At 69.1% G+C, this 56,768-nt stretch carries 55 protein-coding genes and 1 pseudogene (1 of these 56 only partly in view); 31 read left to right on the top strand and 25 right to left on the bottom strand.

Annotated features, from left to right (window positions below; all coding sequences use genetic code 11):
- Positions 1-12: 12 nt before the first annotated feature.
- On the bottom strand, positions 13-960 hold the full coding sequence (locus NK1_RS12315) for a 1-phosphofructokinase family hexose kinase (RefSeq protein ID WP_063008677.1): 948 nt from the start codon (positions 958-960) through the stop codon (positions 13-15).
- Positions 961-1,019: 59 nt separating this feature from the next.
- On the opposite strand from NK1_RS12315, the gene NK1_RS36210 reads away from it, so the two are divergent.
- Entirely contained in the window at positions 1,020-1,445 is a 426-nt protein-coding gene (locus tag NK1_RS36210) for a cation transporting ATPase C-terminal domain-containing protein (protein WP_369689813.1), read from the top strand.
- Here NK1_RS36210 and NK1_RS12305 read toward each other — a convergent pair.
- Both NK1_RS12305 and NK1_RS12300 read right to left on the bottom strand, forming a co-directional pair.
- Positions 1,396-2,733: a wax ester/triacylglycerol synthase family O-acyltransferase gene (locus NK1_RS12305; protein WP_063008650.1), complete on the bottom strand. Its 1,338-nt coding sequence runs from the start codon at positions 2,731-2,733 to the stop codon at positions 1,396-1,398. The two genes, NK1_RS36210 and NK1_RS12305, sit on opposite strands and share 50 nt — an antisense overlap.
- Before the next feature lie 168 nt (positions 2,734-2,901).
- Complete coding sequence (locus NK1_RS12300; protein ID WP_063008649.1) at positions 2,902-3,828, bottom strand: universal stress protein; 927 nt, start codon at positions 3,826-3,828, stop codon at positions 2,902-2,904.
- A 156-nt stretch (positions 3,829-3,984) separates the two neighbouring features.
- On the opposite strand from NK1_RS12300, the gene NK1_RS12295 reads away from it, so the two are divergent.
- The 3 genes from NK1_RS12295 to NK1_RS12285 all read left to right on the top strand — a co-directional run bounded on the left by NK1_RS12295 (position 3,985) and on the right by NK1_RS12285 (position 7,921).
- Positions 3,985-4,311 carry a CBS domain-containing protein gene (locus NK1_RS12295; protein WP_063008648.1) on the top strand — a complete coding sequence of 109 codons (327 nt, stop codon included), beginning with the start codon at positions 3,985-3,987 and terminating at the stop codon, positions 4,309-4,311.
- Positions 4,312-4,518: 207 nt separating this feature from the next.
- The gene (gene ppsA / locus NK1_RS12290) at positions 4,519-6,849 is read left to right on the top strand and encodes a phosphoenolpyruvate synthase (RefSeq protein ID WP_063008647.1); all 2,331 of its coding nucleotides are present in this window, start codon (positions 4,519-4,521) and stop codon (positions 6,847-6,849) included.
- Between the two features lie 82 nt (positions 6,850-6,931).
- A complete protein-coding gene (locus NK1_RS12285) occupies positions 6,932-7,921 on the top strand; it encodes an Acg family FMN-binding oxidoreductase (protein ID WP_063008646.1) in 990 nt (329 codons plus the stop codon).
- A gap of 15 nt (positions 7,922-7,936) precedes the next feature.
- Here NK1_RS12285 and NK1_RS12280 read toward each other — a convergent pair whose 3' ends face one another.
- From NK1_RS12280 to NK1_RS12260, 5 genes are all read right to left on the bottom strand, one after another.
- Positions 7,937-9,184, bottom strand: a complete 1,248-nt coding sequence (locus tag NK1_RS12280; RefSeq protein WP_063008645.1) for an APC family permease — start codon at positions 9,182-9,184, stop codon at positions 7,937-7,939.
- 56 nt (positions 9,185-9,240) lie between these two features.
- The gene (locus tag NK1_RS12275; protein WP_063008644.1) at positions 9,241-9,645 is read right to left on the bottom strand and encodes a DUF302 domain-containing protein; all 405 of its coding nucleotides are present in this window, start codon (positions 9,643-9,645) and stop codon (positions 9,241-9,243) included.
- 28 nt (positions 9,646-9,673) lie between these two features.
- A complete protein-coding gene (locus tag NK1_RS12270; RefSeq protein WP_039778179.1) occupies positions 9,674-9,916 on the bottom strand; it encodes a YgaP family membrane protein in 243 nt (80 codons plus the stop codon).
- A 38-nt stretch (positions 9,917-9,954) separates the two neighbouring features.
- The gene (locus NK1_RS12265) at positions 9,955-10,224 is read right to left on the bottom strand and encodes a metal-sensitive transcriptional regulator (RefSeq protein ID WP_030516394.1); all 270 of its coding nucleotides are present in this window, start codon (positions 10,222-10,224) and stop codon (positions 9,955-9,957) included.
- A gap of 66 nt (positions 10,225-10,290) precedes the next feature.
- On the bottom strand, positions 10,291-12,444 hold the full coding sequence (locus NK1_RS12260) for an MMPL family transporter (protein ID WP_063008643.1): 2,154 nt from the start codon (positions 12,442-12,444) through the stop codon (positions 10,291-10,293).
- A 134-nt stretch (positions 12,445-12,578) separates the two neighbouring features.
- Here NK1_RS12260 and NK1_RS12255 point away from each other — a divergent pair, with 134 nt between their 5' ends.
- From NK1_RS12255 to NK1_RS12230, 6 genes are all read left to right on the top strand, one after another.
- On the top strand, positions 12,579-13,187 hold the full coding sequence (locus NK1_RS12255; RefSeq protein ID WP_063008642.1) for a mycothiol-dependent nitroreductase Rv2466c family protein: 609 nt from the start codon (positions 12,579-12,581) through the stop codon (positions 13,185-13,187).
- A gap of 90 nt (positions 13,188-13,277) precedes the next feature.
- A complete protein-coding gene (locus tag NK1_RS12250) occupies positions 13,278-14,099 on the top strand; it encodes a sigma 54 modulation/S30EA ribosomal C-terminal domain-containing protein (protein ID WP_063008641.1) in 822 nt (273 codons plus the stop codon).
- 103 nt (positions 14,100-14,202) lie between these two features.
- Positions 14,203-14,712, top strand: a complete 510-nt coding sequence (locus NK1_RS12245; RefSeq protein WP_063008640.1) for a pyridoxamine 5'-phosphate oxidase family protein — start codon at positions 14,203-14,205, stop codon at positions 14,710-14,712.
- Complete coding sequence (locus NK1_RS12240) at positions 14,696-15,157, top strand: DUF2267 domain-containing protein (RefSeq protein WP_063008639.1); 462 nt, start codon at positions 14,696-14,698, stop codon at positions 15,155-15,157. Before NK1_RS12245 ends, NK1_RS12240 begins: the two co-directional genes overlap by 17 nt.
- A gap of 116 nt (positions 15,158-15,273) precedes the next feature.
- A complete protein-coding gene (locus NK1_RS12235; protein ID WP_063008638.1) occupies positions 15,274-15,918 on the top strand; it encodes a response regulator in 645 nt (214 codons plus the stop codon).
- Between the two features lie 84 nt (positions 15,919-16,002).
- The gene (locus NK1_RS12230) at positions 16,003-17,013 is read left to right on the top strand and encodes an Acg family FMN-binding oxidoreductase (RefSeq protein WP_063008637.1); all 1,011 of its coding nucleotides are present in this window, start codon (positions 16,003-16,005) and stop codon (positions 17,011-17,013) included.
- Between the two features lie 159 nt (positions 17,014-17,172).
- Here the strand turns inward: NK1_RS12230 and NK1_RS35680 are convergent.
- Positions 17,173-17,481 (bottom strand): annotated as a pseudogene (locus NK1_RS35680) (hypothetical protein); the annotation flags it as partial.
- Positions 17,482-17,573: 92 nt separating this feature from the next.
- On the opposite strand from NK1_RS35680, the gene NK1_RS12225 reads away from it, so the two are divergent.
- The gene (locus NK1_RS12225; RefSeq protein WP_063008636.1) at positions 17,574-19,292 is read left to right on the top strand and encodes a GAF domain-containing sensor histidine kinase; all 1,719 of its coding nucleotides are present in this window, start codon (positions 17,574-17,576) and stop codon (positions 19,290-19,292) included.
- Positions 19,293-19,331: 39 nt separating this feature from the next.
- Here NK1_RS12225 and NK1_RS12220 read toward each other — a convergent pair whose 3' ends face one another.
- Genes NK1_RS12220 through NK1_RS12205 form a run of 4 tightly spaced genes read right to left on the bottom strand, consistent with a single transcriptional unit; the run spans position 19,332 to position 22,601 of the window.
- Positions 19,332-20,243, bottom strand: a complete 912-nt coding sequence (locus tag NK1_RS12220; protein WP_063008635.1) for a universal stress protein — start codon at positions 20,241-20,243, stop codon at positions 19,332-19,334.
- Between the two features lie 25 nt (positions 20,244-20,268).
- Complete coding sequence (locus tag NK1_RS12215) at positions 20,269-20,862, bottom strand: Rv1733c family protein (RefSeq protein WP_063008634.1); 594 nt, start codon at positions 20,860-20,862, stop codon at positions 20,269-20,271.
- 12 nt (positions 20,863-20,874) lie between these two features.
- Positions 20,875-21,840 carry an Acg family FMN-binding oxidoreductase gene (locus NK1_RS12210; RefSeq protein ID WP_063008633.1) on the bottom strand — a complete coding sequence of 322 codons (966 nt, stop codon included), beginning with the start codon at positions 21,838-21,840 and terminating at the stop codon, positions 20,875-20,877.
- 2 nt (positions 21,841-21,842) lie between these two features.
- A complete protein-coding gene (locus tag NK1_RS12205; protein WP_063008632.1) occupies positions 21,843-22,601 on the bottom strand; it encodes an SDR family NAD(P)-dependent oxidoreductase in 759 nt (252 codons plus the stop codon).
- A gap of 256 nt (positions 22,602-22,857) precedes the next feature.
- On the opposite strand from NK1_RS12205, the gene NK1_RS12200 reads away from it, so the two are divergent.
- The 4 genes from NK1_RS12200 to NK1_RS12185 are packed head-to-tail and all read left to right on the top strand — an operon-like array spanning position 22,858 to position 25,508.
- Positions 22,858-23,319 carry a hypothetical protein gene (locus NK1_RS12200; protein WP_063008631.1) on the top strand — a complete coding sequence of 154 codons (462 nt, stop codon included), beginning with the start codon at positions 22,858-22,860 and terminating at the stop codon, positions 23,317-23,319.
- Positions 23,316-24,266: a universal stress protein gene (locus NK1_RS12195; RefSeq protein WP_063008630.1), complete on the top strand. Its 951-nt coding sequence runs from the start codon at positions 23,316-23,318 to the stop codon at positions 24,264-24,266. The genes NK1_RS12200 and NK1_RS12195 overlap by 4 nt, the downstream gene beginning before the upstream one ends.
- A complete protein-coding gene (locus tag NK1_RS12190; RefSeq protein ID WP_063008629.1) occupies positions 24,253-24,936 on the top strand; it encodes a hypothetical protein in 684 nt (227 codons plus the stop codon). Before NK1_RS12195 ends, NK1_RS12190 begins: the two co-directional genes overlap by 14 nt.
- Positions 24,933-25,508: a hypothetical protein gene (locus NK1_RS12185; RefSeq protein WP_174552717.1), complete on the top strand. Its 576-nt coding sequence runs from the start codon at positions 24,933-24,935 to the stop codon at positions 25,506-25,508. The genes NK1_RS12190 and NK1_RS12185 overlap by 4 nt, the downstream gene beginning before the upstream one ends.
- 72 nt (positions 25,509-25,580) lie before the next feature.
- Here the strand turns inward: NK1_RS12185 and otsB are convergent, their stop codons facing one another.
- Positions 25,581-29,552, bottom strand: a complete 3,972-nt coding sequence (gene otsB / locus NK1_RS12180; protein WP_063008628.1) for a trehalose-phosphatase — start codon at positions 29,550-29,552, stop codon at positions 25,581-25,583.
- 164 nt (positions 29,553-29,716) lie between these two features.
- On the opposite strand from otsB, the gene mgtA reads away from it, so the two are divergent.
- Positions 29,717-32,449, top strand: coding sequence for a magnesium-translocating P-type ATPase (gene mgtA, locus NK1_RS12175; protein ID WP_084460802.1), 2,733 nt, complete (start codon positions 29,717-29,719; stop codon positions 32,447-32,449).
- Between the two features lie 29 nt (positions 32,450-32,478).
- Here mgtA and NK1_RS12170 read toward each other — a convergent pair whose 3' ends face one another.
- Complete coding sequence (locus tag NK1_RS12170; RefSeq protein ID WP_063905979.1) at positions 32,479-33,363, bottom strand: universal stress protein; 885 nt, start codon at positions 33,361-33,363, stop codon at positions 32,479-32,481.
- Positions 33,364-33,528: 165 nt separating this feature from the next.
- On the opposite strand from NK1_RS12170, the gene NK1_RS12165 reads away from it, so the two are divergent.
- A complete protein-coding gene (locus NK1_RS12165; RefSeq protein WP_063008626.1) occupies positions 33,529-34,455 on the top strand; it encodes a DUF302 domain-containing protein in 927 nt (308 codons plus the stop codon).
- Positions 34,456-34,573: 118 nt separating this feature from the next.
- A complete protein-coding gene (locus tag NK1_RS12160) occupies positions 34,574-35,419 on the top strand; it encodes an alpha/beta fold hydrolase (protein WP_063008625.1) in 846 nt (281 codons plus the stop codon).
- A gap of 7 nt (positions 35,420-35,426) precedes the next feature.
- Here the strand turns inward: NK1_RS12160 and NK1_RS12155 are convergent, their stop codons facing one another.
- The 3 genes from NK1_RS12155 to NK1_RS12145 all read right to left on the bottom strand — a co-directional run bounded on the left by NK1_RS12155 (position 35,427) and on the right by NK1_RS12145 (position 39,457).
- Positions 35,427-36,536: a baeRF11 domain-containing protein gene (locus NK1_RS12155; RefSeq protein ID WP_063008624.1), complete on the bottom strand. Its 1,110-nt coding sequence runs from the start codon at positions 36,534-36,536 to the stop codon at positions 35,427-35,429.
- Between the two features lie 169 nt (positions 36,537-36,705).
- Positions 36,706-38,088 (bottom strand): serine hydrolase domain-containing protein, encoded by a 1,383-nt coding sequence (locus NK1_RS12150; protein WP_084460801.1) that lies wholly within the window; start codon positions 38,086-38,088, stop codon positions 36,706-36,708.
- Between the two features lie 46 nt (positions 38,089-38,134).
- A complete protein-coding gene (locus NK1_RS12145) occupies positions 38,135-39,457 on the bottom strand; it encodes an MFS transporter (protein WP_245660456.1) in 1,323 nt (440 codons plus the stop codon).
- Between the two features lie 52 nt (positions 39,458-39,509).
- Between NK1_RS12145 and NK1_RS12140 the strand changes: the two genes are divergently transcribed.
- From NK1_RS12140 to bfr, 3 genes are all read left to right on the top strand, one after another.
- Positions 39,510-40,553: a GlxA family transcriptional regulator gene (locus NK1_RS12140; protein ID WP_063008623.1), complete on the top strand. Its 1,044-nt coding sequence runs from the start codon at positions 39,510-39,512 to the stop codon at positions 40,551-40,553.
- 155 nt (positions 40,554-40,708) lie between these two features.
- Positions 40,709-40,900 carry a (2Fe-2S)-binding protein gene (locus NK1_RS33675; protein ID WP_084460799.1) on the top strand — a complete coding sequence of 64 codons (192 nt, stop codon included), beginning with the start codon at positions 40,709-40,711 and terminating at the stop codon, positions 40,898-40,900.
- A gap of 58 nt (positions 40,901-40,958) precedes the next feature.
- A complete protein-coding gene (gene bfr, locus NK1_RS12130) occupies positions 40,959-41,441 on the top strand; it encodes a bacterioferritin (RefSeq protein ID WP_063008621.1) in 483 nt (160 codons plus the stop codon).
- A gap of 58 nt (positions 41,442-41,499) precedes the next feature.
- Here bfr and NK1_RS12125 read toward each other — a convergent pair whose 3' ends face one another.
- Genes NK1_RS12125 through NK1_RS12095 form a run of 7 tightly spaced genes read right to left on the bottom strand, consistent with a single transcriptional unit; the run spans position 41,500 to position 48,153 of the window.
- Complete coding sequence (locus NK1_RS12125; protein WP_063008620.1) at positions 41,500-42,648, bottom strand: acyl-CoA dehydrogenase family protein; 1,149 nt, start codon at positions 42,646-42,648, stop codon at positions 41,500-41,502.
- A 14-nt stretch (positions 42,649-42,662) separates the two neighbouring features.
- Entirely contained in the window at positions 42,663-43,808 is a 1,146-nt protein-coding gene (locus NK1_RS12120) for a thiolase family protein (protein WP_063008619.1), read from the bottom strand.
- Positions 43,801-44,640, bottom strand: coding sequence for an enoyl-CoA hydratase/isomerase family protein (locus tag NK1_RS12115; RefSeq protein ID WP_063008618.1), 840 nt, complete (start codon positions 44,638-44,640; stop codon positions 43,801-43,803). Before NK1_RS12115 ends, NK1_RS12120 begins: the two co-directional genes overlap by 8 nt.
- Positions 44,630-45,874: a CaiB/BaiF CoA transferase family protein gene (locus NK1_RS12110; protein WP_063008617.1), complete on the bottom strand. Its 1,245-nt coding sequence runs from the start codon at positions 45,872-45,874 to the stop codon at positions 44,630-44,632. Before NK1_RS12110 ends, NK1_RS12115 begins: the two co-directional genes overlap by 11 nt.
- Complete coding sequence (locus NK1_RS12105; protein ID WP_063008616.1) at positions 45,874-46,638, bottom strand: SDR family NAD(P)-dependent oxidoreductase; 765 nt, start codon at positions 46,636-46,638, stop codon at positions 45,874-45,876. Before NK1_RS12105 ends, NK1_RS12110 begins: the two co-directional genes overlap by 1 nt.
- The gene (locus tag NK1_RS12100) at positions 46,638-47,816 is read right to left on the bottom strand and encodes an acyl-CoA dehydrogenase family protein (RefSeq protein ID WP_174552716.1); all 1,179 of its coding nucleotides are present in this window, start codon (positions 47,814-47,816) and stop codon (positions 46,638-46,640) included. Before NK1_RS12100 ends, NK1_RS12105 begins: the two co-directional genes overlap by 1 nt.
- A 31-nt stretch (positions 47,817-47,847) precedes the next feature.
- Positions 47,848-48,153, bottom strand: a complete 306-nt coding sequence (locus NK1_RS12095) for a hypothetical protein (protein ID WP_063008615.1) — start codon at positions 48,151-48,153, stop codon at positions 47,848-47,850.
- Positions 48,154-48,448: 295 nt separating this feature from the next.
- On the opposite strand from NK1_RS12095, the gene NK1_RS12090 reads away from it, so the two are divergent.
- From NK1_RS12090 to NK1_RS12045, 10 genes are all read left to right on the top strand, one after another.
- On the top strand, positions 48,449-48,979 hold the full coding sequence (locus NK1_RS12090) for a carboxymuconolactone decarboxylase family protein (RefSeq protein WP_063008614.1): 531 nt from the start codon (positions 48,449-48,451) through the stop codon (positions 48,977-48,979).
- 4 nt (positions 48,980-48,983) lie between these two features.
- The gene (locus tag NK1_RS12085) at positions 48,984-50,249 is read left to right on the top strand and encodes an SRPBCC family protein (RefSeq protein ID WP_063008613.1); all 1,266 of its coding nucleotides are present in this window, start codon (positions 48,984-48,986) and stop codon (positions 50,247-50,249) included.
- On the top strand, positions 50,236-50,577 hold the full coding sequence (locus NK1_RS12080; protein ID WP_063008612.1) for a hypothetical protein: 342 nt from the start codon (positions 50,236-50,238) through the stop codon (positions 50,575-50,577). Before NK1_RS12085 ends, NK1_RS12080 begins: the two co-directional genes overlap by 14 nt.
- 4 nt (positions 50,578-50,581) lie before the next feature.
- A complete protein-coding gene (locus NK1_RS12075; protein ID WP_063008611.1) occupies positions 50,582-51,793 on the top strand; it encodes a metal-dependent hydrolase family protein in 1,212 nt (403 codons plus the stop codon).
- On the top strand, positions 51,780-52,196 hold the full coding sequence (locus tag NK1_RS12070) for a nuclear transport factor 2 family protein (RefSeq protein ID WP_063008610.1): 417 nt from the start codon (positions 51,780-51,782) through the stop codon (positions 52,194-52,196). The genes NK1_RS12075 and NK1_RS12070 overlap by 14 nt, the downstream gene beginning before the upstream one ends.
- 55 nt (positions 52,197-52,251) lie before the next feature.
- Positions 52,252-53,349, top strand: coding sequence for an acyl-CoA dehydrogenase family protein (locus NK1_RS12065; RefSeq protein ID WP_063008609.1), 1,098 nt, complete (start codon positions 52,252-52,254; stop codon positions 53,347-53,349).
- Positions 53,350-53,486: 137 nt separating this feature from the next.
- Positions 53,487-54,290 carry an acyl-CoA dehydrogenase family protein gene (locus tag NK1_RS12060; protein ID WP_063008608.1) on the top strand — a complete coding sequence of 268 codons (804 nt, stop codon included), beginning with the start codon at positions 53,487-53,489 and terminating at the stop codon, positions 54,288-54,290.
- Positions 54,291-54,387: 97 nt separating this feature from the next.
- On the top strand, positions 54,388-55,191 hold the full coding sequence (locus tag NK1_RS12055) for an inositol monophosphatase family protein (protein ID WP_063008673.1): 804 nt from the start codon (positions 54,388-54,390) through the stop codon (positions 55,189-55,191).
- A gap of 75 nt (positions 55,192-55,266) precedes the next feature.
- On the top strand, positions 55,267-55,968 hold the full coding sequence (locus NK1_RS12050; RefSeq protein WP_063008607.1) for a response regulator: 702 nt from the start codon (positions 55,267-55,269) through the stop codon (positions 55,966-55,968).
- A 56-nt stretch (positions 55,969-56,024) separates the two neighbouring features.
- Positions 56,025-56,768 carry the 5' portion of a HAMP domain-containing sensor histidine kinase gene (locus NK1_RS12045; protein ID WP_063008672.1) on the top strand. The gene runs 279 nt beyond the window's last position, so 744 of the gene's 1,023 nt are visible here — the first part of the coding sequence; the start codon lies at positions 56,025-56,027; its stop codon lies beyond the right edge, outside the window.

The raw sequence follows: 56,768 nt of genomic DNA, 5'->3' as shown, positions 1-56,768 counted from the left end.
AGCCGGCTCCGGTCATCCGATTTCGGCTACCGCCGTGGCCCGCGTCTGCTCCTCGTACAGTTGCTCGATCCGGGAGCGCAGCCCGGGCGCGGTTCCCGAGGTGGTCAGGGCAGCGGTCGCCGCGGCGATCCCCAACCGGATCGCGTCGTCGAGCTCGTACCCCCGTGCCGAGCCGACGGCGATACCGCCGACCATCGCATCCCCCGCGCCGATCCCGCTGCGCACCGGCACCGGTATCGGCGGGAACCATTGCGATCGCTCGGCGGTCACCGCCAAGACTCCCTCGGCGCCGAGCGAGACGACGACGACCTCGGCGACCGCGTCGTTCACGAGTTCGCGGGCGGCAGCGACCTGTGTGTCGCGATCGGGCAGCGCACGACCGACCAGCTGTGCGAGCTCCCGCACACTCGGTTTGATCAGGAAGACGCCGCGCCGGATCGCCCGCAGCGCGGCGCCGGAGGTGTCGAGGATCATCGGAACACCCTGTGCCGCAGCCACATCGGCGACGATCTGATAGAAATCGGATTCGACGCCGGGCGGGAGGCTGCCGCTGGCGACCACGTAGTCCGCTCCGGGCGCGTGGCGCTCCACCGCCGCCAGGCAGCGGTGCTGTTCGGCCGGTGTCAGCCGCGGGCCCGGGAAGACGAATCGGTACTGTTCCCCGGTGTCGTCGGCGGACACGGCCAGATTCTCCCGGCTCGGCTCGGCGGTCGTCACGGCATGTGAGGGGACACCCGCCGCGCGCACCAATTGCTCGAGGAAGACACCGGCGTGGCCGCCCGCGGGATAGATCGCGGTGACGGGCTCACCGAGCGCCGCCACCGTGCGAGCCACGTTGATACCGCCGCCGCCCGGGTCGAATCGCGGTGCGCTGCAGCGCATCTTGTCGGTCGGCAGGACCCGGTCGGTGCGGGCGGCACTATCGATCGCGGGATTCATCGTGAGCGTGATGATCGGCATACGGTCCATCTCACGGGATCGGCGGACGGCCGAGTAGGGCATTGCGGTCGGCCCGGGCGGTGACCGAAGTCCCGTGTCCGGCGCGAGCGCCGCTCCTGCAGTCGAAGACGAGGAAGGTCACCGAACCCGGCCGCTGCCGGAGGGAGGCATCATGGGTCCACAGCCCCGCACGCCGGCTGATTCACGCGGGGCCCCTGCTGTCGATCAGGGTGTTCTCGAATCCGATGCTGTTGTGGGGCATCAGGTTCGAGCTGGCGCTGACCGCCGTGGTGGTCTGTGTGCCGCCACTGCGAGACGTCCTGGGCACCGCGGTTCTCGCGCCGTGGATGATCGCGTTCGTCGTCCTGTTCCCGTTCATCATCCGGGGGGTGCGACGAGGTGTATCGGTGGGTGCGGCGGCGCCGGGGCGCCTGGCTGGTCGTGGGTGCGGCGGCTTCAGGCGGTGGCGCGAGCGCGGGCCAGCAATGTCTCGATCTCGTCGGTGACCGCCGCCGGGATCAGCTCGATATCGGGGGTGGTGTCGTAGTCGCCGGTGATTCCGAAGGTGAACTGACCGGCGTAGCTCAGCATCGCGACCGTGGTGCGCAGCCGCATGGCCACCGGGATGCCGGGCCAGACCTGCTCGACCTCGCCGCCCGCGATGCTCAGCCGGTGACGAGGTCCCGGGACGTTGGTCGCCAGCGCGCTGATGCCGCGTTGCGGGAAGCGGGTGGCCAGCCGGAACGCCCACGCCGCCACACCCGCGGGAAGCCGGCCGGCCAGCGTCAGCAGCGACGCCTCCGCCTCCGCCTCGCCACGAGCGCGATGGCGGGCGATGCGCTCGTGCACCGTGTGCAGGCGGTGTACCGGATCGGCGACATCGACCGGCAAGGCGGCGATGACGACCGAAACCCGATTGTCCATCGCGTATTTCGCCTCGGCCGAGCGCATCGAGACCGGTATCAGGATCCGCACCGAATCCGCCTGCGGTTCTTCGCCCCGCGCGCTCAGCAGGCGTCGATAGGCCCCGGCGAGCGCGGCCACCGCGACGTCGTTGACCGTCGCGTCGAACGCGGCACCGACCTCGTGCAGCTGCGCGAGCGAGGTCCGCGCCACCGCATACCGGCGCCGGCGGCCCAGCGGGCCGTTGAGCGAGGATGTCGGCGTGGGGACCACGGTGTCGCGCAGTACCGGCACCAACGTGCGTGCCGTGCGGACGGCGAAACGGGAAGCGGTATAAGGCAATCGGAGCACGGTCTCCGCCGTCGCCAGGAGGCTCGCAGCGGTGTCCGGCGGCCGCACCGGCAGCTCGGACGGCGACTCCGGCTCCTCGTCGCAGAGACCTTCGAACACCGTGATGCCGGCGATCCCGTCGACCATGCTGTGGTGCGCCTTGACGATCACCGCCCACCGGTCCCCGGCGAGATTGTCGACCACGACGACCTGCCAGAGCGGATGTTCGCGATCGAGGCGGCGAGCGAGCTCCTCCCCCACCAACTCGCGCAGCGCCTGCTCGTCGCGGGGGCCGGGCAGTGCCGTCCACCGGACGTGGCGCGACAACCGGAAATCCGGGTCGTCCTCCCAGCTGGGTGCCGTGATGTCCAGCGGTGTGCGCCGCATCCGCTGGCGCAAGCGCTCGTTGCGGCCCAGCGCGCGCGTCACGGTCTCCTCGAACCGCTCGCGGCTGGGCACCGGCCCGGCGACGATCGCGATCGCGGCGATGGCGATGTTGAGGTGCCGGTCACTGTCTTCCAGCTCCATGAAACCCGTGTCCAGCGGTCCGAATTCGCTCATGGTGGTGGCCCGTTCCGAAACATGCCGGCGATCTGCCGAGCTGGTGGGTTCAGTCTCGCGCACTCCGCCGCGTCACCGGCAGATGCGAAGGTAGCCGCCGCGAGTGACGAAAGGCGGCAAACCGCGGGCAGTGCTGCTCTGGCGGGAACAACCGGTGGCGCGAGCGCGTCACGGGTGCGGATGGACGACCAGGACCGGGCACCAGGCGTGCTGCACCAGGGCATGGGACGTGGAGCCGACCAGCGCGCCGAGCACCGCGCCCCGGCCGCGACTCCCGACCACCAGCAGTTGCGCGGATTTCGACGACTCCAGCAGCACCGCACCGGGATCGGCCAGCGACACCCGACGCGTCACGGCGACCTCCGGATACTTCTCCTGCCAGCCGGCCAGCCGTTCGGCCAGCACGGCACGTTCGCGCACCTCGACCTCGCGAGCCGAATACAGAATGTGCGGGTCATCGGCGAACTGCCCGTAGTAGACGTCGTGGCATACGTGCACGGCGACGAGTTCGGCCCCGCGCTCGGCGGCTTCCTCGAAGGCGGCGCCGATGGCCGCCTCGCTGACCGGCCCGCCGTCGACGCCGACCACGACGGGGCCCTCGGTGTGTACGCGGTCCTTCTCGTGCGGATCGGTCCGCACCACCAGCACCGGCCCGGCCGCATGGGCGGCCACCGCCGACATCGTCGACCCGAAGTGGCCGGGCAGCCGGTGCGTGCCGTGGGCCGCGAGCACCACCGCGTAGGCCGACACACTGGCGTTCACCAGCGCCCTGGCGGGGTCACGGTCGACGACCTCGGTCGAGATCCGCAACCCCGGCAGCATCGCCCGGACTCGCTGCGCCGACCGTTCGACCAGCGCCGCACCGCGCTCACGAGCTGCGGAAAGCATGGCGGCCGCGGGCGAATCGAGTGAGCCGATACCGAGCTGAATCCGGTTCAGGTCCAGCGCGTGCACGATGCGCAGTTCCCGCCCGCGCTGCGCCGCCATACCCGCGGCCCAGTCCACCGCGAGATCGGCGTGCCCGGAACCGTCGACGCCGACCACGACCGCTGCCGCGGCGGAATGGCGGATGTCGGAGGCGTGATCGGGGGTCATGGCGCCCTTCCTTCCGTGCGACGGCCCGCGAGGTGCTCGGCCGCTGTTCTCACGGTAGAGACGAGGGCCGATGCCGCGATGCGGCCGAAAGTCCTCATCTGCGCCGCGCGGTCCGCATCTGCCGCCGCGCCCGATGCGGGACCTTCGTCGAGGGATGTGAGCCGACGGTGCCTGGCGTACGTTCCGGGCCCGAACCACGATCGATGCGGGACCGCGGTCTCGGCACGCGATACGACCCTGCTGCGTTCGGTCGCCCGGCCGCTGCGCGCGGCCGCGATTGTCGGGCGCGACGATCTGCTCGCCGACGTCGCGACCCGAGTCGTCCTGCGGCCCAAACTCGATGCGGCCGCCGGGGTCGACCCGTCGGGCCGGCTCACCGGCGTGATCACCGCCACCGACCTTGTCACCGCCTGCGATCGCTCGGCTCTCGGCCTGCCTGTCGGCCGCCCTGCCCCTCAGGGGACTGCTTCGGACTCGCCATAGCCGATCCCTGACCACCGAAGAAGACAGCAATGACTACAGCCCTGTCCCGCGTGCGTTCCGGCAGCCGACCGATCACTCGATCCGCGGGTCTCCGATCCGATCCGGTGGGCGTTCCGCTCACCGGATCGAGGACCTTCGGCCATGGCCGCGGCGAGCGCGACGCGCGAGTCTGACCATCGAGACACTTTTCAGCAGATCGGAGCCGTGATGGGCGACTATGTGGCAAGTCTGAACGATATTCGGCTGACCGACGCCGGCCAGGTGGGCGGCAAGGGAGCCAATCTCGGTGAGATGGTCGCGGCGAAACTTCCGGTGCCGCCGGGATTCGTGATTCTGCGGTCGACCTACGAGACCGCCGTCGCCGACGGGCCGCACGGGCCCGAGATCGACTCCCTGCATGCGGAGGCGCTGCGCAGCGCCGTCGCCGCGGACGACGCGGGCCGCGCGCAGCTCGACCTGTTGTGTTCCCGCATGCGCGACCTGGTGTACGAGACCCGGCTCGACGGGGCGATCGAGGAGGCGATCGTGAACGGGTACCACCGGCTCGGCGACCGGGTACGCGTCGCGGTCCGGTCCTCGGCGGTCGGCGAGGACAGCGCCGATGCCTCCTTCGCCGGGATGAACCTGTCGCGCACCAATATTCGTGGCGACGCCGACCTTCTCGACGCGGTCCGGCAGTGCTGGGCGTCCCTGTTCACCCCGCGCGTTCTCACCTACCGTGCCCGCCGCGGCATGGACCGGCGGCCGGAAATGGCGGTGGTCGTGCAGCAGATGGTCACGGTCCGGTGCGCGGGCGTGGCGTTCACCGCCGACCCGACCACCGGCCGGCGGGACCGGGTCGTCATCGACGCCGCGCGCGGACAGGGTGAAGTGGTCGTATCCGGCGCAGTCGAGCCCGACACCTACGTCTTCGCCGCGGACGGCCCGACGCTGACCGAATCCCGCAGGGGTGCACAGAGTTTCGCTATCTTCGCCGACGAAGGCGGTGACCGCCGCGTCGACCTCCCGGACGACGAATCGCATCGGCCGGTGCTGACCACCGACGAGGCCACCGCGGTCGCGCGCCTCGCGCTCGAAGTCCAGCAGCACTACGGCCGCCCCCAGGACGTCGAGTGGGCCTTCGACGACCGGCGGCTCTGGCTGGTGCAGGCGCGGCCGATCACCACACTGCCCGACGAAACACCGGCGGCGGCAGCGGAAGGGACGCCTGCCGCCGTCTTGCTGCAGGGCCTGCCGGCCGCGCCCGGACGAGCCCGCGGCGTGGTGCGCATCCTGCGTTCACCCGCCGAGGGATCGGCGCTGCGCGACGGCGAAATCCTGGTCGCGCCGATGACCAATCCGGACTGGCTGCCGACGATTTCGCGGGCGGCGGCCCTGGTCACCGACAGCGGCGGCATGACGTGTCACGCCGCGATCGTGGCCCGCGAACTGGGCATTCCCTGCATAGTCGGCGCGCGGACCGCCACCACATCCCTGCACGACGGCCAGCGCATCGTCGTGGACGCGAAGGCCGGCCGGATTCGCGCGGACAGTCCGGAAGAGCGGGCCGCCGCGGCAGCAACCGTATCCGGGCCTGCCGCGACCACCACCATGCCGGCGGCGGCCCCGGTCACCGAGACCACCGGAACGAAGATCTATGTCAACCTCGCCCTGCCCGAAGTCGCCGAGCGAGTCGCCGATTCCGACGTCGACGGCGTCGGACTGCTGCGGGCCGAAACCCTCTTGACGCGCGCCCTGGGCGGCCGCCATCCCCGCGCGGTGATCGCCGCGGGCGACGAGAACGAATTCGTCGGCACCCTGGCCGAATCCCTGCGCCGCATCGCCGTGGCCTTCGCCCCGCGCCCGGTCGTCTACCGCGCAACGGATCTGCGCAGCAACGAATTTCGCACCCTCACCGGCGGCGAGGGTTTCGAGCCGAACGAACGCAATCCGATGATCGGGTATCGCGGCTGCTACCGCTACGTCCACGAACCCGATGTGTTCCGGCTCGAACTGGCGGCGCTGGCCCGCGTGCGCGAATACACCCCGAATCTGCATCTGATGATCCCGTTCGTGCGCACCCGCTGGGAACTGGCCGCCTGCCTGGAACTGGTGGACGCCTCGCCGCTGGGTCACGACCGGGGTATGCACCGGTGGATCATGGCGGAGGTGCCGTCGGTCGTGCACTGGCTGCCCGAGTACGTCCGGCTCGGAATCGACGGGGTGTCGATCGGGAGCAACGATCTCACGCAGCTGATCCTCGGTGTGGACCGCGATTCCGAGGAGTGCGCCGAACTGTTCGACGAATCGGATCCGGCCGTCCTGGATGCCATCCGGCGCATCGTCACCTCGGCACGCGAACTGGGCATCACGTCGTCGCTGTGCGGGCAGGCCCCGTCCACCCGGCCCGAATTCGCCGAACATCTCGTCGCGGCGGGGATCACCTCGATTTCGGTCACCCCGGACGCGGTCCGCAACGCCCGCCGCACGGTGGCCGCCGCCGAGCGTCGATTACTGCTCGAACGGTGCGTGCACGGTGACGAGCGGCGATTGCCGTGATGCCGGTGTCGCGGACCATGGTCGCGGCACCTCGGGACCAACGGCCCCTCCGCAGCGCACGGCGCGAACCTACCGTCGACATATGAACACAGTGCCCTCACGCGACGTCGTCGAGACAGCGGTCCGGATGGCCGGCCGTGCGCCGTCGCTGCACAACAGTCAGCCGTGGCGGTGGATGTTCGACGGTGCGCAGCTGCGGCTGTTCAGCGTGCACGAACGCATGTTGCCGACCACCGACAACACCGGCCGACAGCTCGTGATCAGCTGCGGCGTCGCGCTCGACCACCTGCGCGCGGCGATGGCCGCACACGGGTGGCGCACGATCGTGGCGACCTTCCCGAACCCCAACGATCGCACCCACCTGGCCGACGTCCGGTTCGAGCCCTCGCCGTACATCACCGACGGTGACCGCGAACGCGCCGACGCCATGGCGCGCCGGTACACCGACCGGCTCCCGTTCGACGAACCCGAGGGCTGGGAGCCGTTCGAGACCGTCCTGCGCACGGTGTTCGACCCCGAGGACACCATCGTCGACGTCCTGCCCGACGACAGCCGCGCCGAACTGGCCCGGGCGTCGGAGCTCACCGCGTCGGTGCGCCGCTACGACGCCGACTATCACGCCGAATTGCACTGGTGGACAGGGCATGTGGTGGCAGATACCGGCGTCCCCCGCGACGCGCTGGTGAGCGAGGAGGAACGCGGACGCGTCGACGTCGGGCGGAGGTTGCCCACGGTCACCGGCGAACCACGCCGCACCGAGGTGAGCACCGACCGGTCGAAGATTCTCGTGCTGTCGACCTACGACGACAGCCCCGCCGAATGGCTGGCCTGCGGACGGGTGCTGTCCACCGTCCTGCTAGAATGCACCCTCGCCGGCTACGCCACCTGCCCGCTCACCCACCTCACGGAGGTTCCGCGCAGTCGCAGCGTGGTCACGCGGCTGCTCGGCCGCAATGCCTTCCCGCAGGTACTGATTCGCGTCGGGCGGGCCCCGGAGAATCAACCGCATCCGGACCCGACGCCGCGACTGCCGTTGCACGAGATCCTGCGCGTCACCGACCGCGCCGGCTAGCACGTGCGGGCGGCGCTACCGTGCGAGAGACCGGCGCGCACCGTAGACCGCCGCACCGATCGCCAGCACGACCGCGCCCGACACCACGGACGTGAGCGGGAGGGTGCAGGCCAGCACCACACAGCCCACGGCGCCGACCACCGGAATCACGCGCGGCGGTCTGCCTTCTTCCGGAGTCAGGGTCCACGCGGATGCGTTCGCGACGGCGTAGTAGCCGAGTACCGCGAAGGACGAGAATCCGATCGCGCCACGAAGATCGGCGGTCGCGGCGATGACCGCCACGATCGCGCCGACCACCAGTTCGGCTCGATGCGGGACGGCGAAACGCGGATGCACCGCGGCCAGCCGATGCGGCAGATGCCGGTCCCGGGCCATGGCGAAAGTGGTGCGTGAGACCCCGAGGATCAATGCCAGCAGGGAGCCGAGCGCGGCGACCGCCGCCCCGGCACGCACCACGGGCACGAGCTCCGGTCGTCCCGCCGCGCGCACCGTCTCGGCGAGCGGCGCTGCGGCCGAGGCCAATTCGTGCGGACCGAGCACGGTCAGCGCCGCGACGGCGACCACCGCGTACACGACCAGAGTGACGCCGAGGGCCAGCGGGATCGCCCGCGGAATGATGCGGGCGGGGTCGCGGACCTCCGCACCGAGGGTGGCGATGCGGGCGTAGCCGGCGAACGCGAAGAACAACAGTCCGGCGGCCTGCAGAACGCCCCGGACCGATGTGTCGGCTCCGATCGACAACCGGCCCGCGGCGGCGGAGCCGGCGAACGCCACGACGACGACCGCGGCCAGCACGGCCAGCACCAGTGCGACGACGATCCGGGTCAACAGCGCCGACTTCTGCACGCCGCGATAGTTCACCGCGGTGAGCGCGACCACCGCCGCGACCGCCACCGCATGCGCATGACCGGGCCAGGCGTAGGCACCGACGGTGAGAGCCATCGCCGCACACGAGGCCGTCTTGCCGACGACGAAGCCCCAGCCGGCGAGATACCCCCAGAACTCTCCCAGACGTTCCCGGCCGTAGACGTAGGTACCGCCGGAGGCGGGATAGCGGGCGGCCAGCCGCGCCGAGGAGAGGGCATTGCAGTAGGCGACGACGGCCGCGATCGCCAGCCCGATCAGCAAACCGGATCCCGCCGCGGCAGCCGCCGGGCCGAGCGCGGCGAAGATACCCGCGCCGATCATCGAACCGAGTCCGATCACCACCGCGTCGCCGAGACCGAGGCGACGGCGCAGACCGGCCGTCGCCTCGGAATCCATGGGCTCGAAGATAACGGAGTTCCCGAGCGCACGCCTGTCGGTCGCGCGTGACGCCGTCAGGCCTCGGTCAGCGCATCGATGGCGTCGCGGAGTTTCGCGGCGGCCTCGGTCGCGATCGGTTGCAGTCCGGGATCACCGGTGACCTGCACCATGACCTCGGGATCCATCGCTTCGACGATGACGGTTCCCGCGTCGCCCGGGTCGCGCCGCACGATCACGTTGCAGGGCAACAGCAATCCGATGCGGCGGTCGACGCCGACCGCGCGATGCGCCAGCGGCGGGTTGCACGCGCCGAGGATGAGGTAGTCCTCCATGTCTTCGCCGAGTTTGGCCTTCAGGGTCGCGGCCATATCGATCTCGGTCAGCACTCCGAAACCCTGCTCGGCCAGTGCGGCCCGGGTCCGTTCCACGGCATCGTCGAACCGGTCGGTGTGCAGCGTGGTGGAAATCGCCAGATTCATGGTCGCCCGCTTTCTGTCGATGGTGGGGTCAGGTTCGTGAGACGGCGCAGCCGGCGGTGGCCGGCAGGCCCAGCCGCCGGAGCAGCAGAGTCGCCGGGCACCAGCCCGCGACGCCGTAGAGCAGCAGATTCGCGCCGACGAACCCGGTGAGAACGAGCCACCAGCCCGACCATGCCGCGGCCGCGACCACGCTGATCAGCACGAGGGTGCCGGCCAGCAGGGGTACGACGCGGGCGATGGACCAGCCCTGGTGGCGAGGTAGGTTCGGCATGCGTTCACTTCCAGAAATCGGTTGGGCGCCTTCGCGTTTCAGGCGAGGGCGAGAAACAGTTTTTCGAGTTCGGCTTCGCTCATCGGCTCGGCGCCGTCGGCGCTCTCGCCGGTGAGGCATTCACGCAGGCCGGTCGCGACGATCTTGAATCCGGCCCGGTCCAGGGCACGCGACACCGCCGCGAGCTGGGTGACGACGTCCTTGCAGTCGCGCCCCTGCTCGATCATGGCGATCACACCACCCAGTTGCCCCTGTGCGCGGCGCAACCGGTTGAGTACCTGTGCGATCGTTTCCTCGTTGCCGACCATGGCTGTCCGTCCTCTCGTCGCCTACCCCTTCAGCATACCCCTAGGGGTATGCCGGAGGCTGTGGCATCAGTCGTGCGCGAAGCTGATCGAGGGCAGGATCCGGCGCAACCACCGCGGTGACGCCCAGGCCCGGTGACCGGTCAGGCGCAACAGCACCGGCAGCAGCACCAGTCGCACCGCGGCGGCGTCCAGCAACACGGCCACACCGAGGATGATGCCCATCTCCTTCGGCGGCAGCGGATCGGCGAGCGAGAAGGTGAAGAACACCGCCACCATGACCGCCGCGGCGGCGAAGATCACCCGGCCCGAATGGGCCAATCCGTCCACCAGGGCGCGACTCGGGTCCCCGGTGCGCTCGTAATGCTCCTTCGCCGTCGCCAGCAGGAACACCGTGTAGTCCATCGCGATGGCGAAGATCATCGCGAAGAAGAACACCGGGCCCCAGCCGTCGAGGAATCCCTGCGGGCGGAAGCCGAGCAGGACGGCCCCGTGCCCGTCCTGGAAGATCAGTTTCGCCACTCCGAACGCCGCCGCGGTCGACAGCAGACTCACCACCGTGCCCAGCGCCGCGATCAGCGGAGCCTGCAATGCCACCAGCAGCAGGGCGAAGCCGAGCACCAGGATGATCGCGACGATGATCGGGAAGTAGTGGTTCAGCGCGTGTTGCAGATCCAGATTCTCCGCGGGCGCGCCGCCGACCAGCGCTCCGGCCGGCAGCCGGTCGCGCAGGTCATCGAGGATCGTGGCCATGGCCGCATCGGAGGGATCGACGGTCGGCAGCGCCTGCATCATCGCCAGTCCGCTGCCGTCGCGGGCGGGTTGCGGCGGGGTGACCATCGCGATGCCGTCGACCGCGGAGGCGGCGTTCGCCACCGCGCCGGATTCCGTTGCGGGAGCGATGATCTGCAACATCCCGGGGGCACCCTCGCCCATCTGCGCCTGCACCAACTCGTAACCCTGACGAACCGGTGCGTCCGCCGGCACGACCTGGATCGACGGCATCGCAACCTTCAGCCCGGTCACCGGAATCGCGAGCGCGACCAGCACCAGCAGCGCGGCGATCGCGAACGGCCACGGCCGATCGTGCAGGATCCGACCCCAGGCCGCGAACCGCGGTGAGCGGTGCTGCTGACGGCCGATCCGCGACAGCGATCCGGCATTGATCCGGCCACCCAGCGCTCCCAGCGCGGCAGGCAAAAGGGTCAGCGTCGCCAGCAGCACGAACGCCACCGCGAACATGATCCCGACGGCCATCGTCCGCACCGCGGGAGCCGGCACGATCAGCACCGCCGACAAGCTCACCAGCACTGTCAGCCCGGACAGCACCACCGCCTTACCCGCCGTGCTCATGGTCTCGGCCACCGCCGCGCGCGGATCGGAACTCGCCGCGAGCGCGCCGCGGAAGCGGGCGACGATGAACAGGGCGTAGTCGATTCCCAGCGCCAGGGCGAACATCATCGCGAAGTTCATGGCCCACACCGAAATCGGCGTCACGTGGTTGAGCAGCACCAGCCCGCCGGCCGAGGCGATCAAGCCGGCCAGGGTGAGCAACAGCGGCAGCCCGGCCGCCACCAGCGATCCGAAGGCGACCACCATGATCGCGAGGGTCACCGGCCAGGAAAACATCTCGGCCTTCAGCATCGCATCGTGATTGGCCTTGTCGAAGTCGCTCCACAACGCCGACGCGCCGGTCGGATAGACCTCGATTCCGTTGCCCGACAACGCCGTCAGCGCATCCTTGTGGGCATCGACCGCCTTCACCATGTCGTCGGTCGAAGCCGCGGCGCCGGCGATGAGGATTCCGGTGTGCCCGTCGGGGCTGATCGACATCCCCGGCTGGGGCGCCACCACCTCGCCGAAGCGCGAATCACCGGCGAAGATCGCGGTCATCCGGCCCAGCACCGATTGCACCTCCGGACTCTCGACGGTCCGGCTGTCGGAATGCACCACGACCTGCACCGCGGCCGACGAATTGCCGCCGAAGTGCTGCTGGGCCAGCTCGCGTACGCGCACCGAATCCGACCCGTTCGCCTGCCAGCCGGCGCCCGCGAGGGAATTGAACACGCTCGGCGCCGCGGCTCCGAGGGCCACCAGCACCAGCAGCCAGACCCCGAACACGATCCGGGTGTGGCCGGCCATGGCGGCACCCAGTCTGCTCAGCATTCCGCCGGGGCCTCGCGTGGTGGCCGCCGGCGGTGATACGACCTGCGTTTCGGTCATAGTGCACGCCTCCCTTCAATACCCCCTGGGGTATATTTCGTTCGACGGCCAACATACCCCCGGGGGTATCCTGGACGCAAAGGTGTGTTCGGCCACATCCGGGTACACCGGCCGTGAAGACGAAAGGAGACGACATGACGGATATCGCGCTGTATGTCGACCCGGTCTGCCCGTTCAGCTGGGTCACCGCACGCTGGCTGCAAACGAGCGCCGACGCTCGCGTCACGCTGCGGCAGATGAGCCTGGCCGAACTCAACGAGGGACAGGACGTCGACGACGACCAACGGCCGATGATCGAACGATCGCGGCGCCTCGGACGGGTCTTCGCCGCCGTCACCCGCCGATACGGAGACGACGGATTCGACCGGCTGTATCAGGAGTTCGGAACGGTGGCCCACACCCGCAAGGAACCGATCACCGACGAGACGATCGCGGGCGTGCTCACCCGCCTGAATCTGGGTCCGGCGCTCGCGACGGCCGCCGACGACGCCGGCTTGGACGCGTTCGTCGCCGAGACGCATCGAGCCGCGCAGCAGGCCCTCGGGCAACCCAGCGGAAGTCCGATCACCGTCGTCGACGGCCGCGGATTCTCCGGTCCGGTATTGACGAAGATTCCCGATTCGCGGCAGGGAAAGCAGCTGTTCGAAGCGGTGGTCACCCTCGCCGCCACGCCGGAGTTCGCGGCTGTGCAGAGTCCGTACTCCGGGCCGCCGGACACCACCGAACCCGCCACCGGCACCTGACAGTGCGGACGAACACGAGGCGGGCCGGTGACCTTCGGCCCTGGCCCGAGCGCCGGCGATGCGGTGATATCGACGCGAAGGAGCGTGACCATGAACTTCGCGAGCACCGCGCCGGGCGCTCGGCACGGCACCGCACGCCGCGCCGGGTCCGACGACCAGGGCCCCGAGTACGACCTGCCGACCGTCGACATCCGGCTCGGTGATCGAGTCCCCAGCATGTTCGGCGAGTACGCGCGGCGGCGCATCGGCGACGCCGTGCGCTGCGCACCGTCGCCGGTGGCGTCCATCCGGGTCCGCCTGGCCGACCATCGCGAGTCGGCGCTCGCGAATCCGTTCGTGGCACAGGCCGATATCGTCGCCGCGCGACCGCTGCGGGTACAGGTGACGGGAGCAACGGCACGCGAGGCGGTGGATCTGCTGCAGACACGGACCCGCGCTCGGCTGCGTATGCCGATCGGCGGTGGAGCGGCGCGGCAGCAGCGGTGTGATCCGACGGCTGCCACGCTGCTCTACCTGCGCCCGGTCACACAGCGGAAGATCGTGCGCACCAAGTGTTTTCATCTTCTCGAACGCACCGCCGCGGAGGCCGCGGCCGATATGGCGCTGATGGACTACGACTTCTGGTTGTTCACAGAGTCCGGCGCGGATACGGACAGCGTGCTCGCGCGAACCACGGGTGGTCACTACCGGTTGACTCGGCTCGACGAACGCGCGGCGACCGCCGACGCGGCGAATCTGCTGCTCACCGTCGCCGAGCCCCCGGCCCCGGTTCTCGACCGCGCGGACGCCCTGACCCGGCTCCAGTTGAGCGGTTCACCGTTCCTCTTCTACCGTGATCGCGAACTCGATCGCGGCTGCGTGTTCTATCACCGCTACGACGGTCACTACGGATTCATCACCTCGCGACGATGACCGCCGAAGCCCTCGTCGCGGTGGACCTTCGCCTCTACCACCGCAACCGTCCCGATGGTGGCATGGACAGACCGGATGCTCAGCTCCCGAGAGGTACCGCATCGTGATTCCGCCCGACCGCACCGACGACGGCGCACCCAACTCCAGTGTCGCACTCGACCGCGCCGAGGCGATGCGGCTGCTGGCCGGAATCGCTTACGGCCGCGTCGTTTTCACCCGCGACGCACTACCGGCCATTTGCCCGGTCAACCATTTCGTCGAAGACGACGGGCGGGTCGTGGTGTGCACTCGGCTCACCTTCCGGCTCACCTCGGCGATCCGGGCGGATCCCGGAGTGGTCGTCGCCTACGAAGCCGACGAGATCGATCCCGGCACCCGGACCGGCTGGTCGGTCGTGGTGACCGGTCTGGCGCGGCGGGTCGCCGATCCGTCCCGCGTCGCGCGATACGAGCGACTGCTGCGACCATGGATAGCGGCGGCCATGGATACGGTCGTCGAGATCGAACCCACCATCGTGACCGGTATCCGTCTCGTCGGCGCACCGGAGTCACCCGGGCCGCCGGCACCACCGATCCCCTCGCCGAAAGTCGAAAAGAATGACCTACCACGATGATCCGTTCGCTCCGGCCCTGAACACCGCCCACACCTGGTTACGAACCGTCGCGGACCGGCTGGCCACCGAGGACCGGACCTTCGCCCTGCGCGCGCTGCGCGCCTGGCTGCATACTGTGCGCGACCGCCTCGACGTCCCCGTGGCCGCGCATTTCAGTGCTCAATTGCCCGAATTGCTGCGCGGCATCTTCTACGAGGGCTGGGTGCCCGCCCATGTCCCCGTGCACCACGACGTCGCCTCTTTCGTCGACGCGTTCGCCCACGAGGCGGGCGTGGGCGCCGACGAGGCGGTGGCGTTGGTCGGCGCCGTGACGATCGCACTGTCCGACGTCTTCTCCCCCGGACATCTCGACCACGTTCTCGCGGTGGTCCCCGAGCCCCTGCGCGCAGTGCTGCTCGGCAGCGAACTCAACGGGACGGCCGCGACGGTTCCCGGCGACGCGTAGGCGCCGGCAACCAGAAAGTTCCAGCAACCAGGAAAAGGACTTTCGTCCATGATGAGTCGCTGATCAGGCGATTAGGGTGGGTACATTCATTGCTACTCCGATTGGACCCACTCACCATGATCAAGGTGTTCCTGGTCGACGATCACGAAATCGTCCGTCGCGGGCTGAGCGACCTACTCGACGGCGACCCGGAGTTGTCGGTGATCGGCGAGGCGGGGTCGGTGTCCCAGGCCCTCGCTCGCATCCCCGCGCTGCGCCCGGATGTCGCGGTGCTCGACGTGCGGCTGCCGGACGGCAACGGCATAGAACTGTGCCGGGAGCTGCTCTCGAAGGTCGACGGCCTGCGCTGCCTGATTCTCACCTCCTTCACCGACGAGCACGCGATGCTCGACGCGATTCTGGCCGGTGCCAGTGGTTATGTGGTCAAGGACATCAAGGGCATGGAACTCGCCCGTGCAGTGAAGGACGTCGGCGCCGGTAAGTCGCTGCTGGACAACCGCGCCGCCGCCGCACTGATGGAGCAACTGCGCCACGGCACCGAGCCCGACGGTCCGCTGGCGACGCTGACCGAGCAGGAACGCAAACTGCTCGATCTGCTCGGCGAGGGCCTCACCAATCGCGAGATCGCCGACCGCATGTTCCTCGCCGAGAAGACCGTCAAGAACTACGTGTCGCGGCTGCTGGCCAAACTCGGTATGCAGCGCCGTACCCAGGCGGCCGTCTACGCCACCAAACTGCATTCGCGTACCACGGCGGAGTAGCGCGGACCACCGGTGACCATTGGCCCCTCGGTGCGGGATCAACGCCCGTATTCGCATCGCCTCGCGGTTGTGAGACTGGATACCATGACCACCGCAAAGCATTCGGCAATCGTCGACACGCCCGACGACCGGACGGTCGCGGCAGTGGTCGAGCAGGCGCAGCGAGCACCCTCGGTCCACAACACGCAACCCTGGCGTTGGATATTCGATCGGCATCAGCTGCTCCTCTACACCGACCCCGATCGCGTCCTGTCCGGCACCGACCCGCACGGCCGAGAGCAGGTGATCAGCTGCGGCACGGTGCTGCACCACGCTCGCACCGCGTTCGCCGCCCGCGACTGGCATACCGATATCGTGCGGATTCCCGATCCGCAGCGCCCCGGCCTGATGGCGGTTCTGGAATTCCGGCCGTGGGGTGACCCTCCGAACGGAATCCCGCCTCGTGCAGCGGCCATCACCCACCGACACACCGACCGGCTGCCGATGGAGGCGCCGAGGCACTGGGAGCAGGTGGCACCGACGCTGCGCGCTCTCGTCACCCCGCACGGGCTCGACTTCGACGAACTCGCCGGCGATATCCGCGCCCGGGTCGCCGCGATCTCGCGCGCCGCCTCCGCTGCTCGCCGAGACGACTGGATGTATCAGGACGAATTGCTATGGTGGGCGGGGAATTTCGAGGCATCCGAAGGCGTTCCGGCCAGCGGTCTGATCTCCGCCGCCGAACTCGCGCGCGTCGACGTCGCCCGGCCGTTCCCCACTGCCCCGCATTCGGAGCGCCGGCCCGGTCGCCTCGATCAGGCCCGGCTCGTCGCCATCAGCTCTCCGGAGGATTCACGCGAGTACTGGCTCCAGACCGGCGAGGCGCTGTCCGCGGTACTGCTCGAATGCACCGCCGCGGGCCTGGGGACGTGCCCGGTCACCCACCTCACGGAGGTGCCGGCCGGTCGTCGAGCCTTGTCCGCGCTACTCCCGCATCACGACTACCCGCAGGTCCTGGTCCGCATCGGTAGCTCGCCGGCGGACGAGCCGGATCCGCCGTCGACCCCGCGCCGCGGCGTCGACGAGGTCCTGACCTTCACCGGCCGCTGGACCTGATTCGGCACCAACCGGCGCCTGCTCGGCGCTCCGATCCCGGATGCAGCAGGCGATCCATCCGGACGGCAGCGTACCCGAATGCCGAAAGGCCACGCCGATATCGGCGCGCCGCAGCGCGGGCCCGTCGTTGACCCCGTCACCGGTCATGGAGACGATCTGCCCCTCGGCCTGCAAGGTGTGGATGATGTCGAGTTTGCGATCGGGGGTAGCGCGCGCGAAGACCGCGGCGCTGCCCAGTTCGGCGTCGCTGGCGCCGCGCGCATCGATGACGGCCTCGTCACTCGGCAGAATGCCCAAGTCGACGGCGACAGCGGCGGCCGTGCCGGGATGGTCGCCGGTGATCAGGATGGGACGGATCCAGGCGGCGACAGGCCGCCAACGTCGCGGCGGCCTCTTCCCGCGGCGGGACCCGAGGCGGACTGTCGATTCATGAGCACCGCAGCCGCTCCCGGCGTCCGACCGGCACATATCTGTCGCGGCGAACAGCATGGCGGTAGGCTTTGCGCAAGCGTAAACACCGATGTTTCGCGTTACTCGGACAGCGAATCGAGACTGACGATATGCCCGATGATCAGCGAGCCGGTACATACTCGGTGCGCGACACCCTCTCGCAGCTGCGGCTGCGAGAGTTGCTCGCCGAGGTGCGCGATCGGGTCGACGAGATCATGGATTCCCGCGACCGGATGGACGGTCTGGTCGAGGCGATGCTGGCGGTGACCGCGGGACTCGATCTGGCCGAAACGTTGCGCGCCATCGTGCACGCCGCGATCAGCCTGGTCGATGCCCAGTACGGTGCACTGGGGGTCCGCGGCCACGACGAACATCTGCTCCAGTTCATCTACGAGGGCATCGACGAACCGACCCGCAAGCTGATCGGCGATCTGCCCGAGGGCCACGGCGTGCTGGGCATGCTGTTCACTCAGCCCACACCGATCCGGCTCGAGGACCTCGCGAAGCACCCCTCGTCGGTCGGATTCCCGGCCCATCATCCGCCGATGCGCTCCTTCCTCGGTGTTCCGGTGCACATCCGCAACGAGATCTTCGGCAACCTGTATCTCACCGAGAAGGCCGGCGGTCAGCAGTTCACCGAGGACGACGAGCTGATCGTGCAGGCGCTCGCGGCCGCCGCGGGCATCGCCATCGAGAATGCCCGGCTGTACGAGGCCGCCCGCAACCGTCAGGCGTGGATCGAGGCCACCCGCGATCTCACCACGGAATTCCTCGCCGCCGACGAACCCGCCCGGGTGCTGACACATCTGGTCGACCACGTGCGTGTGCTCACCGGATCGGAATGGGTGCTGCTCGCCACGGTCACCGACCCGGATGTGCCGACCGAGGAGATCACCGAGTTGATCGTCGACCAGGCCGCGGGCGAACGGACCGACGCCGCCGGACACTCCCTCGACGTCACCGGCATCATCGGGACGGCCTTCGCGGACCGCAGGCCGCTGCGCTTCGACGACGTGAGCGATCTCGATTTCGCCGCGCTGTTCCCCACCGGCGGACCGGTGCTGCTGGTCCCCCTGCACACTCGCGATGCCCCGCAAGGGATCCTGATCGCCGTCCGCGCCAAGGACACCGCCCCCTACGACGACGAGATGCTGGAATTGGCCGCCGCCTTCGCCGATCAGGCTGCGCTGGCCATGCAGTTGGCCGCCACGCAACAGCGGTTGCGCGAACTCGACGTGCTCACCGACCGCGATCGGATCGCCCGGGATCTGCACGATCACGTCATCCAGCGGTTGTTCGCGATCGGCCTGTCCCTGCAGGGCGCGGTGCCCCGCACCCGCGTTCCCGAGGTCAAGGTCCGGCTCACCGAAGCGATCGACGGACTGCAGGATGTGGTCCAGGAGATCCGCACCTCCATCTTCGATCTGCACGGCGGCACCAGCACGCGCTTGCGCCAGCGCCTCGAGGAGGCGGTCCGCCAGCAATGCGGCGACACCCCGATCCGCAGCTCGCTGCGGGTGGCCGGACCGCTGTCGGTGGTGGGTTCGCAGCTTGCCGACCACGCGGAAGCCGTTGTGCGCGAAGCGGTCAGCAACGCGGTCCGCTACGCCGGCGCCACGACACTCGAGGTCGTGATCGGCGTCGGTGACGACCTGACGATCACCGTTACCGACGATGGCTGCGGTATCGGCGACAACATCACCCCCAGCGGCCTGACCAACCTCGCCGAGCGCGCGCGTTCGCTGGGCGGGACGTTCCGGACCAAGGCCGGCACGGCGGGTTCGCAGCGGCCGGGTACTCGTCTGGAGTGGTCGGCTCCGTTGAGCTGACCACCCCGCCGACTGCTACCGAACCTGCTGCGCCGCAATCTATTCGGCCGGTTGCCGCACCACCGTGATGGGGCATTCCACCGACTGCACCAGGGCCGCGCTGGTGGAGCCGAGGAGCATTCCGGTGAATCCGCCGCGGCCGTGGCTGCCGACGACCACCAGCTGCGCGTTCTCCGACGCGTCGAGCAGCGAGCGCACCGGCCGGTCGAGCACCATTTCGCGACGCACCTTCACATCCGGATACCGTTCGGAGTATCCGGCCAGGGTCTCGGCCAGTACCGCGTCCTCGGATTCCCGGATCGCGTCCCAGCCGACGATCGCGGGGTCGAGGCCGCTGCTGCGGTCGCTCCACGCGTGCAGCACCACCAATCCGACGGTGCGCCGCGACGCCTCAGCGAAGGCGAATTCGAGCGCCGGCATACTGTTCGCCGTGCCGTCGACGCCGACCAGAACCGGCTTCACCGCCGTGACCGCATCGGTCGCCGACATCGAATGAACCACGGTCACCGGGCAATTCGCGTGCCGGATCACCGCCGAGGACACCGACCCCAGCAGGCCGCGCCGGATGGCGCCCAGGCCACGGCTGCCCACCACGATCGCCTCCGCTTGATCCGACTGTGCGATCAGATGCTCGATCACGGCGTCGGTGGTGATCTCGGTGGTGATCACCGGCGTACGGTCCGGTGTCGCGGCGCGGGCGATGCGGGCGGCCTCGACGAGGATGCGTTCGGCGTCTACGTGCAGCCAGCTCATATCGTCCTCGGTGAGGATCGGGGCGGGCCCGAGCCCGCCCGCGACCGAGATCGAGGTGACCAGATGGAGGCGGCAGTCGCGCAGTGCGGCATCGGCGGCGGCCCAGGCGGCCGCGTGATAACCGACGGCCGAGCCGTCGACCGCGGCGACGATCGGCCGATCGATGTGCCGCTGCGGTACGGCGGAATGCTCGGTCATGATGTTCTCCTCGTGAATCGTGTGTTTACGGAGTTCCTATGGGGCGGCTGATCTTTCGCCACTCCCGGGCCCAGCCGGCACGATGCCGCGCGCTGCAGCCACAAGTGGTCAGCCATACCAGTGCCGCTGTGGCGAAACAGATTTCGACGAATGTGGCCAACCCCAGCCCGACGCCGCGCATCGCCGCGGTGTCGGCGGGCAACGGCGCGGCGGTCGGGCGGCCGTCGGGGGCCAGCCACATGGTCAGCTGCTGCCCGGGATGCGCCAACGCGGCCACGGTGGTCGTGGCTTCGCCGGATCGCCCGGCGTGTGTCCACCGAACCGTGGCTTCGTATCGATCGGCGGACACGTCCATCGATGTCGCCGTCGTACGGACCGGATCGGTGACGATCGTGGCGGTCACCGCCGTCTTCGCCGCGTTCTCGACGCGAATCTGCACGGCGGCATCGGTGTAGCGGGCCGTGCCCATCGCCGCGCAGATCGGCACCGCGGCGAGAACCACGACGACGGCCAGGATCCGGATGACGGCCTCGATCCGGTCCGACGGCCGCATCAGCCGGTTCGCCGCCCACGGACCCGTGCGCCACGCGCGTAGTGCCAACGACGGATACCGCGTCATGTCGTCATCTCCTCACAGCCGGGTCACGACGTCGTCGAGCGGTCGTCGCGGTGTCGGTGACAGCGGGGAACCGGTTGCGGCCCAGCCGGTTCGGATGATCATCTGCGGATATCCACTGTCGTCGAGGAGGTCGGTGCGCAGTTCCGTGCGCACCTCCGGGATTTCGAGCGGTTCACTGAGCGGGCAGGTCGCCAATCCGAAGGTGGTCGCGGCCAGCAGGATCGCGCTGGTCGCCTCCCCGGCGCGCAGCCGGCTCACCGTGTCGTCGCCCGCGGTGTAGAGCACGAGCATGTGATCGGCGTCGGCGATATCGCGAACCACCGCCTCCTGCAGCCGGGGATCGGCGAACGGCCGGGCCGAGGCGTCGGTCGCGGCGACCGCACTGCGGGCCGGAACACCGTCGGGTGCCGCGTGATGTCCGCTCCAGCGCGCCAATTCGGCGCGGTAGGCGGCGTCGGCGTTGTGTGCGGTGGCGGCACGTTCGAAGGCGTGCAGCAGCCGCACCCGCTCGCTGTCGGCGACCACATCGCGGACCAGCACCCCGTTCGCCGCCGCGGCGGCGGTCAAGGAGCCGATGTGAATGTCGGGCACCTCCCAGGAGGTGTAGTGGCGGCGGTCGCTGTGGCGCAGCGGGATCGCGCGGGAGAGGCCGACCGCTTCGGCCGTCGTGGGGGCAGGCCGGAATTCCACGGCCGCCAGGTGCTCCGGCACCGCCGGGTTCGGCACTCGGTGCACCACCGTCGCCCAGCCCAGCGCCGCGGCCGCGACCCGCAGATGATGCAGTGCCGCACCGCAACTCACGACCAGATCGCGCTGGTCGGGGTCGGTCTGCCGCAGCTGTCGGCTGGTGTCGGCGTACAGCTGGACGGTGTCGTCCCCGATGCGCCACAACCACGGCTGGCTGTTGTGCACCGACGGTGCGCGCACCGCCAGGTCCACCGCCGTCATCAAGGTGTCGTAGTCCGGATGTCTCGTCATGATCATCGGTCTCCTACCGCGGCAGGCAGATCCAGCACCTGGCCGGTCGTCGCGCCGCCGTCCACCACGAATTCCGATCCGGTGGAGAACGTCGCCTCGGTGACGATGAACCGGACCATGGCGGCGACTTCTTCGGGTTCCCCGAAACGGGCCAACGGTTGTGCGGCCGTGACGGATTCGTCCATACCCGCGGTCATCGCGGTGCGGATCGGGCCGGGATGCACCGAGCATACCCGGATATTCGACGGCCCCCATTCGAGCGCCGCCGCCTTGGTCAGCCCGCGCAACCCCCATTTGCTGGCGACATAGGCGCCCACTCCCGCGTATCCCATGAGGCCGGCGGTCGAGGAGATGTTGACCACCACCCCGCCTCCGGCTTCCCGCAGGCGCGGACCGGCCAGGTGCATGCCCAGCCACGAGCCGTACAGGTTGACGTCCAGAACGTGGCGGAACATCGTCGGCGGCTCAATGTCCACGCCGCCGAAATCGACGATGCCGGCGTTGTTCACCAAGACGGCCAGCGGGCCGAATGTGGCTTCGGCGTCGGCGATCACCCGCTGCCAGTCAGCCTCGTCGGCGACGTCGAGGCGGCGGAAGATCGCGCCGGTACCCAAGGCCGTCGCTGTGGCGGTGCCGTCGCGTTCGAGGAGATCGGCGATGACCACGCCGAGCCCCTCCTTGGCGAGCTCGGCCGCCACGGCGGCACCGATGCCCCGTGCGCCGCCGGTGACGATCGCACTGCGACCACTGAACGTGCCCATTGTCTGTCGCCCCTTTCACTGGTGCGTTGTCGCACTCAGCATCGCGCCTCGGGCGGCGAGCAGGGCACGGCCGAAAGTCACCGGAACGCCGAGTCTTCGGACAGTCGTGATCGCCGGTCGGTCGTCGCGCCGGTCGGATCCGTCGCCGTGAGCGGCGGGCGCCGGCCGCATCGGCCGGCTCCGGTGGACCCTCGTGACGGCAGTGCGGGACCAAAGGCCCTGGCGACCATTCCCCGGCGTCGGGAAAGGTCGAGGTATGACAGGAATCACCCGCAGCGACGGCATCGGACGCTGGCATGTGTTACTGGCCGGGTCCACGGGTGTGGTCGCGGCGAGTGTCTTCACGCTCGCCGTCGCGCCGGGCATCGGCCTACATGTGAGCGCGCCACTGGACAGCACTCCGGCCGGGCACGGCGTAGCCGCCGGCGCGATGGCCTTCGCGCTCGTCGTCGGGATACCGATGGCCCTCACCGCGGGCGGCGCCCTCAACGGTGATCGGCGCGTCGCCACGGCCGCGGTGACCAGCGGCTTGCTGCTGATCTGCTGGTTGCTCGCCGAGATGACCGTGCTCCGCACCCTGGACTGGGCGCAGCCGCTGTATCTCGTCCTCGGCATCGTCGTCGCGGCGCTGGGACTGCATATCAAAACCGAGGAGATCGAATCACGGAGCGGCGCATCCGCGCGGCGGATCGATCCGGGTGAAAGGACATACCGATGAGCTCTCAGTACGCGGACGACGCGCACCATCTCGCCTCCGCCCCGATCGTGGTCGGTGTCGACGGGTCGGCCGGTGCCCGCACCGCGTTGCTGTGGGCGGCCGAGGTCGCCTGCGATCGAGGACGCGACCTGCGCATCGCCTACGGACTCGACCTGCCGAGCGCGAGCCGGGTGTTCGACAACTACGACCTGTCCGAGCCGGCGGTGCTGGAACGCCTGCGCGCCCACGGCGCCGCACTGGTCGCCCGCGAGGCTCTCGCCGTGCGCGGAACCGTGCCCGAGGTTCAGGTCAGCACGGAGGTCTCCTCGGAGCATCCGGCGCGAATGCTGTTGCGGCACAGCGCCACCGGATATCTGGTCGCGCTGGGCGCCCAGGGCGCCGACGGCTTCGGCACCCACATCGGTTCGATTCTGTTGTCGGTCACCAGCCACGCCGAAGGCCCGGTCGTGGTGGTACGCACCGAATCCGAGGAGCAGCCACGACCGCGCGAGAGCGGCCCCGTCGTGGTCGGTGTCGACGGCAGCCCACTCAGCGAGGCCGCGGTGGCGGCCGCATTCGAGGAAGCCGCCGAACGCGGCGCCGAACTGGTCGCCGTCCACGCGTGGAGCGATCTGACGTTCGGCTCGTTCGTCGGCGACCCGTACACCTGGTTCCCGATGTCGGATATCGAGGTGAACGAGGAAGCGATCCTCGCGGAACGACTGGCCGGCTGGCAGGAGAAGTACCCGGATGTCCGGGTGCGCCGCCACATCAGCATGGCCGAGCCCGCTGCCCATCTGCAGCGGTGGAGCGAGTCCGCACAGCTCATCGTCGTCGGCAGCCACGGCCGCGGGAGCTTCCGTGGGCTGCTGCTGGGATCGGTGTCCAATTCCCTTGTCCAGCATGCGAAATGCCCCGTCATGGTGGTGCGCTCGCCTGAGGAGAAGCAGGCCCATGACAAGGACTGAGCATTCGGCGGCCCGTCGCGGTGCCGCGGCCGCCGTCGGCGTCGCCTCGTTTCTGGGCGGGCTGGCCACCGGCTACCGGCTCTTCGCCCGCCGGTGGTGTCTGAGCTGGGGCGCGACCGAAGAGGAGGTGCGCCGCCGCATGCCCGGCGACGACCTGCTCCTGCTTCCCGACATGCTCTCGACCCGGGCGATCACGATCGAGGCCGATCCCGCCGCGGTCTGGCCCTGGCTCGTGCAGTTCGGGCCGGGACGCGGCGGAATCTACAGCTACGACTGGATCGACCGCCTCCTGGGCGTCGACGTGCACAGCGCCCGGTCGATCCTGCCGCAGTTCCAGGATCTCGCCGTCGGTGACGTCGTGACGGTGAACTCCGACAGCACACCGTCCCGGGTGGCGGTGCTCGAGCCCGGGCGAACGCTCGTATTCCGCACCGACGACGGGAACTGGATCTGGGAATTCGGGCTGTATCCGTGCCCGGAGGGCACCCGCCTGGTCAGCCGCAACCGGATCGCGACTCCCGGCGCCTCGGCCGCGCTGCGACTGTTCGATACGTTCTTCCTGGAACCGGGCAGTCTGGTGATGGAGCAGAAGATGTTGCGCGGCATCAAGGAACGCGCCGAAGCGCATCGCGTCGCCGAACCCGTCCGGATCGGGAGCAAGGCACCGTGACCGCCACCGGCACACCGACACCACTGCCGCTCACCCCGGCCTTCCTCGCGGTCGGCCGGTGCGTGATCACGACCGTCGGGCTGCTGGCACGCCACCGCATCCACTGCCCGTCCCGGAACGTCGGGACGTGGCTGAGTTTCGGCGACGGCACCTCGTCCTACGTCTACCGGGAAACCGTGATCGACAGGATTCCGTCGCCCGAACCATGTGTGCTGCTGGTGCGTTTCGAGTTGCGAGGCGTGCGCGGGCGCGGGCATGCGTGGTTCCGTCGGGAGAGCATCCTCAACACCGTGCTCTTCGCCGGATTCCCGGGCATGATCAGCAAATTGTGGCTGGCACACGATCAACGCGGCGTGTACCGGGGGCTCTACGAATGGGACGGGGCGGCGTCCGCCGACGCCTACGCCCGTGCGCTGTGGCGGGTGCTCGCCCTGGTCAGTGTCCCTGGCTCGATCGACTACCGAGTGCTGCCCGGTCTGCGCCGCCGCGACCTGCCGGTGGCGTCCACCGGTCACGGCGCAGGTGGTACGGAATGGTGGCGGGTCACCGAAGTCGATTCTACCGCAGCATAATTCGAGCCATGGCACGCGGAACCCGCCCACGGACAGGTTCCGCCTGCCATGCTCTCGGTCTTCTGTTCGCTGTCAGTGTTCGTCGGCCGCCGGCAGCGTGACGCTCTCACCGGTCGCCAGCACGACGGTGTGGCCGCGGCATTCGATCGTGATCGAACGCGCCCCGTCCGTATCGGAGCTGACCTCGAGCCGCCGGGCGTCGATGCGCACGGTCAGGCGATGGCCGTGGTAAATGATCGCGAAGGTCAGCGTGCCCAGTTCCGGCGGCCAGCACGGGGCGAAGATCAAGCGGTCGTCGCGTGTCTCCAGTCCGGTGAAGCAGCGCTGGACCAGGTCGATACTGCCCGCCATCGCGCCCAGGTGGATTCCCTCGGCCGTTGTGCCGCCCTGGATGTCGGCGATATCGGATTCCAGGACGCTGCCGAAGAATTCCATCGCGCGGTCCCGGTTCGCCCGGGCAAGCACCCAGGCGTGGACGACGGCGCTCAGGGTGGAGCCGTGCGAGGTGCGGGCCAGGTAGTAGTCGACGGTGCGCGGAATGTCCGGGCCGCCGAAGTCGTAGCCGAGCCCGGCGAACAGCCGCCCCAACTCGTCGGCCGAGAACAGATAGAACAACATCAGGACGTCGGCCTGTTTCGCCACCCGATACCGGTCGACGGCGTCGCCTTCGGCCTCGAGGATGCGGTCGAGCCGGCTCGTATCGCCGTAGCGACGCCGGTAATCGTCCCAATCCAGTTCGGCGAGCCGGTCGTATCCGGCGAACTGGCTGATCACTCCCTCGTGGAAGGGCACGAACATCCGATCGGTGACCTCGGCCCAGCGTTCGGATTCGGCGGCCGGCACCGCGAGGCGGTCGAGCAGTTCCGACCGCACCCGCGGCGGCAGCAGTTCGACGGCATCCAGGGCGCGCCGGATGACCCATACGGCCATGACATTGGTGTAGGCGTTGTCATCGATGCCCTCGTAGGGCTGCCCGGGATAGCCGGAATGAAATTCGTCGGGTCCGATGACGCCGCGGATGTGATACCGGTCGTCGGCGGGATCGTAGGTGGCCCGATCGGACCAGAATCGGGCGATCTCCACCAGGAGTTCGGCGCCGAATTCGGCGAGGAACGCCCGATCTCCGGTGGCCTGGTAGTAGTGCCACACGTTGTAGGCGACCGCCGGGCCGGCATGTTGCGCGCGAGCGCTGGCGTCCGGATTCCAATGTCCCGAACGGGGATTCAGATGCAGGCGCTGACTCTCCTCGCGCCCGTCACTGCCGGATTGCCAGGGGAACAGGGCCCCGCGACAGCCCTGTGCGCGCGCCGCGGCCCGCGCCTGCGGCAGGCGGCGGTAGCGGTACCGCAACAGTTCTCGCGTCAGCGCCGGATCGCGCAGGCTCACCACCGGCAGGACGAACAGCTCGTCCCAGAACACGTGTCCCCGGTAGGCCTCGCCGTGCAGACCCCGCGCGGGCACCCCGGCGTCGAGGTCGGCGGTGTGGCGCGACAGCGTCTGCGCCACCTGCAGGACGTGCAGTCGCAGCGCGCGCACCGATTCCTCACTGGCGTCCAGATCGATGCGCAGCCGCCGCCACACATGCTCCCAGGCATCGGCGTGCGCGGCGCAGAGTGCGTCGTAGTCCGGCGCCTCGTCGAGCAGGCGCAGGGCGGCCTCGTCGGGTGCGGAGATCGCGCGGTCGCGGCCGGTGAACACCGCCGCCGTCTTGTCGACGACGATGTCGTGCCCGGACTCGGCACGCACGACGAAATCGTGGGCGGCGGTACCGTCGGCGAGCGGCGAGCCGGCCGTCTGCCGCCCGTGCGATGTCACCGTGGTCCGGGTGGCCACCGCCACGGTGATCAGCGACTGCGTGGTTCGCATCAGCGTGGATGCGGTGTGCGCGTCCGGGGTATCGATGCGCAGTTCGCTCAGGTGTGTTCCGGACAGGTCGCGGTACCGGTCGACTCCGGCGTTGCGGACCGATGTGTCGATCGCCGACCGGATGGTGAGCGGTCCGCTCCAATTCTCGGGCGTCACGGTGGTTCGCATCGCGCACGCGTGGGGTGAGTCCATCGACGCGAAACGCCGCTGAACCACCGCCGTGATGCGGCCGGCGGCGTCGCGGCAGCGCAGCCTGCGAGTGAGCACCGCCTGGCGTAGATCGAATTGCTGTGTGTAGTCCAGTAATTCGGCATCGTCGAGATCGAACCATTCGTCGTCGGCGATGCGCCACGTCAGGGGAAGCCAGTTCGGCAGATTCACCAGGCTCTCGTTCTCGACGTGCCGCCCGGCGATATCGTCGCCGAGCCGGTTGTAGATTCCCGCGACATAGGTTCCGGGATAGTGGTGGGTTCCCGCCCGCGTCTCCGGCGCGGCCGCGCGGGTGACGAGGTACCCGTTGCCCACCGCGCACAACGCTTCGCGCAGCCGCTCGGCGCCGGGGTCGTAGCCGTCGTAGGTGAGCAGCCACGAGCGTCCCACCGCCCAGTCGCTCTCCCCGGTCAGCAATTCGGCCATCCGCTGCAGGAATTCGCCGGCGCGCGCGGGACTGTCGAGGGCGAACCGCGCCGCGGTGCGCCGGTCGCCGGTGTCGCCGTGGCGAACCACCAGTGGCACTCCGGTGACCTGGATCGCGTCGAAGGCGTCCTCGTCGGTCAGATCGTCGCCGAGGTACACCGGCATCACCGGGCGGCCCACCAGATCCAGCACCCAGTGCAGCGCCCGTCCCTTGTCCCAGTCCACGTCGGGACGCAGTTCGGTGACCTTGCGGCCGGCGGTCACGCGCAGCCCCTGTCCGCGGGCGATGTCGTGCACGGTGGCCACGACCGTCGAGACGGCATCGGCGGCGACCTGGCGGTGATGGACGGCGACCGCGAATCGTTTCGGCTCGATCAGCACCCCGGGAATCCGGCTCAACCGGTCGGCGAGTTCGGCCGCCGCCTGTACCAGCGCACGTTCGGCCTTCGGGCCGCTGTCGTGCACGTGTTCGGTGCCGTCGGGCGCCATGAGTTCGAAACCGTGGCTACCGGCGTACCAGATGCCCTCGACACCTACGCGCGTGCGCAGATCGTCGAGTCCGCGACCACTGATCACGGCGACGGGACACTGCGCGGCCAGCGTGGCCAAGGTGGCGCGCACATTCTCGATCGGTATCGCCGCCTCGGGATCGGGCACGATCTCCGAGATCGTACCGTCGAAATCCAGCAGCACCGCGATGTGCTCGTCCTCGACGGCGTCGGCGATCGACGTCCAGCACGCCAGCGCGTCCGCGATCTCCGACAGACGGCGGAAACCACTGCGCACCCGGATCTCCTCGGCGTCGGCGACCACCACGTCGGCCCCGGTGCACAGCAGCCGGTCCGGATCTCCGGCGCGCTCGATACCGATCACCAGTCCGAAACCACCGCGCCGCCCGGCACTTACCCCGGCCTCGGCATCCTCGACGACGACCGTCCGCTCGGGTTCGGCGCCCAGCCGCTGCGTGGCCAGCACCATGGTGGCCGGATCCGGCTTTCCCGGCAGCTCGAGTTCTTCGGCCACGACACCGTCCACCCGGACGGCGAACAGGTCCCCGAGCCCCGCGGCGTCGAGTACCTGGGCCGCATTGCGGCTGGCCGAGAACACCGCGGCCCGCACCCCCGCCGCGCGCAAGCGGCGCACCAGGGCCACCGTGGTGGCGAACACCGGTACGCCCGATTCGGCGATCCGGGCGAGGAACACCTCGTCCTTGCCGTTGCCGAGGCCGCAGATCGTGGCGTCGGCCGCCGTGTCCGACGGCTCGCCTCGCGGCAGTGAGATCGCCCGGGAGGCAAGGAAATCCGCGACACCGTCGTAGCGCGGTTTGCCGTCGACGTAGTCCTGGTAGTCGGAGGCGGTGAACGGCGCGCAGTTCTCACCGGGCCCGGGTGTGCGGGCGGCGAGGAATCCGTCGAAGACCTGCGTCCAGGCGGCGGCGTGGATCGACGCCGTGTCGGTGACCACGCCGTCCATATCGAAGATCACCGCGTCGTAGCGACGCGCGTCGATCACCGGCCCGGCCACCGGTTTGTCAGGATGCATTCCCCCAGCCTCCGCCCGCGTACGAACCCCGGCAAGGTACACAAGTCCTCACCCACACGGCCACCGGTCCCCGGTCGCCTGTCGGCAGCGGCGGTGACCACGTAGCAGTCCGGCAAGGTCTTTGGTCCCTGGCGAAGCCCGTAGCCCCGAACAACCATCGAGGTATGAACCGTGCCGCCGTGCGAGCGGTCGTCCCGACGGCCACGCCCCGAACCGAGACCACCCCCTCGATCGGCCCACTGCCGGCGACCTCGGCCGCCACCTCGACAGCGGCACAGGTGCTGGCCGCGGTGACCACCACCGACACCGGCCTGACGAGCACGGAAGCCGCCCGCCGACGTCACCTGCTCGGACCGAATGCCGTGCGCACACACCGTGCCCGGCTGCTCGTGGTGGTCGCGCGGCAGCTGCGTTCGCCGCTTCTGCTGCTGCTCGGGGTGGCCGCGGTGGTGTCGTTCTTCGTCGGTGAACGTTCCGACGCGGTCGTCATCGGGATCATCCTGCTGGTGTCGGTCGGTTTGGGGGCGGTGAACGAGTTTCGCGCCGAACGCGCCGCCGACGCGCTGCACGAGCGGATCCACCACGGCGCCACGGTGTTTCGCGACGGACGGCCCGAGTCGGTCGACGTGGTCGATCTGGTGCCCGGCGATGTGGTGGAGGTGCGGGCCGGGCAGCTGGTCCCGGCGGATATGCGGCTGCTGTCGGCGACCGCGCTGCAGTGCGACGAATCGGTTCTGACCGGCGAATCGGACAGTGTCGACAAATCGGTCGACCCGGTGCCGCCGGAGTCGGGCGTCGCCGAGTTGTCGTGCTGCGCGCTGATGGGCACGGTCGTCGCCGCGGGGCACGGGCGCGGGGTCGTGGTCGCCACCGGGGGTGCGACGGAGTTCGGGCGGATCGCCCTGGGCTTGGGAAAACGACAGCCCGACACCGAATTCCAGATCGGGCTTCGCCGGTTCTCGATGCTGCTGGTGTGGGTGGCCGCCGTTCTCACCGCCGGCATCTTCGCGGTCAACCTCGCCCTGCACCGGCCGATCCTCGACGCCCTGCTGTTCTCGCTGGCGATCGCCGTGGGCATCTCACCCCAATTGCTGCCCGCCGTGGTGTCGACCAGCCTCGCCGCCGGATCACGGCAGCTCGCGCGATGCAAAGTGCTGGTCAAGCGGATGGTCTGCATCGAGGATCTCGGCGATATCGAGGTTCTGTTCACCGACAAGACCGGCACCCTCACCGAGGGGCGCATCGCGTATCTGCGCGCGCTGGCCGCCGACGGCACCCCCGGCGACGAGCCGGTGGTCTACGGTCTCGCCTCCACCGACGCGACCGTCCACGACGGACGACAAGCCGGCGCCGATGCCCTCGACACGGCACTGTGGACCGCCTGCACGGCCGAACACGCCGCCGCGGCGGGTTTCGTCCGCCGCGCGGTCCTGCCCTTCGACCACAACCGCCGCATGGTGTCGGTCCTCGTCGAGGGCCCGGACGACACCACGACGATCATCGCCAAGGGCGCACCCGAGGCCGTGCTCGCGCGCTGCCACGACGTCCCGCAAGCCGCTCGGACCGCGCTCGACGCCGAGTTCGCGGCCGGTCACCGCGTCGTCGCCGTCGCGACCCGGACCGCGGTCCACGCCGATCGGCTGACCACCGACGACGAGCGCGAGCTGACACTTCGCGGATTCCTCGTCTTCCTCGATCCGCCGAAAGCGAGCGCGCGCGAAGCGTTGCGGCGTCTGGCCGGCCTGGGCATCGCCGTGAAGGTGGTCACGGGCGACAATCCCGCGGTCGCGGTCCGGGTGTGCACCGACCTCGGCCTGGACTCCGGCCGGCCGCTCACCGGCGCGGACCTCGACCGCCTCGACGATCCCTCGTTGAGCGAATTACTGCCGACCACAGCGATTTTCGCTCGTGTCGATCCCGAGCAGAAGGCGCGGATCGTCCGCCTGCAACGACATGCCGGACGCGACGTCGCCTTCCTCGGCGACGGTGTCAACGATGCGCTCGCCCTGCACGTCGCCGATGTCGGCGTCTCCGTCGACTCGGCGACCGATATCGCCAAGGACGCCGCGGATATCGTTCTGCTGGAAAAGGACCTACAGGTCCTCGCCGACGGAGTCATGGCCGGACGCCGAATCTTCGCCAACACCATGAAATACGTGCTGATGGGCACGTCCAGCAATTTCGGCAATATGTTCAGCGCGGCCGGCGCCTCGGCCTTCCTGCCGTTCCTGCCGATGCTTCCCGGACAGATCCTGCTCAACAATCTGCTGTACGACGCCAGCCAGCTCGCCATCCCGACCGATACCGTCGACCCGGAACAACTCGCCCGCCCGGCCCGCTGGGATATCGGCCTGATCCGGCGCTTCATGCTCGTGTTCGGCCCGATCAGTTCGCTGTTCGACTTCGCGACCTTCGCTGTGATGCTGTTCGTGTTCCATGCCGGCGCGGAACTGTTCCACACGGGGTGGTTCGTCGAATCCCTGTGCACTCAGACGCTGGTGTTGTTCGTGATTCGCACGCGCCGCAGTCCCAGCTACCGCAGCCGGCCCAGTATCGCGCTGCTGCTGGCGGTGCTCGCCGCGGTCGGCGTGGGTGTGGTTCTGCCGTACACGCCGGTGGCGCCCGATCTCGGCCTCACCCCGCTGCCCGTCGCGTTCTTCGCCGCGTTGGGCGCGACCGTGGTGGTCTATCTGGTGCTCGCCGAAGCGGTCAAACGGTGGTTCTTCCGCAGTCCGGCACCGACCCCGGCCCACCCGCCGCGGACCGGTCGCCGGGTACAGCGGCGCGCGTCGCGCTTCAGCGTAGGACGGGTGCGCACGCCGACCGGCGTGACCGCGCTCCGGACGGACCGCTCGAACCGACGTCGCAAACCTCGAGTAATGCTGTCCCACAGTTGATTCGAGCCGGAAACGCATAGCGGCGCGACCTACCGCGGCTCCACGTGCTCCGGCACCACGAGTGTCGGGCAGTGGGCGCGATGCAGGACCGCGGCGCGCGTGGACCGCATCGTGGTTCCGACCAGGCCCGTCCAGCGGTGCCGGCCCACCACCAGCAGCTGGGCGTCGCCCGCTCGTTCCAGCAGGACCTGCGCGGGACCGCCGAACATGACCTCCGACTCCAGCGCGACGTCCGGATACTTCCGGTGCCACGGATCCAATTGCCGATCCAGCGCCCGTGTCTCGTCCGCGCGGAACTGCTGGAGTTCTCCGTCGAGGACGAACCCGCCGACGTCGTCATCGCAGCACCGGACAGCCTGCAGACCGGCCCCGCGCAACGCCGCCTCCTCGAACGCGCAGCCGACAGCGGTGCCCTCCTCGTCGACGCCGACCACCACCGGCCGCCCGTCCTCGCCCACGGTGAACAGGCTTTCGCGGTGGACGACCGCGACCGGGCACCGGGCCTGCCGGGTGACCGCCGAGCTGACCGAGCCCAGCAGCGCCCGCCGCACCGCCCCGCGGCCATGGCTGCCGACCACGATCATCGGCGTGCGCGCCGAACGCTCCACCAGTGTGTCGATCACCGGATCAGCGGTCAGTTCGGTCGTGACCTCCACGCCGTCGGCCACATGCCGGGCCATGGCCGCGGCCTCCGACAACACGCCTTCGCCGTTCCAGTACAACCATTCCCGGCCGCCGACGATCTCCATCGCGCTGAGCCCGGTGCGCGGCGCCGAGGCCGACGAGAGCAGGATTCGCAATCCCCACCGGCGCACGGCCGCTTCGGCCGCCGCCCACCGCACCGCCTGCAGCGCCGTACCGGATCCGTCGACCGCCGCGACGATCGTCCGCTCGGTCCCGTTGTCACTGGTCATCGCCGCCTCCTGCTGCCGGGCCTGTTCCGATCGTGCGGCTGCGGTCACCGTCGATCTAGGGCCGAAAGTCGCTACCGCGGGCCGCCTTCGTCGGCATCCCGCCACCGGGGCGAAGTCGGCGCGTTCGTCCCCGCAGGACAGGCCCTTGGTCCCTCGCGCATCGGGGTGACCGCGGGCATTGTCGAGGCAGACACCGAGAAAGAGGACGCCATGGACTACCGGGTGGACGTGTGCGAAGTGCCGCCGCAGGCCCTGTTGCGACTACCTCGCGCGATCCGGACGGATCGGCCCGGTGAGGACATCACCGCGGGTATGCGTGAACTGTTCGCGACCGTCGCCCGATCCGGCCTCACCGCCAGCGGCCCGACCGCGATCACCTACACCGACACCGAACGGTCGGCGGTCGCGACGAGCGTCGACTTCCGCGTGCCGGTCGAGCCCGCCGCCGAGTTGAGTCTGGCCTCGGGCGCCGAAGTGCTCGTCACTCCCGGCACGACGGTGGCCCGCGCCTGCCACCACGGCGGATACCGCGGTCTCGGTGCCGCCTACCGGAGTTTGGCCGAGTGGGTGGATCGAAACGCCTACCGGATCATCGGCCCGCCGACCGAGGTCTATCTGGTCGGTCCCGACGAGGTGAGCGACCCGCGACAACTCGTCACCGAGATCCGGCTGCCCGTGGCTCCCTCGCCGACGATCGTCACCCGGGTGCTCTCCGATTTCGACACCGCGCTGAATCGGACCCGGAACGCGTTGCGCTCCAACGGCTTCACCATCCTCGCCGAGGTGGACCTGAACTCGGCGCGGTACGACGGCCGCACCCGGCGCCTGGCCCACCACACCATTCTGGAGGTCTGCCGCCGCAACCTGCTCGTGGCCGAACTCGCGGACGACGATCGGGCCGACATGATCGTGCCGCATCCGGTGGTCGTGCGTGAGCGCCGCGAGACCGTCGTCGTCGAGGCCGTCGATCCGGCGATCTGGGCCCGCGCACTCGGCGACGAGGAACTCCTGACCCTCGCCGCCGACAGCCGCCGCCACCTCATCGCGGCGATCGACGACCTCGCCACGACGGCGACGGCGCACGACGGCTAGGTTCTCGCACAACCCCTTCGGCATCGCACGCGCGCCCGTCCGAGCCGTGCGGTGGCGGGCGGCCCCTCCACCTCCTACGGTTGATCTTGTCACCGGCGGTCACCGAAGGAGCCCACGCATGTCCGATCAGTGGCTGAACGCCGAAACCCGCCGCGTCGCCACCGATTCCGTCGAATTGGCGGTGACCGACGTCGGAGCCGGTTCACCGCTGGTCCTGCTGCACGGCTGGCCACACACCCGCGGAATCTGGCATCGCGTCGCACCGGTCCTGGCGCGGTCCCACCGGATCATCGCCCCGGATCTGCGCGGTCTCGGTGAGAGCGAGCGTCCTGCCGACGGGTACGACGCCGCCACCGTCTCCGCCGATATCGTGGGCCTGCTCGACCACCTGGGCGTCGAGCGCGCCTCGATCATGGCGTTGGACGCCTCGGTGCCGGCCGCGGTACTGACCGCCCTGCGCCGACCCGATCGGGTCGACCGCCTGGTGGTGATGGAGTCCCTGCTCGGCACGCTGCCCGGGGCCGAGGAGTTCCTGGCCGCCGGGCCGCCGTGGTGGTTCGGTTTCCATTCGGTGCCGGGCCTGGCCGAAACCGTCCTGCTCGGCCACGAGTCCGACTACATCGACTGGTTCCTCCGGGTCGGCGTCCCGCACGAGCCGATCGATCCCGTTCTGCGAGCCCACATTCTGGACGCCTATACGGGTGCGGACGCGTTGCGGGCCGGCTTCGAGTACTACCGTGCCCTCCCCCGGACGGCCCGGCTGCTGGCCGAGGCGACCGCGGCAGCACACCTGACGGTGCCGACACTCGCGCTGGGCGCGGGTTCGGTCGGCGACGCACTGCATCGCCAGCTGAGGCTGATCGCGAAAGACGTTGTCGGACACGTGATTCCGGATTGTGGGCATATCGTGCCGCTGGACGCCCCCGAAGCGCTGCTGGAACTGGTCACACCGTTTCTGGCGTGACCACCGCTCACATCGAATAGCGCAGGATGGCGGCGGCCGAGGCCTCGTCCGGGATATCGGCCTTACGCACCGCCAGCACCCGCGCGCCCGAAAGCAGTGCGCGGCGGGCGATCTCGTCGAGGATCCCCGGTATCTCGGTCTCGGAGGCGGGACCGAATTCGATCGCGCCGGTGTCCGGAGCGACCGTGCCGGGCACGGCGGTGTCGATATCGACCAGCAACGTCTGCACGATGCCGAAGGTGGCCGCGCGAGCGATATCGGCGAGGTCGGCGGTGGCGCGCGCCTCGCCACGGCGTTTGTCGAACAACTGGCGCAGATCGGCCAGTTGCGCCGCGTAGTGGCCGTCGAGGATGTGGCGGGCCTTGTCGGCGAGCTCTTGATCCGACAGGTGTTCCGGGTTGCCGGGTATTCCGTCCTCGAGTAGTTCCGCGTAGGTGGCGACCGAGCGGAAGATCGCGTCGATCGGCTCGGGTGCCGCCAGGATGAGCGGGGTGTCGCGCCCGGAGAGAATGTCGCGCAATGCGCGGTCGACACCGCGCGCGTACTGGCGGACCAGTACCTTCTTCCCTTCGCTGCCGGTCAGCCGCCGCTTGGCCGAACGATCGCCGATCGAGGCCTTCCGCGCGAAATCAGCGGCGTTACCCGGCATGTCGGGCACCCGGACATCCTCGGCCGGCCGATCCGGGGTCACCTCGACCAGCCGCGCCGACCCCTCGGCCAGCGCCAGCACGAACGCGGCCTGCGGGAAGGTGACGGCCCGCAGCAACGGTTTGAGCAGAAACCGGTCCGAGACGGTGACCGCCGCGCCGAGACGGTTGGGGATTCGGAAGGTCCACATGCGCTGTGGGGATACGTGCACGACCAGGGTGTGCGACTGGAAACGCCAGAAGTCCTCGTCGTCGGCGAGATCGTCGAGTTGTTCGGTGATGGCCGTGCGGCTGTCGGTATCGGAGACGAGCTCGACCGCCTCCCGGACCTGATTGCCGAACGCGATCCGGTTCGCCTCCGGATTCGCGGTGGCGGCTTCGGTCGGCAGGTAGATCGACACCGACCAGGGGCCGGTCCATTCGGCGAGGGTTTCGATCTCGCGGCGGGTCGGGATGTCGGTGTGCAGCACTTCGATCCTCCTTCGTTGCCCGACCCGCACGACGGGCGCACAGGTCGTGCCGGATACCGGCCGTATCGTTTGCCAACTCGTAACCACATCGACGCTACTGGACACGGGCGTGGGTCGGTACGCATCCGACCATCGGATGCCGAAACGTTGCTGCGTTCGTTTCAGTGACTCACCGGGCGGGTGCGGGCGTGCCCGTCGGCGAGAGCGGGGCCGCAGACGTGGCGGCCGCGGTCGGGGTGAGCGAGGTCGTCGTGGCGGGTGCGGTGGTGGCGGAGGTGGCCGTCGCGGCGCCGGTGCCGTAGAGATGCTCGATGATGCGCTTGGCGATCTCACTGGCCGCCGCGCTCCCGTCGGCGGTGGGTTCCAGATTCGCCCACACCACCACGGTCACCTTGTGCGCCGGATCGGATCCGGCGAAGGTGTTGAAGCCGGGCAGCTCGCCCGTATGTCCGTACAGCGCGCCGAATTTCGCGATGGCGAGACCGTACTGCGGCGCCTGCGGCGGGTTGGCCGGCGCGGTCGGCTGCGGGCTGCTCATGCGCCGGCTCTGCATGTCGGCGTCGAGGACCTTGCCGTCGGTGAGCGCCTCGGCCCAGGTGGCCAGATCACCGACCGTGGAGATTCCGGCGCCCGCGGCCCATGCCCAGGAGGGATTGTCCGCGGTGCGATCACCGGGCAGCAGCCGGCCCGCCTTGGCCTCGGCCTGCATCTCGGGCGGCAGCGCCGGCGGGGATCCCATCGTCACGACGTTGGTGCCGTACATGTAGCCCTGCGGGTGCGGGTCGGGCACGGTCGCGGAGGTGCGCGCGGGGAACGAGCTCTGGGTCAGGCCGAGCGGGCCGAAGAGCCGGTCTCGCATGATCTGCTCGAGCGGTTTGCCGTCCAGCTGTTCGGCGATCAGCCCGAGCAGGATCGTATTGGTGTTCGAGTAGTGATAGCCCTGGCCCGGCGCGAAATACGGCGGATGCGCGTAGGCCATGGCGAGCAGTTCGTCGGGCTGCCACACCCGGCCCGGGTCGGCGTCCATGGCATCGGCCAGTTCCCGGGTCTCGCTGTAGTTGTAGAGGCCGCTGCGCATATCGAGCAGCTGCGCGATGGTGATCGCCGCGCCGCCGGGCACATCGCTCCGGTACTTCGAGACCGGATCGTCGAGGCCCAGTTTGTGTTCCTGGACCTGTTGCAGGATCACGGTGCCGGTCCAGGTCTTGGTGACCGATCCGATGCGCACGTGGTCGGCCGCCGTGACCGCCGGGCCGCCGCCGAAGGTCCGGGTCCCGTAGGAGGTGCCGACCTCGCCGGCGGCTGTGCGGACGAATGCCACGACTCCCGGCACCGACGCCGGACGCGCCACCGACTCGACGATGCCGCGCAGCGTGGGCTCGTCGAGCGGATGGACGGCCGGAGCCGGCGACGTGGTCGCGGCGGCGGACGAGGTGCTCGCGGGCGCGGGTTTCGACGACGATCCGCATCCGCAAGCGACGAACAGAACTGCGACGCCGCTCAGCGCCGCGGCAATCAGCCGGGGCCGGATCGGCACGGAAACCACTGGCACTGCACGACCTCCCTCATCGGGAACGGTGGAGCCGGGGATTGGAACTCTACTGCGCCAGCGCCTCTCGCGGACGCGGTTGGCGAATGCTCAGCGACATCACCGCCGCCACCGCGCACAGACCTCCGGCGATGAACCAGGCGAGCTGGTAGCTGCCCTGCATGTCCCGGATGATGCCCGCGCCGGATGCGGCGATCGCGGCGCCGATCTGATGTGAGGCGAACACCCAGCCGAAGGCGATCGGCCCGTCGGCGCCGAAGTGTTCGCGGCACAGCGCGACCGTCGGCGGCACCGTCGCGATCCAGTCCAGGCCGTAGAAGATGACGAACACCCACATGCTCGGCCGTACATCGGGAGCGAACAGCAACGGCAGGATCACCAGCGACAGGCCGCGCAGCGCGTAGTACATCGTCAGCAGGTACCGCGAGCCGATGCGGTCGGTGAGCCAGCCCGAGGCGATGGTCCCCGCGACGTCGAAGATGCCGACGGTGGCCAGCAGTCCGGCCGCGGTGGTGGGTGGCATGCCGTGATCGTGTGCGGCACTGACGAAATGGGTGCCGACCAACCCGTTGGTGGAGGCGCCGCAGATCGCGAAACCGCCTGCCAGCAACCAGAATACGGGCCGGCGCACGATCGCGGCCAGGACGGTGAGCGCCCGCGCCGCCCCGCCTGCCGCCGCGGTGCGCAGGCCCGCGTCGCTGCCGGGGCCGGCGCCGTAGGCGGTGCGTCCGATATCGCTGGGGAAGTCGCGGATGAACAGCACCACCAGCGGCACCACGGCCAGGGCGGTCGCGGCGACGACCAGAGCCGGTGCCCGCCAGCCGTGGTCGCGGGCCAGCATCGAGACGAGCGGCAGGAACACCAGCTGTCCGGTGGCACCGGCGGCGGTGAGCACGCCGGTGACCAGGCCGCGGTGCCGGACGAACCAGCGTCCGGTGATGGTGGCGACGAACGGCATCGACATCGATCCCACGCCGACGCCGACCAGCAGCCCCCACGTCGCCATCAACTGCCACGGCTGGGTCATGAAGACCGCGAGCCCGCTGCCCGCGGCGACGAGCAGCAGCGCACACGCCACCACCAGCCGAATGCCGAACCGGTCCATCAACGCGGCCGCGAACGGCGAAATCACCCCGTACAGCAGCATATTCACCGAAACCGCGGCGCCGATGGTGCCGTGCGACCAGCCGAATTCCTCGTGCAGCGGATCCATCAGCACGCTCGGCACCGAGCGGAACGCGGCCGCGCCCAGCAGCGCGACGAAGCCGACGGCGGCGACGGTCCACGCCGGATGCGGGCCACGCGCGGATCGCGTCGTGGGCCGCTCGGGCGGTGGCGAAGGGACGGGGTCGGTGAGGCGAATCTCGGTCACCGCAAGAGCGTGCCGAATTGCGCGGTCGCCGACGAGTGGCCTGAATGCCATAATGCGTAAAGATTCAGCCATTCCCCTGGTCCACGACGAGGAGGCGACCGTGCCGGACCCGCATCTGGTGGCCGTGCTGGCCTTGGCGCCCATCGTCGGCTTCGATCTGACGATTCCGCCGACCGTGCTCGGCGCGGCCAAAGCCGACGACGGCACCGATCTCTACGACGTGCGGATCTGCGGTCTGGACCGGTCCCCGATCCCATCCACCAGCGGTTACACCATCACCCCGGCGTACGGCGCCGAGCTGCTGGGTCGCGCCGACACCGTGATCGTGCCCGGTACGGCCATGCCCGACCCACGCCATGACGGCGTCCTGCCATCCGAGGTCACGGCCGCGCTGGCGTCGATCCGGCCCGATGCGCGCATCGTCTCGATCTGTACCGGGGCGTTCGTCCTGGGCGCAGCCGGCCTCCTCGACGGCCGCCGCGCCACCACGCATTGGAAGTACGCGGCGGACTTTCGCACCCTGTTTCCCGCCGTACTGCTCGACGAGGATCTGCTGTTCGTCGAGGACGGCAATATCTGCACCGCGGCGGGTCTGGCGGCCGGGGTGGATCTGTGCCTGCATCTGGTGCGCTCAGATCACGGCAGCGCGGCCGCGAACCGGGCCGCGCGGTACTGCGTCGTGCCGCCGTGGCGCGAAGGCGGGCAGTCGCAGTTCATCGAACAGCAGGTCCCCGATCCGGGCGCGGAAAGCACCGCCGCGACCCGGGAGTGGGCGCTCACGCGACTGGGCGAGGATCTGGATCTCACCACCCTCGCCGCACACGCCCGCATGAGCGTGCGCACCTTCACCCGCCGCTTCAAGGCCGAGACCGGCACGGCGCCCGGCGCCTGGATCCTGCACCAGCGGATGCGCCATGCCCGCCATCTGCTGGAAACCACCGCACTCACCGTGGACGAGGTCGCCCGCGCGTCCGGTATGGGCACTGCCGCCTCGTTGCGCCATCACCTGCGCACCCAGCTCGGCGTGGCGCCGATCGCCTATCGCAAGACGTTCCGGCAGCCGAGGCCAGAGCAAGATCAGCCGGTGACGCGGTGATCGGCGGCCGGCACGCAGCATGTCCGCGACGCGCGCCGGCCCATTGACAACCCCCGCTCCCCGGGTGCTACCTTAGGCAAGGGTTACCTGCTTAGGCGAGGCTTACCTCCCGAAACAACCCCGCAATTGTCGTACAGAGCAATCCGAGGCCGACCGTGTACATCTGCATCTGCAACGCCGTCTCCGAGGCAGACGTGCACACCTGCGTCGCCGCCGGCGCCTGTTCGACCAAACAAGTGAAGAAGGCCTGTGGCTGGAAGCCGGGTTGCGGCTCGTGCACCGCTCGATTGGCCGAGGCGATCGGCCGGGCGCGCATCGACGCACCGGCCGAGTCGACTGCTGCCTGACACCGACACGCACCCCGCTCATTCCGCTGGTCTGTGATATGTGCCACGATCACACCTCATGGAAGGCGACAAGGAAATCATCGCGCTGCTCAACGAGCAGTTGACGGCCGAACTCACGGCGATCAATCAGTACTTCCTGCACGCCAAGATGCAGGAGAACTGGGGCTATCCCAAGCTGGCCAGGCACACGCGTCACGAATCCATCGATGAGATGAAGCACGCCGAAGTCCTCACCGATCGGATCCTGTTCCTCGACGGTCTGCCGAACTACCAGAAGCTGAACGCGCTGCGGATCGGCCAGACCGTCCCGGAGCAGTTGCGGGCCGACCTGCAGATCGAGATGGAGGCCGTGACCCGGCTGCGCGGCGGTATCGAGCTGATGCGCTCGCGCGGCGACGTCACCTCCGCCCGCATCTTCGAGTCGATCCTCGAGGACGAGGAAAGCCACGTCGACTACCTCGAAACCGAGATCGCGCTGCTGGACGCGCTGGGTGAACAGCTCTATCTGCAGCGCTACACCGATACCCCCGAAGGGGACTGACGCCGGCACACCACCCGGCCGCCGAGCGCTCGCGGCCGGGTGTTCGTGTCGAAAACGCCTACAACGCCAGCGATTTGGCGATGATCGTCTTCATCACCTCACTGGTTCCGGCGTAGATGCGCGCCACCCGCGCATCGGTGTAGAGCCGCGCGATCGGATATTCCATCATGTAGCCGTAGCCGCCGAACAACTGCAGGCAGCGATCGACCACCCGGGCCTGCACCTCCGTGCAGAACAGCTTCACGCGGGCGGCGTCGGCCCCGGACAGCACCCCGTCGACCAGGTCGGCGACCGCCCGGTCCAGCATGGTCTGGGCCGCCTCGATCTCGGCGGACATGGCCGCCACTTCGAATTTCGTGTTCTGGAACGATGCGACCGGCGTGCCGAATGCCCTGCGCTGCTTCACATAATCGACGGTCGCGGTGAGCGCGGCGCGCGATTGCGCCACCGAACCGACGGCGACGGTCAGCCGTTCCTGGGGCAGATTGTGGCCGAGATAGCCGAAGGCCGCGCCCTCCTCGCCGAGCCGGTTCGCCACCGGCACCCGCACCTGGTCGAACGACAGCTCGACGGTGTCCTGCACCTTGCAGCCCATCTTCTCCAGCACCCGGCCGCGAGCGAAGCCGGGCATGCCGTCCTCCACGACCAGCAGTGTCAGCCCGTGCCGGCGGTTGTCCGGGTCCGTGGAGGTCCGGCACACCACGATCACCAGATCGGCCAGCAGCCCACCGGTGATGAACGTCTTGGCTCCGCTGAGAACGTAGTGGTCCCCGTCGCGGACGGCGGTGGTCCGCACCCCGGCCAGATCCGATCCGGTGCCGGGTTCGGTCATGGCGATGGCGGTCAGCAGCTGCCCCGAGGCCAGGGCGGGAAACCAGCGCTCGCGCTGGTCGGCGTCGGCGTAATCGAGGAAGTACGGCAGGATCACGTCCAACTGGGTGCGCACGGTCGACAGCGTGACCAGCGCCCGCGCCGCCTCCTCCTGCAGCACCACGTTGTAGCGATAGTCGCGCAGTCCCGCTCCCCCGTACTCCTCGGGGATCGCGATACCGAGCAGACCCAATTCGCCCAGCCGCGTGAAGATTTCGCGCGGCATCCGGCCGGCGCGTTCCCAGTCCGGGTAGTTTCCGACCACATGCTTGTCGATGAATTCGCGGGCCAGTGCCCGGAACGATTCGTGGTCGGCGGTGAACAGTTCTCGGCGCACGCCTGTTTCTCCGATCAGTTCAGCAGTTCGACGACGGTGGCGTTGGCGGTGCCGCCGCCCTCGCACATGGTTTGCAGGCCGTAGCGAATGCCGTTGTCGCGCATGTGATGGATCATGCGGGTCAGCAGGACCGCGCCCGAGGCGCCGAGCGGATGGCCGAGCGCGATGGCTCCGCCCAGCGGATTCACCCGGTCGAGGTCGGCGCCGGTTTCGGCCAGCCACGCCAGCGGCACCGGCGCGAACGCCTCGTTCACCTCGAATACGCCGATCTCGGCGAGCGACAGCCCGCACCGGCGCAGCACCTTCTCCGTCGCCGGGATCGGGCCGGTGAGCATCAGTACCGGATCGGCGCCGGTCACCGCGCCCGCGCGATAGCGGACCAGCGGGCTCAGGCCGAGTTCACGCGCCCGCTCCGGGGTGGTGACCAGCACCGCGGCGGCACCGTCGGAGATCTGCGACGCATTGCCGGCGTGGATCACGCCGTCGGCGCGGAAGGCCGGTTTCAGCCGGGCCAGCGTCTCGGCGGAGGTGCCGCGGCGGATGCCCTCGTCGGCGCCGATCGTGGCCGTACCGGCGGGCACGTCGACGATCTGATCGTCGAAGGCCCCCCGGTCGACGGCCGCGGCCGCCAGTTCGTGCGAGCGTGCGGCGTAGTCGTCGAGACGAGTGCGGGTGAACCCCCACTTCTCGGCGATCAGTTCGGCCGAGATGCCCTGGTCGAAGGAGAAATCGTGATAGCGGGCACGGGCTTTCGGCCCGTACGGCATACCGGTGGCGCGAGCCGAGCCCAGCGGAACCCGGCTCATCACCTCCACACCGCCGGCGATCACGAGGTCCTGCTGCCCCGAACCGACCACGGCGGCGGCGAAATCGACTGCCTGCTGGCCGGATCCGCACGCGCGGTTGATCGTGGTGCCGGGGACGGCCTCCGGCCAGCCCGCGGCCAACACCGCGTAGCGGCCGATATTCGAGGACTGGTCGCCGACCTGGGAGACACATCCCCAGATGACGTCGTCGACGAGGGCCGGATCCAGACCGGTGCGCTCGGCCAGCGCGGTCAGCACCAGCGCGGACAGGTCCGCGGGGTGGATGTCGGCCAGGGCGCCGTTGCGTTTGCCGATCGGGGTGCGGACCGCCGCGGCGATGACTACCTCACGCATCTGTTCGACTCTCCTTGTCGGGCCGGTCCGTACGGCGGATCGGCGGCCTGGTCACCGTCCAGCGGCCGCTGAACCGGGGTGAGCGTTTCTCGGCGAAGGCGGCGAAGGCCTCGGGTGCGTCGGCGGTGGCGAAATTGATGCCCTGTGCCCGCGCCTCCCCGGCCAGCGCCTCCCGCAGACTGCGGTCGGCGCCCTCGTTGAGCAGTGCCTTGGTCTGGGCCAGCGCCACCGGCGGGCCCGCCGCCAGCCGCGCCGCCAGGTCGTCGACGAACGCGTCGATCTCGGCGTCGTCGCACAGCCACGTCACGAGGTTCAGCTCGCGCGCCTGTTCGCCGTCGATCGTCTCGCCCAGCAGCGCAAGCCTTTTCGCCTGTTGCAGCCCGGCGATCTTGGGCAGCAGCCAGGTGCCGCCCAGATCCGGCGACAGCCCGCGCCGGGCGAAGATCTGTGAGAACCGGGCGTGAGGAGTGGCAACGACGAAGTCGCAGCCGAGTGCCAGATTCCAGCCGGCGCCCACGGCCACGCCGCGCACCTTCGCCACGGTCGGCATGGGCAGTTCGTGCAGGGCCAGCGCGACCTCGGTCAGCGCCCGCATCCGGTAGGTCGGATGCGTGTTGTCGGGCGTGGAAATGTCGGCGCCGGAACAGAATTCGCCACCCTGGCCGGTGATGACCACCGCACGTACGTCGAGATCCGTCGCGGTGGCGCGCAATACGTCCTGCAGCGCCGACCACAGTTCGGCGTCGATCGCGTTCTTGTGATGCGGCCGATTCAAGGTCAGGGTTCGTACCCCTTCGTGATCGGCGCAGAGCAGGACCGTGTCACCGAACATGAGCGGCAGCCGCCCCCGCGTACCTGCAGCCGATCGCGCCCGCCGCTCGCCATCGCGCGATATCGTCCGCGCTGCAGCCGATTTCGGTGAGAATCGCGTCGGTGTGCTCGCCCAGTCCCGGTACCGCGCCCATCGGCGGGTGGTAGCCCTCGATCACGGCGGGAGGCAACAGCGAGGGGATCGGCCCGTTCGGGGTGTCGATACCGCGCCAGCGGTCGCGCTCGGACAGTTGCGGGTGGGCCAGCACCTCGCTCGGCCGGTTGTAGCGCGCGTTGCCGATTCCGGCGGCGTCGGCGGCCGCCTGGATCTCGGCCAGATCGTGTCGCGCACACCAGCTTCCGATCGCCTCGTCGAGCTCGGCGCGATGGGCGACCCGGCCGGGATTGGTGCGGAAGCGTTCGTCGGCGGCGAGATCCGGGCGTTGCAATATGTCGCGCGCCAGGCGCTGCCATTCCCGGTCGTTCGTCGTCCCCAGCACCACGGTCTGTCGGTCGGCCGTCGGGTAGGCGCCGTAGGGCGCCACGGCGGGTGAGCTCATACCGAGCGGCTGCTGGTCGATGCCGCTGTGCCGGGCGTAGGTGAGGTGATAGCCCATCATCTCGGCCATGGTGTCGAACAGGCTCACCGATATCGCCGTGCCCGGGCCCGGCCCGCGGCGCAGCCGCCCGCACAGCGAGGCCACGATCGACAGCGCCGCGTACAGACCCGTGGTCACATCCGCTACCGGTGGCCCGGGTTTGGCGGGCGCGCCGGCCGTTCCCGTCACCGCGCATACTCCGGCCTCGGCCTGGACCAGCAGGTCGTAGGCGCGTTTGTGCGACAGCGGCCCGCCCGCGCCGAAGCCGTCGATGGTCAGCGAGATCAGATCCGGGTGCCGGCTCTCCAACTCCGCCGGTGACAATCCCAGCCGGTCGAGGGCGCCGGGTGCGAGATTGGCGACCAGCACGTCGGCACGGTCCAGCAGGCGATGCAGAAGATCCACGCCCGCAGCCGATTTCAGGTCCAGGGTGACCGATTCCTTACCGCGGTTGACCCAGACGAAATGCGCGGCCTGCCCCTCGACCACGTCGTCGTAACAGCGGGCGAAGTCACCGCCGTCCGGGTTCTCCACCTTGATCACCCGGGCCCCGAAGTCGGCGAGGGTGCGCGTGCACATCGGCGCGGACACCGCCTGTTCCAGCGCCACCACCGTCACCCCGGCCAGCGGGCCCGACGCCTGCGGATCGATGATCATCACATCACCATGCCGCCGTCCACCGGCAGCACCTGCCCGGTGACGAACGAGGCGGCGTCGGAGGCGAGGAAGACGAACGCACCGGCCACCTCGTCCGGTTCGGCCCAGCGGCGCAACGGAATTCGGTTCAGCATCTGCGCGGCGAACTTCTCGTCGGTGCGGATGGTCGTGGTCATCGGCGTGGCCGCCAGCGGCGCCAGCGCGTTCACCAGGATGTTCTTGCGGGCCAGCTCGCGGGCCAGCGATTTGGTGATGCCCACGATCGCGGCCTTGGCGGCCGAATAGTTCACCTGCCCCAGGGTTCCGGTCAGCCCGGCCGAGGAGGTGACATTGATGATGCGCCCGGTGCCGTCGGTAGGCAGATACGGCAGCGCCGCCTGCGCGCAGTTGAAGGTGCCCAGCGCGTGGATGTCGTAGAGGCGGCGCATCGAATCCACGGTGGTGGCGCCGAACATCGCCGGCGCCGTCACACCGGCGTTGTTGACCACGATGTGCAGCGTGCCATCGGCCAGCGCCGCGCCCTGCTCGGCCGCGGAATCGGCTGCGGCACGGTCGGATACGTCCAGCCCGCAACTCGCCGCGCGCCCACCGGCGCCGACGATCTTGTCGGCGACCGCCGCCGCTGCGGCGGCGTCGATATCGGCGACCAGTACCGCGGCGCCCGCCGTCGCGAGCGCCTGCGCCACCGCCGATCCGATGCCGCCCGCGGCGCCGGTGACCATGGCCGCGCGGCCGGTCAGATCGAAAAGTCCTCGTGCCGGCATCAGTAGCTCCTCGGCAATCCCAGTATGTGCGAACCCAGGTAGTTCAAGATCATCTCCTGGCTGACGGGGGCGATGCGCATGACGCGCGCCTCACGGAAGTAGCGGGCCACGTGGTATTCCTCGGCATATCCCATCCCGCCGTGGGTCTGCATGGCGCGGTCGGCGGCGATGAAGGCGGCGTCGGCACACAGATATTTGGCCGTATTCGCCTCGCGGCCACAGGGTTTACCGTGGTCGTAGAGCCAGGTCGCCTTGCGCAGCACCAGTTCCGCGGCGTCCAGATGGGCCAGCGAATCGGCGAGCGGGAACTGGATGCCCTGATTCATGCCGATCGGCCGGTCGAAGACCACACGCTCACCGGCGTATTTGACCGCACGGTCGAGCGCGACACGACCGATGCCGAGCGCCTCGGCGGCGATGAGCATCCGCTCCGGATTCAGTCCGTCGAGCAGATAGCGAAAACCCTCGCCCTCCTCGCCCACCCGATCCTCGACCGGAATCCGCAGATCGTCGATGAACACCTCGTTGGAGGAGACCGCGTTGCGGCCCATCTTGGTGATCGGGCGGATATCGATGTGCGCGCGGTCGATATCGGTGAGAAACAGGGTCATTCCGTCGGTTTTGCGCGTCACCTCGTCGTAGCCGGTGGTCCGGGTCAGCAGCAGGATCTTCTCCGACTCGAGCGCCTTGGAGATCCACACCTTGCGGCCGTTGACGATGTAATGGTCGCCGTCGCGGCGGGCGAAGGTCGTGATCCGGCTGGTGTCCAGGCCCGCGCCCGGTTCGGTGACACCGAAGCAGACGTGCAGGTCGCCGGCCGCCACCCGCGGCAGCGTCCGCCGCTTGAGTTCCTCGGATCCGTATCTGACCACCGGTTGCATGCCGAAGATGGACAGGTGGATCGCGGTGGCGGCGTTCATCGCGCCACCCGAGCGTGCGACCTCCTCGGCGAGGATGGTCGCCTCGGTCAGTCCGAGCCCGTGGCCGCCGTACTCCTCCGGGATGGTGATGCCGAGCCAGCCGCCGGCGGCGATCGCCTGGTAGAACTCCGCAGGGAATTCGTGGTTTTGGTCCTTGCTCATCCAGTAGCGGTCGTCGAATTTGCGGCACAGTTCGGCCACCGCCGAGCGGATCACCTGCTGATCCTCGGTCGGCTCGAAGGTCATTCCGGCGGACATGCGCACTCCTGCTCTCCGGTCACCGCACGACTCAGTCCGAGGCGGGCAGCGCCTTGGCCGCCTTGATCGTCATGGGGGCGCCGTCGCAGCTCAGCTCACCGGAACCCGAACTGGTGCAGAGCAATTCGACGGTGTCGGCGGCGTCGACGTAGCGCTTCCCGATCAGGGTCACCGGCTCCCCCGCGGCGGGGGCGATCGGCGGTGCGCTCGCGGCGGGAACCAGAGGGCTTCCGCCACAGGTCACTACGGGATCGGCATCGGCGGGCGCGCGCACCACCACCACCTTGGTGCCGCAGACGGTACTGGCGAGCTGTTCACCGGGACGCAGGGCTGCCATGCTCTCGACTCCTCTTTGCTGGACTACGCAACTAGAAAACTATCTTCTCATATTTGGAGAATCAACCTTCTACTTCTGCGCCCGGGACGCCCGGCGCCCACACTCGCCCGCCGGGCCGAACGGGCGCCGTCACCGGTAGCGACGACCGATGAGCACTCCACACACCTCGCATGAACCGCTTCCGACCAGCCACTTTCGATCGATTCCCGGTGGACGTTGACGAGTCGGCCCCCGTCGTGAAAATCTATTGGTCCGTTGAGGAGAATGTCATTCTCCTGAATGAGAGGAGGAGAGGATGCGCCTGCCGCCCCTGCCGGCCGATCAATGGGACGATCGGACCCGCGGCGCCCTGGCCGCTCTGCTGCCACGTGCTCGGCGCAATCCCGACGGCGCCGGACCCGCGATGTCGGCTCTGGCCAGACATCCGGACCTGGCCGAGGCGTATCTCGGCTTCGGCGTCTATCTGCTGTTCCGATCCACCTTGCCGCCGCGCGTGCGCGAGATCGCGATCCTGCGCATCGCGCACCGCCGTCAGTGCGCCTACGAATGGGCCCACCATGTCGCGATGGCCGACTCGACCGGCCTGTCCGACGCCGAGGTCGACGGGATCCGCGACGGACGGCTCACCGGCGACTTCGATCGCCTGCTGCTCGCGGCGGTCGACGAACTCGACGAGAAGTCGCAATTGTCGGACACCACCTGGGCCGCGTTGAGCGACTACCTCGACGAACGCCAGCGCATGGATCTGGTCTTCACCGTCGGCGGCTACGCCATGGTCGCGATGGCCTTCAACACCTTCGGCATCCAGCCCGATCACGAGAGGTAATCCCTTGCCGCACTTCAGCAAACCAGCCGCCGGAAGCTGGACCGAGCACTATCCCGAACTGGGGACCGGCACCGTCGACTACACCGATTCGATCGACCCGCAGTTCTACGAGGACGAGCGCAACGCCATCTTCCGCACGAGCTGGCTGTGCGTCGGCCGCGACGTGCTGCTGCCGCGCAAAGGCAGCTACTTCACCAAGGAACTGGCCTGCATCGCGACGTCGTTGATCATCGTGCGCGGCACCGACGACGTGATCCGCGCCTTCCACAACATCTGCCGCCACCGCGGCAACAAACTCGTGTGGGACGACTTCCCGAACGAGGAGACCTCCGGCACCTGCCGGCAGTTCACCTGCAAGTACCACGCCTGGCGCTACAACCTCGACGGCACCTGCACCTTCGTCCAGCAGGAGAAGGAATTCTTCGGGATGGACAAGGCCGACTACGGCCTCGCCGATGTGCGCTGCGAGGTGTGGGAGGGGTTCATCTTCGTCAATGTCGACCCCGAGGCCCCGCCGCTGCAGGATTATCTCGGCCCGATGGTGAAGGGACTGGAGGGGTTTCCCTTCCACGAATTCACCGAGGTCTACAGCTACAAGGCCGAGGTGGGCAGCAACTGGAAACTGTTCATCGACGCGTTCGCCGAGTTCTATCACGCGCCGATCCTGCATATGAAGCAAGCGGTGAAGAACGAGGCCGACAAACTGGCCGACATCGGCTTCGAGGCATTGCACTACCAGATCGACACTCCCCATTCGATGGTGTCCTCGTGGGGCGGTATGGCGCCGCCGAAGGACCTCGACATGGTCAAGCCGATCGAGCGGGTGCTGCGCTCGGGCCTGTTCGGTCCGTGGGACCGGCCCGATATCGAGGGGCTGGATCCCATGCCCGCCGGTATCAATCCGTCCGGCCATCGTGCCTGGGGCGTGGACGAATTCGATGTGTTCCCCAATTTCGCGATCCTGGTGTGGGCGCCGGGCTGGTTTCTCACCTACAACTGGTGGCCGACCTCGGTGCGCACGCACATCTTCGAGGCGAATCTGTATTTCGTACCTCCCAAGAACGCCCGCGAACGGCTGCGCCAGGAATTGGCCGGCGTGACGTTCAAGGAATACGCGTTGCAGGACGCCAACACCTTGGAGGCCACCCAGACGATGCTGGAAACCGGTGTCGTCAAGAAATTCCCGCTCAACGACCAGGAAGTCCTGCTGCGGCATCTCCATCATGTCGCGCAGCGCAAAGTTCAGGAGTACCGCGATGCCGACGTCTGAGACGAAGAAACTGCCCGGGGAATTCGCCGAACTGGAGAAGTTCTCCGACTGGATCATCGATACCGAGCCCGAACGCTATCGCAAGCGGCTCGCCTCCGATATGGCGCAGATGCAAGCCTTCTACGACGCCACATTCCCCCGGCTCGAGGAGGCGCTCGACTATCTGGACCAGTTCCCGCTCGACGACATGCCCGACGACGCACGGTATCTGACCCACCTGATGCAGTCGCTGATCATGGTGTCGTTCCCGGTCGAGGTGTGGAAGCAGCCACGAGTGCCCGATTCGGGCGCGGCCTATCTGGATCTCGTGCGCGAGACGGTGGTGTAGGCCGATGCTGACGCTGAAGGCCGCCGGTGTTCTCGACATCGATTCCGGTGAGATCATCCGGCCCGGCGTGGTGCGGGTCGCAGACGACCGCATCGTCGGCGTGGGCGGCCAACCCGAGGGCGAGGTCCTCGATCTCGGCGATCTGGTGCTCCTACCCGGCCTGATGGATATGGAAGTCAACCTGCTGATGGGCGGGCGCGGGGAAACCGGACTGGCCTCCAGCGTCACCGACGATCCGGCCACCCGGGTGCTGCGCGCGGTGGGCAACGCCCGCCGCACCCTGCGCGCGGGATTCACCACCGTGCGCAATCTGGGACTGTTCGTCAAAACCGGTGGCTATCTGCTGGATGTGGCGCTGAGCAAGGCGATCGACAAGGGATGGGTGGACGGTCCCAGGATCGTGCCGGCCGGACACGCCATCACCCCCACCGGCGGACATCTGGATCCGACCATGTTCTCCGCGTTCATGCCCGACGTCTTGAACCTCACCATCGAGGAGGGCATCGCCAACGGCGTGGACGAGGTGCGCCGGGCGGTGCGCTACCAGATCAAATACGGCGCCCAGCTGATCAAGATCTGTGTCTCCGGAGGCGTCATGTCGCTCACCGGAGCGCCTGGCGCACAACACTATTCGGACGATGAACTGCGCGCGATCGTCGACGAGGCGCATCGGCGCGGACTCAAGGTCGCCGCGCACACCCATGGCGCGGAGGCGGTGCGCCACGCCATCGCCGCCGGAATCGACTGCATCGAACACGGTTTCCTGATCGACGACGAAACCATCGCGCAGATGGTCGCCGCCCGCACCTGGCTGGTGCCCACCACCCGCCTGGCCGACGCCATGGACGTCTCCAAGGCCGATCCGGCGCTGCAGGCCAAGGCCGCGGAAATGTTCCCGAAGGCGCGCCTGTCGGTCAAGGCCGCCTACGACGCCGGGGTGCGCATCGCGGTCGGCACCGATGCGCCGGCCATCCCGCACGGCCGCAACGCCGACGAACTGGTGGCACTGGTCGAACGCGGACTGAAGCCCATCGACGTGTTGCGTGCCGGCACGATCAATGCCGCCGAACTCATCGACGCCGAGGACCGCGGCCGGGTGGCTCCGGGCCTGCTCGCCGACATCATCGGTGTGCCGGGCGATCCCGTCGACGACATCACCGTGACCCAGGACGTGCGATTCGTGATGAAAGGCGGAAAAGTGTATGTCCAGAAATGACGATCTGCTCGAGATCCAGCAGCTGCTGGCGCGCTACGCGGTCACCATCACGAAGGGCGATATCGAGGGGCTGCTGGCGGTGTTCACCCCCGACGGGACCTACAGCGCCTTCGGCGACAACTACACCCTGGACGTCTTCCCCGAGCTGGTGGCGGCCGCGCCCAAGGGGTTGTTCATGACCGGCACACCGGTGCTAGAACTCGACGGCGACAACGCCTCCGGCACGCAGACGTTGTGTTTCGTCGAGCACTCCACCCACGACATGCGGATCGGCTACTACAGCGACACCTATGTCCGCACCGAGGACGGCTGGCGGATCAAGACCCGCGCGATGACCTTCATCCGGCGCAGCGGCGACCACGACTCGGGTATTCCGCACGCATTCGACCGTCCTGCTGTCTGATCGGCATCCGGCCCGAAAGTGGCGTTCGCACAGAGTGATCGAGGCAATCACAGATATGGGTATCACGGAAACAGCGACGTTCCGGGACGAGCTGCGTCGGTGGCTGGCCGACCACGACCTCACGCCGGGCCCGGACCGCACCCTCGACGGCCAGGTCGCCCAGCTGGCCCGGGTGCGGCGCGCCCTCTTCGACGCGGGCTGGATGCGCTACGGCTGGCCCGAACAGGTCGGCGGGCTCGGCGGGCCGGCGGTGCTGCGAGCGGTACTCGGTGAGGAAGTCGCCACTCGAAGCCTGGCCGAACCCGGCATCTACTCGATGGTGGAAGTGCTGGCGCCCACGATGATCTCCTACGCCCGGCCGGAACTGGCCGCCGCGATGGTGCCGGCGCTGCTGTCGGGGCGCGAACAGTGGTGCCAGGGGTTCTCCGAACCGGGTTCCGGTAGCGATCTGGCATCCCTGAGCACCAAAGCCGTTGCCGACGGCGACAAATGGATCATCAGCGGCCAGAAGGTCTGGACCAGCTTGGCCCAGTACTCCGCCCGCTGTGTTCTGCTGACCCGCACCGCGCCGGGCCACGAGGGCATCACCGCGTTCTTCGTCGATATGGACTCCCCCGGGATCACCGTGCGCCCCCTGCGGACCATGCACGGCGTCGACGAATTCGCCGAAGTGTATTTCGACGACGTCGCCGTGCCCGGCGAGCGCATGCTCGGCGAGCCCGGAGACGGGTGGCGAGTGGCGATGGATCTGCTGCCGCACGAACGGTCCACCTGCTTCTGGCACCGCATCGCCTACCTGTTCACCCGATTGGACGCGCTGGTCGCGGACACGGACCTGCGCGACGACGCCGCTCTGGGGACCGCCTATCTGGCCCTGCACACCGTGCGCTGCCGTTCGCACGCCACCCAGCGACGGCTGGCAGAGGGGCAGCGTCTCGGCCCCGAAACCTCGATCGACAAGGTGCTGCTGGCCACCGCCGAACAGCGGCTCTTCGACACCGCGCGCGATATGCTCCCGGGTGCGGTCGAATTCGACGACGAGGAATGGCGCACCGAATATCTGTATTCGCGCGCGGCCACGATCTACGGCGGGACCGCCGAGATCCAGCGCAACATCATCGCGCGCCGCCTGCTCGACCTGGGCCGAGAATGAGACGCGGGTTCGCATACCCCGCGTGCCCGTCGCATGTGGCCCGAAACCTCGACCCCCTCTGGGGCGCAGCGTGTCCCGGTCCGGCCGCCGCCGGACCGCGACCCCGGTTGCACTGCACCACAACATGTTTCGAACGGATGACCATGGACGCCGATGAGATCGCGCTACTGACCGAGACCTTGCGCGCCACCATGACCGGCAGCACCGGCGACTCGCTCGATCGTGCGTTGCTCGACTTCGGCTGGCTCGATCTGCTGACCGAATCGCCGGAGGTGGCGATTCCTCTGGTATTCCGGCTGCTCGGTGAGACCGGCGCCCACGCGCCCGTCCTCAACGATGTGGTCGCCCACGGGGCGGGCCGCGACCTGCCGGCCATTGTCGCGCTCCCCTTCGCCGGGGGTCGCTGGGTGGTGTGGGGACGAGCCGTTGCCGGACAACCGGTTTCCGCCGTACCGGCGCTCGACCCGGAACTCCCTGTGCGCCGAGTCCTCGCGGGAGAGACGCTCCCGTTGGCGCAGGGACGTCGCGCCCTCGCGTGGTGGCTGGTGGGGACCAGCCGCGCGATGCTGAATCTGGCTCGCCGCCACGCCCTCGACCGTATCCAGTTCGGCCGTCCGCTGGCCGCACATCAGGCGGTCCGGCACCGGCTGGCGGAGACACTGGTAGCCATCGAGGGCGCCGAGGCGACCCTGGCCGCTGCCGACACCGATCTCGGCGCGCTCCTGGCTAAAGCGGCCGCCGGCCACGCCGCCCGCCTGACGGCCCGCCACTGCCAACAGGTCCTGGGCGGCATCGGGTTCACCGCCGAACACGACTTCCATCGGCACGCCCGCCGGGCCCTCGTCCTCGACGGATTGCTCGGCAGCGCAGCGGAACTGACGCGCGAAGCGGGCGCCTGGGTGCGCACGCGCGCGACCGCACCCCGGCTCGCGCAGCTGTGAGATGGCTGCGGCCGACGCCGTTCGTCCGGCGCCTGCGGTGCTCGCGGGCCGACCCGAGGCGGTGGCAGTGTCCATCGGCGGCGGATAGCTTGCAGTGGTGCACGACCACCTCGACGACGATCTCCGTTTCGCCCATGTCCTCGCCGATTCCGCCGACGCCGTGAATATGGACCGGTTCAAGGGCCTCGATCTCGCAGTCCGGTCGAGACCGGATCTGACCGCGGTGACCGACGGCGAGAACGCCGTGGAGAAACTCGTCCGCGGCCAGCTGCGCCGGTCCCGCCCGCGCGACGCGGTCCTCGGTGCGGGCGACGGACTGGAGGGTGACGGTCCGCGCTGCTGGGTGGTCGGCGCCATCACCGGACTCGAGAACTATGTGCGCGGAGTTCCGGTGTGGGCCACGCAGATTTCCCTGCTCGAGGTGTCCCCAGGCGGCTATCGGCCCATCGTCGGCGTCGTCTCCGCGCCCGCCCTCGCCCGCCGCTGGTGGGCCGCGAAAGACCACGGCGCCTTCACCGGCCGCAGCCTGTCCTCGGCCTCCCGCCTGCGAGTCTCCGGCGTCTCCCATCTCACCGACGCCTCGTTCGCCTACTCCACCGTCACCGCCTGGGAAGAGGACGGCCGGCTGAACAACTTTCTCGACCTGTCCCGCGACGTCTGGCGCACCCGCGCCTACGGCGAATTCTGGTCCTACATGATGCTCGCCGAGGGCGCGATCGACAGCTGCGCCGATCCCCGCCTGTCCCCGGGCGATATGGCCGCCAACGCGGTCATCGTCACCGAGGCCGGCGGCACCTTCACCGGCTTCGACGGCACTCCCAACCCTCTCAGCGGAGGTGCGGTCGCGTCGAACGGATTGCTGCACAATGAGTTACTGGAGTATCTGCGCCGCCGCGACTGATACCGCGACCGGCCACACAGAATCTCCACAACTGATACCGGTTCTCTCCACACGAGATCGCTAGGCTCCCGGAGCATGGAACAGAACCCACTGGTGGAGGGCACGCCGGCGCGGCGGATCCTGGTCGTGGACGACGAATCCACGATCGCGGAATCGGTCGCGGCGCGGCTGCGGGCCGAAGGGTTCACGGTCGCCACGGCCCCGGACGGTCCGGCGGCGGTGGCGGCCGCGCAGACGTTCGAACCGGACCTGGTGGTCCTCGACGTCATGCTGCCCGGCTACGACGGGCTGGAGGTGTGCCGGCGGATCCAGGCCGAGCGCTCGATACCGGTGCTGATGCTCACCGCGCGGACCGACGAAACCGACCAGCTGATCGGACTCGGTGTGGGCGCGGACGACTATTTGACCAAACCGTTCTCGCTGCGGGTGCTCACCGCACGTGTGCATGCGCTGCTGCGGCGGGTCGAGCGTGCGGGTGATCAGCGCGGGGCGGTCACCGTGGTCGGCGATCTGCGCATCGACAGCGATCAGCGCAGGGTCTGGCGCGGCGGGGTCGAAGCCCAGCTCACGCCACTGGAATTCGATCTGCTGGCCCGTCTCGCCCGCCGTCCCCGCGCGGTGCTCGCCCGGGAGCGGCTCCTCGAAGAGGTCTGGGACTGGGCGGATGCGGCCGGTACCCGGGCCGTCGACAGTCATATCAAGGCGTTACGACGCAAACTCGGCGCCGACCTGATTCGCACCGTCCACGGCGTCGGCTATGCCCTGGAGACGCGATGAGCGCGCGGGCCGGCCTCGACGCCGGCGACCGTGCCGATGTCCGGACTTCGAGACTGGTGACGCAGCTGTCGGATCGGCTACCGCGGCCGCTGGATCGAATCCGATCCATCAAACTCAAACTGGCCGTCCTGATGACCTTTTCGGGCGGGCTCGCCTTCGCCTGGTTCAGTCACCGGATCGGCTGGCTGCCGCCGATGACCACACTGACCGCGATGCTCATCGCCCTGGTGTCGTCCCAATTCCTGGCGCACGGCATCACCACGCCGCTGCGGGAGATGACCGCCGCGGCGCAACGCATGGCACACGGCGACTACACCAGTCGGGTGCGCGCGTCCTCCCGCGACGAGGTGGGGCAGCTGGCCGAGGCGTTCAATCGGATGGCGACCGACCTCGCCGCCGCCGACCGGCAACGCCGCGAACTGATCGCCAATGTCTCGCACGAGTTGCGCACCCCGATCACCGCCTTGCACGCCGTGCTGGAGAACCTGGTGGACGGCGTATCCGAGCCCGACCCGAAAACACTGGAAACCGCACTGGCACAGACCGAACGGCTCGGCCGGCTCGTCTCCGAGCTACTCGATCTGTCCAGCATCGAGGCCGGAGCGATCCCGCTCGACCGCGAACAATTCGATATCGCACCGACTTTCGCGACGGTGACCGCCGAGGCGGAGGTCATGACCGCCGCCCTCGGGCGCGGTATCCACTTCCGCAGCACGATCGATCCCGCCACCGCGACGGTGTACGCCGACCGCGCCCGCCTGCATCAGGTGTTGCTGAACCTGCTGGACAACGCCGCCCGG

It is taken from the genome of Nocardia kruczakiae NBRC 101016 (assembly GCF_001612965.1).
Lineage (GTDB): Bacteria > Actinomycetota > Actinomycetes > Mycobacteriales > Mycobacteriaceae > Nocardia > Nocardia kruczakiae.
This window is presented reverse-complemented; position numbering and strand designations above follow the sequence as displayed.

Coding starts and splice junctions, on each gene's coding strand:
- NK1_RS12315 (WP_063008677.1), bottom strand. CDS start 960: ATGCCGATCATCACGCTCACGATGAATCCCGCGATCGATAGTGCCGCC.
- NK1_RS12305 (WP_063008650.1), bottom strand. CDS start 2,733: ATGAGCGAATTCGGACCGCTGGACACGGGTTTCATGGAGCTGGAAGAC.
- NK1_RS12300 (WP_063008649.1), bottom strand. CDS start 3,828: ATGACCCCCGATCACGCCTCCGACATCCGCCATTCCGCCGCGGCAGCG.
- ppsA (WP_063008647.1), top strand. CDS start 4,519: ATGGGCGACTATGTGGCAAGTCTGAACGATATTCGGCTGACCGACGCC.
- NK1_RS12285 (WP_063008646.1), top strand. CDS start 6,932: ATGAACACAGTGCCCTCACGCGACGTCGTCGAGACAGCGGTCCGGATG.
- NK1_RS12280 (WP_063008645.1), bottom strand. CDS start 9,184: ATGGATTCCGAGGCGACGGCCGGTCTGCGCCGTCGCCTCGGTCTCGGC.
- NK1_RS12275 (WP_063008644.1), bottom strand. CDS start 9,645: ATGAATCTGGCGATTTCCACCACGCTGCACACCGACCGGTTCGACGAT.
- NK1_RS12270 (WP_039778179.1), bottom strand. CDS start 9,916: ATGCCGAACCTACCTCGCCACCAGGGCTGGTCCATCGCCCGCGTCGTA.
- NK1_RS12265 (WP_030516394.1), bottom strand. CDS start 10,224: ATGGTCGGCAACGAGGAAACGATCGCACAGGTACTCAACCGGTTGCGC.
- NK1_RS12260 (WP_063008643.1), bottom strand. CDS start 12,444: ATGACCGAAACGCAGGTCGTATCACCGCCGGCGGCCACCACGCGAGGC.
- NK1_RS12255 (WP_063008642.1), top strand. CDS start 12,579: ATGACGGATATCGCGCTGTATGTCGACCCGGTCTGCCCGTTCAGCTGG.
- NK1_RS12250 (WP_063008641.1), top strand. CDS start 13,278: ATGAACTTCGCGAGCACCGCGCCGGGCGCTCGGCACGGCACCGCACGC.
- NK1_RS12240 (WP_063008639.1), top strand. CDS start 14,696: ATGACCTACCACGATGATCCGTTCGCTCCGGCCCTGAACACCGCCCAC.
- NK1_RS12235 (WP_063008638.1), top strand. CDS start 15,274: ATGATCAAGGTGTTCCTGGTCGACGATCACGAAATCGTCCGTCGCGGG.
- NK1_RS12230 (WP_063008637.1), top strand. CDS start 16,003: ATGACCACCGCAAAGCATTCGGCAATCGTCGACACGCCCGACGACCGG.
- NK1_RS12225 (WP_063008636.1), top strand. CDS start 17,574: ATGCCCGATGATCAGCGAGCCGGTACATACTCGGTGCGCGACACCCTC.
- NK1_RS12220 (WP_063008635.1), bottom strand. CDS start 20,243: ATGACCGAGCATTCCGCCGTACCGCAGCGGCACATCGATCGGCCGATC.
- NK1_RS12215 (WP_063008634.1), bottom strand. CDS start 20,862: ATGACGCGGTATCCGTCGTTGGCACTACGCGCGTGGCGCACGGGTCCG.
- NK1_RS12210 (WP_063008633.1), bottom strand. CDS start 21,840: ATGACGAGACATCCGGACTACGACACCTTGATGACGGCGGTGGACCTG.
- NK1_RS12205 (WP_063008632.1), bottom strand. CDS start 22,601: ATGGGCACGTTCAGTGGTCGCAGTGCGATCGTCACCGGCGGCGCACGG.
- NK1_RS12200 (WP_063008631.1), top strand. CDS start 22,858: ATGACAGGAATCACCCGCAGCGACGGCATCGGACGCTGGCATGTGTTA.
- NK1_RS12195 (WP_063008630.1), top strand. CDS start 23,316: ATGAGCTCTCAGTACGCGGACGACGCGCACCATCTCGCCTCCGCCCCG.
- NK1_RS12190 (WP_063008629.1), top strand. CDS start 24,253: ATGACAAGGACTGAGCATTCGGCGGCCCGTCGCGGTGCCGCGGCCGCC.
- otsB (WP_063008628.1), bottom strand. CDS start 29,552: ATGCATCCTGACAAACCGGTGGCCGGGCCGGTGATCGACGCGCGTCGC.
- mgtA (WP_084460802.1), top strand. CDS start 29,717: ATGAACCGTGCCGCCGTGCGAGCGGTCGTCCCGACGGCCACGCCCCGA.
- NK1_RS12170 (WP_063905979.1), bottom strand. CDS start 33,363: ATGACCAGTGACAACGGGACCGAGCGGACGATCGTCGCGGCGGTCGAC.
- NK1_RS12160 (WP_063008625.1), top strand. CDS start 34,574: ATGTCCGATCAGTGGCTGAACGCCGAAACCCGCCGCGTCGCCACCGAT.
- NK1_RS12140 (WP_063008623.1), top strand. CDS start 39,510: ATGCGTAAAGATTCAGCCATTCCCCTGGTCCACGACGAGGAGGCGACC.
- bfr (WP_063008621.1), top strand. CDS start 40,959: ATGGAAGGCGACAAGGAAATCATCGCGCTGCTCAACGAGCAGTTGACG.
- NK1_RS12120 (WP_063008619.1), bottom strand. CDS start 43,808: ATGCGTGAGGTAGTCATCGCCGCGGCGGTCCGCACCCCGATCGGCAAA.
- NK1_RS12115 (WP_063008618.1), bottom strand. CDS start 44,640: ATGTTCGGTGACACGGTCCTGCTCTGCGCCGATCACGAAGGGGTACGA.
- NK1_RS12110 (WP_063008617.1), bottom strand. CDS start 45,874: ATGATCATCGATCCGCAGGCGTCGGGCCCGCTGGCCGGGGTGACGGTG.
- NK1_RS12105 (WP_063008616.1), bottom strand. CDS start 46,638: ATGCCGGCACGAGGACTTTTCGATCTGACCGGCCGCGCGGCCATGGTC.
- NK1_RS12100 (WP_174552716.1), bottom strand. CDS start 47,816: ATGTCCGCCGGAATGACCTTCGAGCCGACCGAGGATCAGCAGGTGATC.
- NK1_RS12095 (WP_063008615.1), bottom strand. CDS start 48,153: ATGGCAGCCCTGCGTCCCGGTGAACAGCTCGCCAGTACCGTCTGCGGC.
- NK1_RS12090 (WP_063008614.1), top strand. CDS start 48,449: ATGCGCCTGCCGCCCCTGCCGGCCGATCAATGGGACGATCGGACCCGC.
- NK1_RS12080 (WP_063008612.1), top strand. CDS start 50,236: ATGCCGACGTCTGAGACGAAGAAACTGCCCGGGGAATTCGCCGAACTG.
- NK1_RS12075 (WP_063008611.1), top strand. CDS start 50,582: ATGCTGACGCTGAAGGCCGCCGGTGTTCTCGACATCGATTCCGGTGAG.
- NK1_RS12070 (WP_063008610.1), top strand. CDS start 51,780: ATGTCCAGAAATGACGATCTGCTCGAGATCCAGCAGCTGCTGGCGCGC.
- NK1_RS12065 (WP_063008609.1), top strand. CDS start 52,252: ATGGGTATCACGGAAACAGCGACGTTCCGGGACGAGCTGCGTCGGTGG.
- NK1_RS12060 (WP_063008608.1), top strand. CDS start 53,487: ATGACCATGGACGCCGATGAGATCGCGCTACTGACCGAGACCTTGCGC.
- NK1_RS12050 (WP_063008607.1), top strand. CDS start 55,267: ATGGAACAGAACCCACTGGTGGAGGGCACGCCGGCGCGGCGGATCCTG.